Here is a 47131-nt window from a genome sequence, read left to right on the forward strand (position 1 = left end):
GCCACTCCGAGATCGTCGGCAAGCCGATCGCCTTCCTGCTGATGAGCGAAGGCGCGACGGTGACCGTCTGTCACCACATGACGCGTTCGGTGGCGGCACACGCACGCCGCGCCGACGCGCTGTTCGTCGCCGTCGGCAAGCCGCGGCTGATCAAGGCCGACATGGTCAAGCCGGGCGCCGCCGTAATCGACATCGGCATCAATTCGGAGATCGGGCCGGACGGCGAAAGCCGCATCGTCGGCGACGTCGATGCCGAGAGCGTCAGGCATGTCGCGTCGTGGATCACGCCGGTGCCGGGCGGCGTCGGCCCGATCACCGTGGCGATCCTGCTGCGCAACACGATGGTGGCGCTCAGCCGCCAGCGCGCCCGCTACCAGGCGACCTACGGCACGGCGGACCGGCTGGCGGCGGAGTAGGCGACTGGCGGATCACTTGGCCGTGACAACTGCCCTCTCTTCGCGAACGCCTTCGGGCTTCGGCCCACCATAGGCCCAGTCGAGCAGCTTTATCGTATGCACCACCGGCAGCTTGGCGGCGGAGGCGATCTGGGTGATGCAGCCGATATTGCCGGTGGCGACGATTTCAGCACCGGTCGCTTCGATATTCCTGACCTTGCGGTCGCGCAGCATCGCCGAAATCCCGGGCTGCAGGATATTGTAGGTGCCGGCCGAACCGCAGCAGAGATGCCCCTCGCGCGGCTCGCGCACGACGAAGCCGGCTCTGGCCAGAAGCTCCTTCGGCTGGCGGGTGATCTTCTGGCCGTGCTGCATCGAGCAGGCCGAGTGATAGGCGACAACGGTGCCCGGCTTCCGCACCGGCTCCGGCAGGTCGAGGCTTGCCAGATATTCGGTGATGTCCTTGGCCAGCGCCGAGACGCGCGCCGCCTTGTCGACATAGGCCGGATCGAGGCGCAGCATGAAGCCGTAATCCTTGATGGTGGTGCCGCACCCGGAGGCAGTAATGATTATCGCGTCGAGCCCGCCTTGCTCGATCGCGCGCGTCCAGGCGTCGACGTTCCGCCGGGCGGAGGCCAAGGCAGCGTCCTCGCGTCCCATGTGATGCACCAGCGCGCCGCAGCAGCCCTCGCCCTGGGGCACCACGACCTCGACGCCAAGCCGGGTCAGCAGCGAAATCGCAGTTTCGTTGATGCCAGGATCGAGCACGGATTGCGCGCAGCCGGTGAGGATGGCGACGCGGCCATTTTTCTTCGCGCCCTGCCCGGCATGGACGCCCGGCGAGGCCATCGGCGAGACTGCCGGGACCGACGCCGGTGCGAGCCTGAGCATGGCGCCCAGAGGCCTCAATGCCTGGATTTTCTCAAACAGGCCGGCGAGTGGCTGGCCGAGCTTCGCCAGCTTGAGCGCGGCGCGGAAACGCGAGGGATAGGGCAGCACGAAGGCCAGCATGGCGCGTGTCAGGCGATCGGCCAGCGGACGCTTGTAGGTCTCCTCGATATGGGCGCGGGCGTGGTCGACCAGATGCATGTAGTTGACGCCCGACGGGCAGGTGGTCATGCAGGCAAGGCAGGACAGGCAGCGGTCGATATGGCTGACGATCTCCTTGTCTGCGGGACGGCCGTTTTCCAGCATGTCCTTGATCAGGTAGATCCGCCCACGTGGCGAATCCAGCTCGTTGCCGAGCGTCACATATGTCGGGCAGGTGGCGGTGCAGAAGCCGCAATGCACGCATTTGCGCAGGATCTTCTCCGATTCCGCGACATGCGGATCGGCGAGCTGGGCAAGCGAAAAGGAGGTCTGCACGTAAACGAATCCTTACCGTTTGAGCATGATCTTTTCCAAAAACCGGTACCCACTTTTTGGGATCATGCTCATAGCCCGAGGAACCAGCTTTCCGGGTTCTTGACCGGCTCGCCGCGCTGCAGCGCTTGCAGGCCGAGAATGCAGCGGGCGATGAACCAGACGGCAACGGCGACCATCAGCACGACGCCGACGACCACGATCATCAGCAACGCCGAGATCAGTGCATAGAGCAGGCCGATCCAGAAGGTGCGGATCAGGAATGTGTAATGGCTCTCGACGAAGCCGCCGGCCTTGCCGCGATTGATATAGGCCAGGACGATGCCGACAATGCCGCTGACGCCGATGGCGAGGCCGGCGAGATAGAGGATGTAGATGACCAGCGCATTGGTCGGACCGGGCTCCAGCCAGCGGTCGGTCTGGCGTGAGGTACCGTTTTGACCTGGATCGCTCATTGTGCTTCTCCCTCGGTTGCCGGGGCGAGAGTAGCAGAGCCTGCGCCCGGCGCCATACGCCCGGGATTGAGGATGTTCTTCGGGTCGAATTCGGCCTTCAGCCGCGCCGACAGTGCTGCCAGTTGCGGCGCTTGCGGTTCGAACACCGGTATCGCAGCGCGGTGCGCAGGGGCGGCACGCACCAGCGTCGCATGGCCGCCGCCATGTTTTTTGATCAAGCCGCGCAACAGGCCGGCCTCGGGATCGTCCTGCTGCATGCGCAGCCAGATCAGCCCGCCCTGCCAATCGTAGAGGGCATCGACCGCGGCCTGCATGCGCAGCGCCAGCACCATACGGTGGCCCTGCGACGGCGCCATCGAGACGCGCCACACCGGCCTTTCGCTGCCGTCGGCGAACGGCGCGCAGTCGCGGATATCGCGCCAGACCGAATACGAGACCGAACCGGAAATCTCCTGCAGCGGCCCGGCGTTTTTCAGCAGGTCTTTCAGCGCGGCGATGCGGTAGGCGACCGATGGGCCGAAACCCTCGATGCGCAGCAGCGTCGCCGCATCTGTGCCGAGACTGCCACCGGCGACGCGCGCGGCGACCCGTTCGGGAAGATGGGCCGCACTCGACACTTCCGCGCTCGTGCCCAGCGCCAGCGCCATGGCGGCGGCGGCATGATCGTCGAGCAGGCCGCGGATTGCGAGCGTGGCCTCTGTCTCGGCTGAAGGCAGCACCTTGAAGGTGACGTCGGTGAGCACCGCCAGCGTGCCCCAGCTGTTGGCCATCAGCTTGGACAGATCATAGCCGGTGACATTCTTGACCACGCGACCGCCCGACTTGAAGGCCTCGCCGCGCCCGGAAACGGCCGCTATGCCGAGGATATGGTCGCGCGCAGCCCCGGCCTTCAGCCGGCGCGGCCCGGAAAGGTTCGCCGCCAGCACACCGCCGATGGTGCCGTTCCCCGGTTCGCCGCCGAGCAGCGGGCCATAGTCCATCGGTTCGAAGGCCAACTGCTGGCCGTTTTCGGCAAGCAGGCTTGCGATCTCGGCCAGCGGCGTGCCGGCCTTCGCCGACAGCACCAGCTCGGCCGGCTCATAGAGCGTGACGCCCAAGAGTTTGGAGAGGTCGAGCGTATGTTCGGTTTGCTGCGGGCGGCCGATGCCGCGCTTGGAGCCGTGGCCGAGGATTTCGAGCGGCGAGTCTTCCGCGGCTGCCCAAGCGATGGTGGAGAGGGTTTCCGCCGCGGTGGAGGGGGTGAAGGTGGTCATGGCGATACGCCGCGTTCCTTCGCGCCCCCCTCTGTCCTGCCGGACATCTCCCCCTCTAGGGGGGAGATTGGCAGCCTTGCGGACGGAGCTCTTTTTTGAAGATTGGCGAAAGCCGAAGTGACATCCAATCTCCCCCCTTGAGGGGGAGATGTCCGGCAGGACAGAGGGGGGTGTTCAAGCGCCAACATACCCCTCAAAACCTCGGAATGTCCGGGAACGCCAGTTGCCCGCGATGCACATGCATCCGCCCGAGTTCGGCGCATCGCCTCAGCTGCGGAAATACCTTGCCCGGGTTGAGCAGATGGTTGGGGTCGAAGGCGCATTTGACGCGCATCTGCTGGTCGAGGTCGATCTGGTTGAACATTTCCGGCATCAGGTCGCGCTTCTCGACGCCGACCCCGTGCTCGCCGGTCAGCACGCCGCCGACCTTGACGCAGAGCCGCAATATGTCGGCGCCGAAACTCTCCGCCTTGTCGAGTTCGCCCGGCACATTGGCGTCATAAAGGATCAGCGGATGCAGATTGCCGTCGCCGGCGTGGAAGACATTGGCGACGCCGAGCCCGTATTTCTCCGACAGTTCGCGCATGCCGGCGAGCACGCGCGGCAGTTCTTTGCGCGGTATGGTGCCGTCCATGCAGTAGTAGTCGGGCGAGATGCGGCCGACCGCCGGGAAGGCTGCCTTGCGGCCGGCCCAGAAGCTCAGCCGCTCCTGTTCCGACTGCGACGTGCGGCATGTGGTCGAGCCGTTCCTAAAGGCAATGGCTTCGACCAGGCCGATCAGATGGTCGACCTCGACACCCGGCCCATCCAGTTCGACGATCAGCAGCGCCTCTACATCCAGGGGATAGCCGGCCTGGACGAAATCCTCGGCGGCGTGGATGGCCGGGCGATCCATCATCTCCATGCCGCCGGGGATGATGCCGGCGCCGATAATGTCGGCGACGCACTGGCCGGCCTGCTCGCTGGTCGGGAAGCCGACCAGCAGGGCACGCGCCGTCTCCGGCTTCTTCAGGATGCGCACGGTGACCTCGGTGACGACGCCGAGCAATCCTTCGGAGCCGGTCATGACGCCGAGCAGGTCGTAGCCTTCCGCGTCGAGATGGCTACCGCCGAGGCGCACCACCTCGCCATTCATCAGCACCATCTCGATGCCGAGCACATTATTGGCGGTGAGACCGTATTTCAGGCAGTGCACGCCGCCGGAATTTTCCGCGACATTGCCGCCGATCGAGCAGGCGATCTGGGAGGATGGATCGGGGGCGTAGTAAAAGCCCTCCTGCTCGACGGCGGTGGTGATGCCGAGATTGGTGACGCCGGGCTGGGCGACGACGACGCGGTTCTGAAAATCGATCTCGAGGATGCGGTTGAAGCGGCTCATGACCAGCAGCACCGCGTCTTCGAGCGGCAGCGCACCGCCGGAGAGCGAGGTGCCGGAGCCGCGCGGCACGACGCGGATGTTGCGGTCGCTGCAATATTTCAGCACGCGCGAGACCTGCGCCACGGTTTGCGGCAGTACGACGACCAGCGGCAATTGCCGGTAGGCAGTGAGCCCATCGCTCTCGAAGGCGCGCATTGCATTGGCGGCGTCGACGACGCCCTCGCCCGGCACGATGATGCGCATATCGGCGACGATCTCGTCGCGCCGGCGCATCGTGGCGTCGTCTGGTTTCGGCATGGCAAGGCCGGACATCGACAGCCTCCTTCGATCGACTGGTAAAAATCTTTTACCAGCGACGGCGGTCGGTTGCAAATGCCGCTTTGGCCGGGATGAGAGGCCTATGGCCGGGACAGCCTTCCGCAGCGGCAATCTGCCGCTGCGCCCCACACTACTCGCCCGGCTGCTTGCCGGGTTCGGAGTGCATGCGGCGGACACGGCGCACGCCCCACCAGACGAGCACGACGGCGAGCGGCACCGAGGCGGCGGTGACCATTTCCGGCGCGAAGGCATGGCCGAAGATCGAGGCGCCCTTGGCGACGTAGCCGATGAGGCCGACGACATAATAGGAAACGGCGGCGACCGAGAGCCCCTCCACCGTCTGCTGCAGACGCAATTGCAGGCGGGCGCGATTGTTCATCGATGCCAAAAGATCGCGGTTCTGCTTCTCGACCTCGACGTCGACCCAGGTGCGCAGCAGCGTGGTGGCACGGGTGAGCTTCGTCGACAGGTTGGCCTGACGCTCCTCGACCGAACGGCAGGTACGCATCGCCGGCGCGACGCGGCGCTGCAGAAAACCACCCCAGGTGTCGTAGCCGGGCACCGCCTCTTCCTCGAGCGCCTCCAGCCGTTCGCGGACGATGCCGTCATAGGCGCGGCTGGCGCCGAAGCGGTAGAGGCTGGAGGCGGCATCGGCCTCCAGCTCGGCGGCCAGTTCGGTCAAGTCGGCAAGTAGCGTCTGGCTGTCCCGGGTCTCGGCGACCTTCATTTCCAGCGTGGTCTGGGCCAGCCTGTCCTCGATGCGGCGGGCGCGACCGGACAGCGTCAGCGCCAGCGGCAGGCCGAGCATGGCCAGCGTGCGGTAGGTCTCGATGTCTATCAGCCGCTGCGACAGTGCCCCGGTGCGCGCCGGCGTCAGGCCGCGGTCGAGCACAAGCATGCGGGTCAAGCCGTCGCCATCCTGACGGAAATCGGTGACGATGGCTGCGTTGCCGCGCTCGACCAGCGAGTAGCACAGGCTGGTCGGGTCGAAGCCGGCGATCAGTTTTTCGTTCGCCGGCGTCCATTTGCGGATTTCCAGCCTGATGCCGGAAATCACCGTGCCCGGCGGCGAAAACCCGTTGCCGAACGGTGTGTCTTCTTGCCCCCTGCCGTTTTCGGCGAGCGGCCCTTCCCAGAGATAGGTCGAGAACTCCGTGTGCCGTTCCCAGCGCAGCGAGCCTTTGCCCCATTTCATCGCGTGGTGGCGGGCGTGAGGGTCGGGCGCGGCGATGCCGAGGCGTCGCGACAATTCGGAAAGCACGGCCTGATCGACGCCGGATCCAGCTTCGGTCATGAAGGAAAGTTGCACCAGCACGCGCGGCTTTTCGACCAGCGGGTGCGGCCGGGCGTGGACCTCGCCAAGCGCGCCCGGCCGACCTTCATGCGCCGGAAAGCCCATGACGCTGCCGCCCACGGCTTTGGCGCGCAGCTGGAATTCGAGCTTGGACGGGTCGGCGTCTGGCACGGCTGGTCCCCCAGGCTTCTCTGAGCCCTTTGGCAATGATGTCCCTCTAGAGCGGTTCATCGTTTCACGGAAACGCCGAACCGCTCTATCTCTTTTATTCTGCGCAATTCCGGACGGAAAACCGTTTCACACTATTCCTGGAATTGCTCTAGAGGCAATCTCCAGAGGACGCAAACAGCCAGTTTAGCTGAAGGTGATATAAACCCGCGGCTGTGAAACCGACCCGGCTCCGGGGCGAATTGGATAAATAATTTGACCAGTTGGCGACGCTGGCTTTATCGTGCGCGACATCGGTTCAACCCCCAGGCATTCCGTTTGAGCGACATTTTCTCCCGGATCGAGCATTCGCGCACCGCCGACGAGGTTGTGCAGCAGATCGAGAGCCTGATCCTCGAAGGCGTCCTGCGCACCGGCGACCGGCTGCCGGGCGAGCGCGAGCTGGCGCGCCAGTTCGAGGTGTCGCGGCCGATCCTGCGCGATGCCTTGAAAGCGCTGGAAGGGCGCGGGCTGTTGACGACACGGCCAGGCGGCGGCACCCATGTCGCCGACGTCATCGGCCAGCTGTTCACCAAGCCGGTGACCGACCTGATCTCCATGCATCGCAAGGCGGTGACCGACTATCTGGAGTACCGCCGCGAGATCGAGGCGGTGGCGGCGGAGTATGCGGCGCGGCGCGCCACATCGGACGATCTGGCGCTGCTCGACCGCATCATGGCGCGCATGGACGAGGCGCACCGGACCGGCAATTTCGACGACGAGGCGGAAATCGACGTCGAGTTCCATCACGCGATCTGCGAATGCGCGCACAACATCATCCTGCTGCACACGCTGCGCTCCTGTTATCGGCTGCTGTCGGAAGGCGTGTTCCAGAACCGGCGGCTGGTGTTCAGCGTACCGGGCGCGCGCGAGGCGCTGCTTTCGCAGCACCGGGCAATCTACACGGCGGTCAAGGCCGGCGATCCGGCCGCGGCGCGGCAGGCGGCGATGGACCACATTTCCTATGTCGAACGGTCGATGGCCGAGGCCGAGCGCAGCGGCGACTGGCAGCGCGTGTCGCGGCTGAGACTCAGGCAGCGCTCCGAGCCCGGTGACGGCGAGGCGGCAAGAAAACAGCGGTAGGCACCGCCCAGAAAATTCAACGACGAACCAGCGAAGAACCAGCGGAAAAGGATCCATGAGCAGCATTCTCACCATCGCCGACCTCAAGGACCTGGCGCGCCGCCGCGTGCCGAAGATGTTCTTCGACTACGCCGATTCCGGCGCCTGGACCGAAAGCACCTACCGCGCCAACGAAGAGGATTTCCAGAAGATCAAGTTCCGCCAGCGCGTGCTTGTCGACATGGACAACCGCTCGCTGGAATCGACCATGATCGGCGAGAAGGTGACGATGCCGGTGGCGCTGGCGCCGACCGGCATGACCGGCATGCAGCATCCGGACGGCGAGATGCTGGCGGCGCAGGCGGCGGAAGAATTCGGTGTGCCGTTCACGCTGTCGACAATGAGCATCTGCTCGATCGAGGATGTCGCGTCGGTGACCAGGAAGCCGTTCTGGTTCCAGCTCTATGTGCTGCGCGACAAGGACTTCGTCTTCGATTTGATCGACCGCGCAAAAGCGGCGAAATGTTCGGCGCTGGTGCTGACGCTCGACCTGCAGATCCTCGGTCAGCGCCACAAGGATATCCGCAACGGGCTTTCGGCGCCGCCGCGAATGACGCCGAAGCACATCTGGCAGATGGCAACAAGGCCGCGCTGGTGTGTCGGCATGGCCGGGACAAAGCGACGGAGCTTCCGCAACATCGTCGGCCATGCCAAGGGCGTCGGCGACCTCGCCTCGCTGTCGTCGTGGACGAAGGAGCAGTTCGATCCGCATCTGTCGTGGAAGGATGTCGCCTGGATCAAGGAGCGCTGGGGCGGCAAGCTGATCCTGAAAGGCATTCTCGACAAGGAAGATGCGCTGATGGCGGCCAGAACGGGTGCCGACGCGATCATCGTATCCAACCATGGCGGCCGCCAGCTCGACGGCGCCTCGTCGTCGATCATGGCACTCGAAGAGATCGCCGACGCCGTCGGCGACACGATCGAGGTGCATATGGACGGCGGCATCCGCTCCGGCCAGGACGTGCTGAAGGCGCTGTGCCTCGGCGCCAAGGGCACCTATATCGGCCGGCCTTTCCTGTACGGCCTCGGCGCACTCGGCAAGGAAGGGGTTACCAAGACGTTGGAAATCATCCGCAAGGAGATGGACATAACGCTGGCACTGTGCGGAAAGCGCGTGGTCACCGACATGGGCAAGGATCAGCTTCGGCGCTAAAGTCCCGTGACGGCATGATCACGGAGGCGACGCAGGCATTGACGGAGCCCGGCATCAGTTTCTACGAGGCGCGCGGACCGCAAGGCATGCGCCTTTACGCGATCGGGGATGTGCACGGCCGGCCCGACCTGCTGACCGCCATGCACCGGCGGATCGAGGCGGAGCTCAGTCAAAGGCCGTCGGTCGATTGGCGCGTGATCCATCTCGGCGACTATGTCGACCGGGGCCCGGACTCCAGGGGCGTCATCGATTTCCTGATCGACGCGCAAAGACGCGATCCGCGTCACCTGATGCTGGCCGGAAATCATGATCTCGGCTTCCTCGATTTTCTCGATGTCCCCGACCCGGACGGGCTGTTCATGCGCTATGGCGGCATCCAGACGGCGCTATCCTATGGCGTGTCACTCGGTGGGGGCAGCGCCTGGTTTGGCCGCGCCGATGCGGCACTGCGGCAAGGGCACGCCGCACTGGTCGAGGCGGTGCCGCAGAACCATGTCGAATTCCTGCGCTCGCTGACCTTTTCAGTGACATTCGGCGACTTCTTCTTCTGCCATGCCGGCATCCGGCCCGGCGTTGCGCTGGCAAGCCAGAGCCGGCAAGACCTGATCTGGATCCGCGAGGTCTTCCACGATCACACCGGTCTTCATCCGAAGATCGTGGTGCACGGCCATACGCCGGTGCCCAAGGCCGAGATCACCGGCAACCGCGTCAATGTCGACACACTCGCCTGGCAGTCGGGCAACCTCACCGCGCTCGTGGTGGACGGCGCGGACAAGCATATCCTGACAGTCACGGGTGAGCCGGCTTAGGGAGGTTGTTGATATTCAGCCGAGGCTGCGGCGTGGAGCCTAGCGAAGCGCGGCGGTGACGCCGTAGCCGTCGACGGCATTGTGGTCGTTGGCCGCGTCGGCGGAATAAATGCCGAGGCCGCACAAGACGATAGCCGACAACATGACAAAGGACAAAAAGGCTGCTTTCACGGACGTCATCTCTTGTTGAGCTTCCTGCATCTATGCACGAGCGGGTTACCAATGCGTTGAAACGCAAAACACGTCGCAAATGTCTGACGGTTTCGCGCTTCTAGGCATGTTCTGTATCGGCGGTGTGTCGCGCGGGTCACAGGAAAGGTTCATCGCGGTTGCACGCAAGATGCAGAGCGGGCGCCTTTTAGGCTGGCGGACAGACACAGGCCAAGGATGAAACGCGTTTTCCCCGGCGGATTTGCCGCCGCGTGCCAAATATGCAACGTCGGCGCTGACAGCCGTCAGATCGCCGGGTATTGTCTCAGGTCTGAGATGATGGCGCCGTTGCGTCGAAGCCCGGCCCACGTGCCCCTACAAAAAGCGCGCCTTTCGAATGAGTGAGCTTAAGATCGTCGCGAGAGGTACGTGGTACTACGACGGCCTGATCCCTTATCGCGTCGAGATCTACGCCTTTCCTGCTCGCGACTCGTCTTCTCGTTTTGCTGAAGACGGGGAACTCACAGGCGAGTACGACGAGAGCATTCCAATCCCAGAGACAAAGGACGGCTTTCTGTACGCATGCACTCCCTTCTTTTCTGGGGAGCATCTTTCGATCGATGACGTGAAGAACTGGGCTGCCGCCCAACCTTGGGCTCCTGTCACATGGGAGTGGACGGGCGACGCAGTTTCAAACTGAGAAGCTACCGATCATCGCCACCCAGGCGCGGGCGATGGCCAGGCCGGCGGCATCGGCTTGCGGTCCGTTGCGGGCCATTTCATCGTCGAGCCGGCCCGCCCATTCAGGATGCCGCTCGGCGATCAGCGGCGCGAAGGACGTGCTCCAGTCGCGAACCATCGGCCGATCGGCCTCGAAATGGAACTGGAAGCCGTAGACGGCGCGGCCGATGCGGAACGCCTGGTTCGCGGCGACGGCGTTGCCGGCCAGCCGCACGGCAGTCTCGGGCAAGACAAAGGTGTCGTCGTGCCATTGGAAGATCGGGAATTTTTCAGGCAAGGCGGCGAGCACCGGATCGGCCTGCGCCGCCGCGGTAAGCGCGACCTCGTGCCAGCCGAATTCCGAGGCACCGCGTATCTGGTTCTCGCCGCCAAAGGCGCGCGCTACCAACTGGCTGCCAAGGCAGATGCCGAGCACCGAGCGATCCCTCTCGCCAAAGTCGCGCGTCAGATCGAGCAGACCCGGGAAATAAGGGCAGAGCTCGTCGTCCAGCGCATTCTGGGCGCCGCCGAGCACCACCATGGCGTGATGCTCGCCGCTATCTTGCGGCAGCGCGTCGCCGCGATAGGGCCGGCGCAGGTCGATATCGGCGCCCGCCTCGACAAGCGCCGCGCCGATCTGACCAAGGCCCTCATTGTCGAAGTTCTGGACAACCAAGACCCGCATCGAAACCTGCTGACATGAAATGATGCAGCGAGCGATATCATGGCGCCAGCATTGCAGCCAACAGGGAATGCCTATGCCACTACAAAACCGGGTCGATCCGTTCGGCGCCATCCATGCCGTGCCGGAGCGCGGCCTGTTCATGGGCAATCGCGGCATCATTCACGACCCCGAGACCAGAACGCTGTTGAAGAAGCGCTGGGCGCTGCAAGCCTGGATCATCTGCGTCTGCGAATACGGCGACGTGCGGCGCGAGCCGATGGGGCGCAACCGGGCTGGCGGCAAGGCCGGCTGGACCGAGCTGTTTTTCCTCGACGAGGTGACGGCACTTGCCGCCGGGCACCGGCCCTGCTTCTTCTGCCGGCGCGAGCGGGCCAGGGATTTTGTCCAGCGCTTCGGCGACGCCTTCGGCATTGCCGAGCCACGCCCGCCGCAACTCGACAAGCGCCTGCACAAGGAGCGCCTGGCATCGGGCGGACCGGCGCCGAGACTGAAACCGGAGGCGCTTGCGGACTTGCCGGACGGCACGATGATCTCGTCGGGAAACAGGGCGTACGCCCTGTTTGACGGCGCCGCGCTGCCCTGGAGTTTCGGCGGCTATGGCGAACCGGTGGGATTCGGCGGTTTTACCGACAGTCCAATCCGCCTGCTCACGCCGGCGACAACTGTTTCGGTGCTAAGGCAGGGCTACAAACCTGTCTGGCACGCCACAGCGGAGACTTGACGCCGGGGACAGCCTCGACCATTCCTCGACGATGCGCGCCAATTACAAGATGCAGCGGCTGTTCGTGCCAGACGGGCTTGGACCGGATACCGAGTTCGACATCGGCCCGCAGCAGAGCCATTATCTCTCGCATGTGCTGCGGCTCGGCGAAGGCGCCGAGCTTCTGGTCTTCAACGGTCGCGACGGCGAATGGTCGGCGGCGATCGCCACGAAGTCGAAGAAAGCTGTACGCCTGAAGGTGCTGGAGCTGCAGCGGCCGCAGCCGCGGCTGCCCGATCTCATCTATTGCTTCGCGCCGCTGAAGCAAGGACGGCTCGACTACCTCGTGCAAAAGGCGGTGGAGATGGGCGCCGGCATCCTGCAGCCGGTCATCACCCAGCATACGCAAGTGGCAAAACCCGGCATCGAGCGCCTGCGCGCCAATGTCGTCGAGGCGGCCGAACAATGCGGCATATTGGCGGTGCCGGAGCTGCGCGAGGCGGAAAAATTCGAGCGCCTGCTCAGCAACTGGGACCGAGAGCGGCGGCTGATCTTCTGCGATGAGGACGCATCGACCAATAATCCCCTGCCCGCATTGCAGGCGGTGCGGGAGAACAAGCTCGGTCTGCTGGTCGGGCCGGAGGGCGGCTTTTCCGACGAGGAACGCAGGATGTTGAGAGCCCAGCCCTTCGTTACCGCCATTCCGCTCGGGCCGCGCATCCTGAGGGCGGATACGGCGGCGGTGGCGGCACTGGCGCTGATCCAGGCGACAATCGGCGATTGGTGATCAATTCCAGTTACCCTCTGGCTCAGGATTTTTCGCTTGATCGGCTACTGACATTTCGTCCATCTAGCGCCGGCGGTGGGCGCGCGTCCTTTCGGGCGCGCAAAGGACGCTGTAGCATATTGATTGGGCACCTGATCCTTTCCGAAAATCGAAGCCGGTTTTCGGGGTCATGTGCGGAGGGCTATTATGGCGCGCGATACTACCGATTTCCGGCCGATAGAAGGCGTCGACGAACTTGTCGAACACCTGGCCGAAGGCAACAAGCCGCGCGACAAATGGCGGATCGGCACCGAGCACGAGAAATTCCCATTCTATGTCGACGGCAATGCGCCGGTGCCCTATGGCGGCGAGCGCGGCATCCGCGCCATCCTCGAAGGCATGCAGAACAAACTCGGCTGGGACCCGATCATGGATGCCGGCCGCATCATCGGCCTGGTCGAGCCGACCGGCCAGGGCGCGATCTCGCTGGAGCCAGGCGGCCAGTTCGAGCTGTCCGGCGCGCCGCTGGAGACGATCCACCAGACCTGCCGCGAAGGCAATGCGCATCTGGCGCAGGTGCGCGAGATCGCCGAACCGATGGGCATTCGTTTTCTCGGCCTTGGTGGCAGCCCGAAATGGTCGCTGGCCGAGACGCCGAAGATGCCGAAATCGCGCTACGAGATCATGACCCGCTACATGCCCAAGGTCGGCACCAAAGGCCTCGACATGATGTACCGGACCTGCACGATCCAGGTGAACCTCGACTTCGAGAGCGAGGCCGACATGCGCCGCAAGATGCAGGTGTCGCTGAAGCTGCAGCCACTGTCGACGGCGCTGTTTGCCAACTCGCCCTTCACCGAAAGCCGGCCGAACGGCTTGCAGAGCTGGCGCGGCGAGATCTGGCGCGACACCGACAATCAGCGCTCCGGCCTGCTCGACTTCTGCTTCTCGCCCGATTTCGGCTTTGCCGATTATGTCGAATGGGCGCTCGACGTGCCGATGTATTTCGTCATCCGCGACGGCCAGTACCACGACATGACGCACGTCACCTTCCGCCAGTTCATGGCAGGTGCTGCCCGCAACGAATTGCCGGACGGGCTGCCGACGATGGGCGACTGGGCGAACCATCTGTCGACGCTGTTTCCGGACGTGCGGCTGAAGCGCTTTCTCGAAATGCGCGGCGCCGATGGCGGGCCGTGGCGGCGTATCTGCGCGCTGCCGGCCTTCTGGGTCGGGCTGCTCTATGACGCGGCGGCGCTCGACGCGGCCGAGGCGCTGACTTCGAGCTGGAGCTATGACGAAGTGCTGGCAATGCGCAACGCAGTGCCGGAACAGGGCATTTCGGCGCCCTTCCGCAACACGACGTTGCGCGAGATCGCCCGCGACGTGCTCATCATCTCGCGCATGGGACTGAAGAACCGCGGCCGCAAGAACCGCGACGGCTACGACGAGACCTCGTTCCTCAACACGCTCGACGAGGTCGTCGCGCGCGGCACCACCAGCGCCGAAGAGATGCTCTCGGCCTACCACACACGCTGGGGCGGCTCGATCGAGCCGGTGTTCATGGAATACGCGTATTAACGCTTCGCTATCCGCTTGGCCGATGGTCCGGCAAATTTGCTTCAATCAGTGATGGAAACGAACTAGGCTTCTTCTCCAACGAGGATTTTCCCGGAGGAGAAAACAATGCCTTCCTTGTTCGATATTCTGGCGCAGGCCCAGAACGGCAACGGCATGCAGGCGCTGGCCCAGCAGTTCGGGCTTTCGCAGCAGCAGACGCAGGCGGCGGTCGCGGCGCTGCTGCCGGCCTTTTCGCAGGGGCTGAAGCGCAACACGGCGGACCCTTATGGACTCGGCTCCTTCATGACGGCGATGGCCAGCGGGCAGCATGCCAAATATTTCGAGGATGCAAGCCGGGCCTTCTCGCCGCAGGGCCTCGATGAAGGCAACGGCATTCTGGGGCATTTGTTCGGCTCGAAGGACCTGTCGCGCGCAGTCGCCAGCCAGGCCGCGCAGGCGAGCGGCGTCAGCCAGCAGGTCCTGCAGCAGATGCTGCCGGCAATCGCCTCGATGATGATGGGCGGATTGTTCAAGCAGACCACCAACCAGCTAGGCGGGCAGATGCATGCGGCAGGCGGTGGCGGCAATCCGCTCGGCGAGCTCATCGAGCAGATGATGCGGCAGGCGGGCGGCGGCAGCCAGGCGCCGCAACAGACGCAGAGCCCTTACGGCGACAACCCGCTCGGCAAGGTGTTGCAGGACATGTTCGGCGGTGCGCAACAGCCGCAGAACCAGCCTCGGCAGACACAGAACCCTTATGGTGACAATCCGCTCGGCAAGGTGCTGCAGGATATGTTCGGCGGCGGCGCACAGCAGCCGCAAAACCAGCCGCAGCAGACACAGAACCCCTATGGTGACAATCCGCTCGGCAAAGTGCTGCAGGACATGTTCGGCGGTGGCGCACAACAACCGCAGCCGCAGCCGCGTCAGGCGCCCCAGCAGCCCCAGGCGCCGCAGCCGCAGGCCAATCCGAGCGGCAGGCCGAGAAATCCGTTCGACGACCTGTTCGGCAAGATGTTCGAGACGGGCGCCCAGCAGCGCGACGACTACCAGAAAGGCATGGAGTCGATCTTCGACCAGTTCAAGCAGGGCATGGGCCGGCGGTAGGGCTTGTCGCTGACCCACGCGGCGTCGTCATCCTAGGGCGGAGCAAGGAGCGAAGCGACGCGGCGCAGACCCCAGGATCCATGCCGTGAATTGGGAGCGCCGTTGCGGTGCAAAATTCAGCTCCGCTGCATCCTCGGTTGAGGTCACGGCATGGATCCTTGGGTCTGCACTCCGCTTCGCGTCGCTACGCCCAAGGATGACGAAGCAGAGGAAAAATGCCCGGTCCTGGGAGGACCGGGCAGCGCGCAGGCTGGCCGGGGGGATCCGGCAGGGAGTGGGGAGCCTGCGTAACTTGGTGGCGTCGTGCCTCAAAAGGGTTCAATGCGCCCGAACGGCGAAACCACGCGATCAGGCCACCTTGCGGGCAAGATCCTCGATCGTTTCGGCGCGCTCGACCGCGATAACGCGAAGCCTCTCGGTCGGATCGCGGCCAAAGAGTACACCGACAGCGACGTGCAGGTCGGCGCGGGTCAGGCCGATGTCGGCGAGCTCGGCATCCGACATCTCGCCGAGGCGATAAAAGGCGCGGCGGTTTTTCCAGGCGCGGTAAACATTGGCAGCGGCATTGGCCACGCGCGTCGCAACGGCCGGACGCGAGGTGATGCGCGAGGTCTCGGTAGCGAAATCAAACGTAGCCATGTCGGTCTCCTTCACATTCGAACGGGCGAAACCGGTCGATCGGGCGCTGGCGACAGCGGCCGTTCCGGCTTCGATTCACATGCCTTCATGTGGACAATGCGAATTTGCCACGGCGCGATTGATTAATCCAACGAATGTTTCTAATCTTTAGCATCAGCATCAATGATGGATTAGGCCGATGAAAGCGCCGCTCGATCTCGATCAGTTGCAGACCTTCATCTCGATTGTCGACACCGGCAGCTTTACCCGCGCGGCGGAAGCGGTGCATCGGACCCAGTCTGCGGTGTCGATGCAGATGCGGCGGCTGGAGGAACGGATCGGCAAGCCGCTGTTCGAAAAAGACGGCCGCACCAACAGGCTGACCGAGGAAGGCGACAGACTGCTCTCCTACGCAAGGCGGCTGCTCTATCTCAACAAGGAAACACTGGCCGCCTTCGACGACCGCCGGCTCGAAGGCACCATCCGCATCGGCACGCCGGACGATTATGCCGATCGCTTCCTGCCAGAGATCATGGCGCGGTTTGCCCGTTCCAACCCGCATGTCGAACTGACCGTTATCTGCGAACCGACGCCGGGACTGGTCGAACACATCAAGCGCGGCAATCTCGACCTGGCGCTGGTGACGCACAACGACGCGCGCGGCCAGTCGGAAGTGGTGCGCCGCGAACCGCTGCTGTGGGTCACCTCGGCCAACCATGCGACGCATGAACAACCGATCCTGCCGATGGCCTTCGGCCGGCCGAACTGCATCTGGCGGCGGGCCGCCGCCGACGTGCTCGACCAGCAGAACCGCGACTACCGCATCCTGTTCACCAGCTTCTCGGCTACCGTCATCGCCGCGGCGGTGCTTTCCGGCCTGGCGATCTCGGTGCTGCCGGAATGCGCGCTGCGGCCCGGCATGCGGGTGCTGGGCGAGGCCGACGGTTTCGGCGCCCTGCCCGATTGCCGTATCGGCATCATGCGCGGCCAGACCTCGCGGCCGGAGATCGTCGATGCGCTCGCGCGCCACATTTCGGAGAGCCTCGACAATATTTCCGTGCCGCTCGGCGAGGAGACCGGCACGTTCGATTTCGCCGCCCTCGCCTTCGCCAAGATGAAGCGGACCAAGCCGAACCAGATCCTGCCGGGCTGGTGAGGGATCGCGCAATTGGGGCGTACATCGAACACGGCCGCCTTGACGGCGGGCAACAACCGTCCCCCAATCGGCCGATGAGCGACGCAGCATCCGAATCACGCACCAACGCCACCGAATATACGGTGAGCGAGATTTCCGGCGCGCTGAAGCGTACGGTCGAGGACGTCTTCGGCAATGTACGGGTGCGCGGCGAGATTTCCGGCTATCGCGGACCGCATTCCTCCGGCCATGCCTATTTCTGCCTGAAGGACGATCGCGCGCGGCTCGACGCCGTGGTGTGGAAGACCACGATGAGCCGGCTGAAATTCCGTCCAGAGGAAGGCATGGAGGTGATCGCCACCGGCAGGCTCACCACCTATCCCGGAAAATCCAATTACCAGATCGTTATCGACAATCTCGAGCCGGCCGGTGCCGGTGCGCTGATGGCGCTGCTGGAAGAGCGCAAGCGCCGGCTGCAGGCTGAAGGCCTGTTCGATGCGGCGCGCAAGCGCCGGCTGCCGTTCATGCCGTGCGTCATCGGCGTGGTCACCTCGCCGACAGGCGCCGTCATCCGCGACATCATCCACCGCATCAAGGACCGGTTTCCGCTGCACGTGCTCGTCTGGCCGGTGCGGGTGCAGGGCGAGACGGCGGGTGCGGAAGTGACTGCTGCCGTCAACGGCTTCAACGCACTGCCATGGGACGGCGCCATCGCGCGGCCCGATCTGTTGATCGTGGCGCGCGGCGGCGGGAGCCTGGAGGACCTGTGGGGCTTCAACGACGAAGCGCTCGCCCGGGCCGTCGCCGCATCGGGCATTCCGGTGATTTCCGCCGTCGGCCACGAGACCGACTGGACGCTGATCGATCTGGCGGCGGATGTGCGGGCGCCGACGCCGACAGGCGCCGCCGAGATCGCCGTGCCGGTCAAGGTCGACCTCGAAGCGACGCTTGCCGGCCTTGGCGCGCGGTTGAAGACCGCACTGTCGCGCAATTTCGAACGCAAGCGGCAGGCGGCACGCGCGGCAGCCCGGGCACTGCCCTCGCCCGACCAGTTGCTGGCGCTGCCGCGGCGGCGCTTCGACGAGGCGACGAGCCGGCTCGGCCGGGCGCTGTCGGTCAGCGTCGAGCGCAAGCGGGGCAGGCTTCTGGGGCAGCGGCTGACGCCGGCCACCTTGTCGCGGCGCATGAACGAGGCGCGCACACTGACCCGTCGCGACCTCGCCCGTGCGCAAGCGGCATTCTTCGCCATCGTGCGCGAGCGTCGGGCGCGGTTTTCGCGCACGGCCGCGAGACTCTCACCGGCGCCGATCGCCAGACGGCAGAAACTGCAAGGCGATGCCCTGCTGGCACTGACACGGCGGCAGGACCAGGCGATTTCAAGACGGCTGGACCGCCTGCGTGGAAAACTGACGCAGGCCGACCGGCTGCTGGCGACGCTCTCGCACAAGGCCGTGCTGGCGCGAGGCTTCGCGCTGGTCAAGGATGTGGACGGCGCCGTGGTCAAGCACGCGGCAGAAGTTGTGTCGGGGATGGCGCTTTCGCTGGAGTTCGCCGACGGCACCGCCGATGCAGTCGCCATCAGTGGCACGGCGCGGCCGAAGACGGTTGCCAAGCCCGCGGCCAAGCTCAAGGCGCCGGGCGGCCAAGGTTCGCTTTTCTGAGGAAAAAATGACCGACCCGCATCTTGCGACGCCCTCGGGCAAACTGCGCGCCCGCGCCTTCGCGATCCCATTCGATGGCACGCCAAGCCGCTTCAATGCCATCACCGATGTGCCCGGCGTGACGGTCGGCTATACCACGCTGATCTCAGGGGACGGGCCGCTCGTCGTCGGCAAGGGTCCGGTACGCACCGGCGTGACCGCGATCCTGCCACGGCCCAGAGACGAGTTGGCCGTCCCTGCGTTTGCCGGCGTGTTCAGCGCCAATGGCAATGGCGAACTGACCGGCTCGCATCTGATAGAGGAGCTCGGAGCGTTCAACCTTCCCATCACCATCACCAACACGCATTCCTGCGGCGTCAGCCGCGACGCAACGTTGCGCTGGATGCAGATGGTGCTGCCGCAATCGCTCGACAGCGCCTGGGCGCTGCCGGTGGCGGGCGAGACTTACGACGGCTTCCTCAACGATATCAACGGCCATCATGTGAGCTTCGAGCACGTGTTTTCCGCGCTCGAAACGGCTGAAACCGGGCCGATCGAAGAGGGTAGCGTCGGCGGCGGCACCGGCATGATCACCTTCGGCTTCAAGGCAGGGTCCGGCACATCCTCGCGCAGCGTCGACTGGAACGGAGCGCGCTTCACGATCGGCTGCTTCGTCCAGTCGAATTTCGGTGCACGGCGAAACCTCGTGATCCGTGGCATCAGGGCCGGAGCAGAACTCGCCGAACCGGCGATCCGGGACAACACGCCGCGAGCGGAAAAGAGCTCGATCATCGCGATCGTGGCCACCGATGCGCCGTTCATGCCGCATCAGATGAAACGGCTGGCGAAACGCGTGCCGCTCGGCGTCGCGCTGACCGGCGGCTATGGATACAATTCATCCGGCGATATTTTTCTGGCCTTCAGCACGGCCAATGCCGATGCCGCGCGCGGCGCGGCCGGCAAGCTGGTCAGCGCCGGCTATATACCGGATGCCGACATCAACCCGTTCTTCGACGCCGTCGTTCAGAGCGTGGAGGAAGCAATCCTCAATGCTCTGGTCGCCAATGAAGACATGACCGGGCGCGACGGCAATTTCGTGCCAGCATTGCCGAAAGGGTGGCTTAAGGAGAGATTTGGCAAAGCTGCGCGGCGATGAGACGGCGCAACTGCATCAGACAGGCAATGTTGGCCCGGCAGGTTTTGCCGGGGCGATCCGTCAGCCGGCAGGCTTGTTCGAGTTCCGCTCGTCCTGTTCGGCCTCGGCCGCCTCTTCGAGCCTCGAAGCAATGAGTTCCTGAATGTCGCCGACCTCTTCCTGAATATCCTCCAGGGGTATGCCGGCTTCGGCGGCCTTGGCCGCACATTCCCTGGCGAGGGTCTCGGCCTGCTTCTCGATCCTGGCTGGCGAGGGCTGGCAGTGGACTTTTTCGCCAATCCACCCGCGCAGGAACTCGATCGCGTGTTCACTCATACTGCTGTTTCCCTAGCGGCTATGCCGGTTGGTAATCATAAACGTCGGCATCTTCGAAAAGATGCGTGCTGCCATTCGAGCCGAGTCGGCTTCGCCCGGCAAGCCGAACTTGTCCGAGGTCCACAGAGCTGAAGGGAATGGAGGGTTCAAGGAGCACGTTCTAGTTCTTGAGGACTGATTCTCTCGACGAAACTCGTTCGACCCGCGCTATTGTTTCTATTTGCTTTTTTTCGATTTTCAAGCCGTTTTAGATCACAATAAATGTCACAATAGCTAGCACTTTTACCGCGCTCTCGCTGGCAAGACGTAAAAGGCGAGCCGTCAAAGCCGCCGCTATATAGTGACAACCATTTGCAATGTCGACTCTGCTCGCGATCCTGCTTCTTTCCGCCGCGCTTGCTGGGAAATATGTGGTGTGACGGTATCGCCGATGCAACGCTGAGCGCCTCGGGCGAGGCGTGCAGTATTTTTCCGCAGGCAATCTGATGGCATTCGAGGAAATGGGCGGCGATAACTGGATCGAAATGCCGTCAGCCACCATCGTTGGTTCTCAAAATCCCTGTCTCGACCCGGCTCTCTACCGCTGGCGATAGAAGATCATGCCGCCATGATAGAGAACGCCTTCGACGAACTCACCATCCGCGGTGAAGCCCGTATCGTCCCAGTATTCTACGTGGTTGCCCTGGACTTCATAGCGTCCCCGGTAGGCGCTCTCGCGGTCACCGCGCGCCTCGTCATAACGGCCGTTCGGCAGGAGTTCGTGCCTGATATGGCGATCCTCGGTGACCCACAGTCCGACGTAAGGATGATCTTGGTGCGTCATTGGTTCCTCTGCAAGGATTGGAGTTGAAGGAAGGGTCAGGCCGGTTGGAGCTACAGAAACGGCAATACCCGTAAGCACTGCGGCCAAAGTGGATCGCATCAATGCGCCGCCTTCGTCGGACGCACGACGATCTCGTTGACGTCGACATCGTCGGGCTGTTCGATTGCGTAGCGCACGGCCCTGGCGATCGCATCGGGTTGCAGGGCAATAGCACGCCACGCTTTCATGGCAGCGGCAGCGGCTTCGTCGGAGATCGTGTTCGCCAGCTCGCTTTCCACCACGCCAGGATGAATGCAGGTTACGCGGATATCGTCACTCTCCTGGCGGAGCCCATCGCAAATCGCGCGGACAGCGTATTTCGTTGCGCAATAAACGGCAGCCGTGGGCGAGACGGCCAGTGCGCCGATGGAACCGATATTGATGATATGCCCGGAGCCACGTGCCGTCATCTCAGGCAGGACCGCCGCGATGCCGTACAGAACACCCTTGATGTTGACGTCCACCATCAGCTCCCACTCGTCGACCTTCATAGCTGCCATGGCCGACAGCGGCATGACGCCCGCATTGTTGACGATGACATCGACCTGGCCCCATTCGGCCCGGGCGGCATCGGCGAATGCTGCGACATCCTCCCTCCTGGTGACGTCGAGCGCTCGCACGCGAACCGTTCCACCAGCTGCCTCGATTTCGGCCGCAAGCGCTTCAAGGCGGTCGGTGCGGCGTGCGCCGAGGATCAGCTTCGCACCTGCCGCGCCAAGTTCGCGGGCGATGCCAGCACCGATGCCGCTGGAGGCACCGGTGATCAGAACAACTTTGTTCATCGTCATCGAGATGATCCTTTTGGTTCTGTGATTATTTTCACGATGTGAAGGGATGGCGTGCGGGTGAGCTCCCGCGGTGCGTCAGCCTTATTTGGGGTCACTGGGCGGTGTAGCCACCATCGACCAGAAGCAAGGCCCCGGTGATGAAGCTGGATGCCGGCGAGGCAAGAAAGGCGATGGCCTCGGCAACTTCTTGCGGCTGGCCGATCCGGCCGATTGGATGCGCGTTGCCAAAGCTGCGCAGCATCTCCCGGCCATTCTCCACCACACCTTCCATGATGTCGGTTTCGATCACGCCAGGGGCAACGGCGTTGCAGCGAATGCCCATGCGCCCATATTCGATCGCGATCACCTTGGTCAGCTGTGCGACGGCCGCCTTGGAGGAGGCATAGGCCGCCTGCGTCTCGAAGGCCGCGACGGCCGAGATCGACGAGACATTGACGATCGCGCCGCCACCGCTGGCGGCCATCAATTCCACCGCGGCACGGGCGGTGACAAAGCTGCCGCGCGCATTGATCTGCAGAATGCGGTCATAGTCGTCGACCGAGGTCTCGGTCAGACGTTTGTTGAGCGTGCGACCGGCATTGTTCACGACGATGTCCAGTCGTCCGAAGCGCTTCGCGGCGAGTTCGACCGAGCGTCTGGCCAGATCCTCGTCGGCGACATCGCCGACCAAGGTCGCCACATCCTCGGCTTCCAATTCGCGTACGCTGTCGCTGAGATCGCTTGCCACGATCCGGGCGCCCCGCGCCCGCAGCAGTTCCGCCGCGCAGCGGCCGATGCCGCGTGCCGCGCCCGTCACGAGGGCGACTTTTCCATCCAGGTCCCAGGAGGAAGGGGGTGATGTCATGGAATATCTCCTTTGTCGGCCGGCTTCGGCTTGGATCGGGAGGATCAAGCCTTCTTGCCGTTGCGACAGAGATAGAGCCATGGCATTGTCGCGATAACCCGCCCGCTGTTAACCTCCATGGTAAGTATGGCTAACCAATGGACATCGATCTCAATGCAATTGCCGTCTTCGTCGCCGTGGCCGAGGAACGCAATTTTCGCGCTGCGGCAGACCGTCTGGGCGTGACTCGCTCGGCGGTAAGCCAGAGCATCCTCAGGCTTGAACAGCGCCTTGGCATCGCATTGCTGCAGCGCACGACACGCAGCGTTAACCTGACCGAAGCGGGCGAGAGCCTGCTGGCGAGCGTCGCACCGGCGATAGCCGATGTGAACGCGGCAGTCGAAGCCACCACGGAATTTCTGGACAGCCCGCGCGGCCGCCTGCGGATCGCGGTTTCGTCGATCGCAGAGGCCTTTCTGTCGGGACCGTTGCTGGCGTCCTTTGCAGAAAGGTTTCCCGAGGTGCATCTGGATATTGTCGTCACCGACGAGGAATTCGACATCGTTGCCGAAGGCTATGATGCGGGAGTGAGGCTCGGCGAAGTGATCGAGCAGGATATGATTGCAGTGCCGGTATCGGGCGATCAGCGACAGATGGCCGTCTGCGCCCCGCGCTATCTCGAAAAGTTCGGAGCACCCGCCCATCCGCGCGAGCTTGTGGCTCATCGCTGTATCGGCTGGCGGCCGGCGCCGGGAGTTTCGCCCTATCGGTGGGAGTTTGGCGAGGACGGGCGCGAGTTCGACGTGGCGGTTGCGCCCGAGATCACCACCAACGACATGTGGCTGATGATCCGGCTGGCCGTTGCTGGCGCCGGGATCACGTTCGGCATGGCGGACACATTCCGCCCCTGGATCGACCGCGGCGAGCTCGTGCAAATCCTCGACGGCTATTTTCCGCCGTTTGCGGGCTTCTATCTTTATTTTCCCAGCCGACGGAATATCGCGCCGAAGCTGAGAGCCCTCGTGGATCACCTGCGCGGTGCGCGTCAGGCGGGATCGCAGGTGACCGCGCCAGGGTCGTAGAGATCGCTTGGCGCTATTGGTCAGAAACCTGGCTGAAAGCTGAATGGTACCGTTGGCTGGGATCGAACCAGCGACCTCCGGATCCACAATCCGGCGCTCTAACCATCTGAGCTACAACGGCACGCTTGCCCGAGCGAGATCCAGACGGAACGTTCCCGCTCTGTCGTTCGGCGATGCGTCCATACGGGCTATCGGAGTTTAATTCAAGGCTTTTGGCAAAGCAAAAGATCGCTCCGGCATCGCGTCATTTTTCGCCGGACAAAGAAAAGGCCGGCGGGAGGAGGTGCCGGCCTTTTCCTGTTACGAGCCAGCGGGAGGAGGTGCTGGCTGGTTATCCCGGTGAGCAGAGGGAGGAGGTTCCACCCGCCGGGTATTCACTTAGACCACTATATCGCACATCTATTTGTCTGACGAAATGCGACCTTTTGATGCATCATCAAACTGTGTGCAAATATTAGGCGATCTTAATTTCTTTCACGGCCTTCTCGAAGGCGGTCTTGATCGGCTTGGATACGTCCTCGGCCGCCTTGGCAGCAACCGCCTGGAAGTCCTTGGCCTGCTCGACGGTCATTTCGACGCGCTTGCGCAGGAAAGCGGTCTGCAACTCGACGACTTCCGACAGCGACTTGGCGCCGATCAGGGCCTCGAAATGCGAGAAGCCGGCTTCGGCATTGGCGCGCAGGGCGGCGATGGTCTTGAGCGACAGCTCGCTGGAAACGGTTTTGGCGGTCTCGTAGGTCGACTCCAGAGCTTTCTGGGTCTCCTCGGCGCCGGTCTTCAGCTTGGCATAGGCCTCTTTCGACTGCTCGACGCCCTTTTCGGCGAAGGCGCGAATCTGGTCGGTGGCCTTGGAAGCGTCGAAGCTCGGGAATTCAACGTTTTCGATCGTGTCAGTCTTGGTCCTGGACATTTTCCATCCTTTTCAGCGCAGCGGCTTTGACAGAAAGCCGTCTCGTTCATCTATCATGGCAATATAAAGGCAAATTTTGTGCATTGCAACATGTTTGTTGCATCGCACCATAATTATTTGTTCGTGGCGTTAACCACGCGCCTAGAGATTCCGTTGGTTGCACGCTATGACTTGTGGACCTTCGCGCCGTCGGCTTTTATTAACAAAGCGTTAACCGCAAATTGCCCGCTCTGTGAGGGTCGCCAAGCGCATGCCGGCTGAAAACTACTCCTTCCTCGATGTCGCCGTGCTCGACGCCGTCCGCCTGCGCTTCGCCGCAGGCGACGCGATCGCCATTCTGTCGGCAGATCTCGAGCAGGTGATCTGGGCCAACGGTCCCGGCGCAGCGGTATTCGGCTATCCCGACATCGGCGCGATCATCGGCGCCTCGGCAGGATTGCCGCTGATCGCCAGGCGCCAGATCATGGCGACCAGCGGTTTTCCGCAGATCGGCCGCGACCGTGCCATCACCGTCCGGCTGGCGACCGGCCTGACCAGCCGCGCGGTTGGCTTCCTGGCCAGCGCGGTGACCATGCCCGATGGCGAGGAAGCAATCATGCTGGCGCTGCCGGCGGCGCAGACCGGCTCGCGCAGTGCGGCCGAGATCGCCGATCGCGCCATCAGTGGCTTTACCGAAGATGGCCACTACATCGCCTTTGTCGACGCCAAGGGCAATATCGACGCCGCATCGGACGGCTTTTCGGCGCTCGGCATCCGGCCTGAGACGCTGGCCGCACTTGTCGCCGACGTGGCGAACGAGAGCGACCGCATCGTCAAGCGCCTGGTTCCGGGTGGATCCAGCTCCTATCCGGCGGGCCTTGCCCGGCTGACGGACGAGCGGCACCTGCTGGTGGTGATCGACGAGGACCGGCTTGAGGGCGAGGCTCCTGTCGCCGAGCGCGTTGGCGCGGAAAGCAGCAGCGAGGCAGCAGCGGCGCCGAGCGATGGCGATCTTCCCCAGCCAACGGATCAGGACAACGAGCAGCCAATCGCCAGCACCGGCGCGGCGGAGATCAACCTTGCAGCGATGGAAGGCACCTCCGCATCGGCGGAGCACGAACCTGCCGACGCGGCTGACGATCAGCACACGGCTGGCGAAGCGCCAACGCAGCATGACCATTGGTACTTCAATGCCGGCGACGACGCGCAGGTCCCGCCCGGGGCAGCTGCGTCCGGCAAAGTCGAGACCAGCCCGGACGCTTCGCAGGCCGGCGCGGATGCTTCGCCGGAAAGCGCCGCAAAAGCCACCAAAGCCGCCTCCCCGGCCGAACGCCGCGCTTCGGTGATCGATCGCACCGCCGCGCCCATGCGTTTCGTCTGGCGTACCGACGCGGAGGGCCGGTTCAGCGCCCTGTCGCCGGAATTTGCCGAGCTCGTCGGCAAGCCTGCCGCTGACGTGATCGGACGCCGGTTCGAGGATGTTTCGGCCGCCTATGGCCTCGATGCTTCTGGCGAGATTGCCGGCCTGCTCGAACGGCGCGACACTTGGTCCGGCCGCTCCGTGCTGTGGCCGGTCGCCGGCACCGATCTGAAGATACCCGTCGATCTGGCGGCGCTCCCGGTTTACAGCCGCAGCCGCGTTTTCGAAGGTTTTCGCGGTTTCGGCGTGGCAAGGAGCGGCGATGCGGTGGTCGATCCCAATGCCGTCGGCAAGGCCCTTGTCGCCGAGGAGAAGCCTGCCGAGACCATCGAGCCGAAAGCCGTTGAACCTCTCCCCGAGACACCGAAACCCGCCGATCCGTTCAGGGGCGAAGTGCCGGCATTGACCATCGTGCCAAAGCCCGAGCGGCGCTTTGCCGACAAGGTGATCCGGCTGGCCGAGCACCGGCAGCCGGCCAACGACAAGGGCCTGTCGACGCTGGAACGCAGCGCGTTTCGCGAGATTGGCGAGCGTCTCAAGAAGGACAACACCCCGGCCGAAGAACAGCCCAGCGCCGGAAGGCCGAAGCCGGTTGCGACCAAAGTGGAGGCAGCCGGCAAGGCCGACGAGCCAAAGCTGAAAGAAGCCGGCCCGACGGACAAGGGTGAGATGCCGGCACAAGGTCTGGAAAGCGGGGCGGCTGCCGCCGAACCGCCCGAGGCCGATGCCGAGGACCAGAAGGATCTTGCCCGGCTCGACGGCGAGCAGCCCGATGATGCGGTAGCAGAGGCGCAAGCCGGCGAACCCGTCACACTTCCTGTTTCCGGATCGCTGCTCGACTATGCCGACCGCGAACCCAGCGATGAAGCGCAGGAAGGCGTTGAGCCCAACACGAACCGTCGAACGATCGTCGCCGAAGCGCCGCAGGATGGCGACGACGACAGCATGACGGCCGAAGATTTCCGTGACGCCGAGGACAGCGAGGATTGGTCCGAGGACAGCGCAGCCGCAGCCGACGTTGCCGGCCAGGTGCCGCCCATCGAGCGGCCGCAGGCACCGCCGCTCAAACTCGACGGCTTCGTGCCGTCGGCGTTTGCCGGAGAGGACAACAAGGGGCCCGATACCTCGATCCTCGGCAAGCTGCCAGTGCCAGTGCTTATCCATTCCGGCGACCAACTGCATTACGCGAACGACGAATTCCTCGGCTTGACCGGCTATGCAACGCTCAATGCCCTGGACGAGGCCGGCGGGCTCGGCGCCCTGTTTGCCGACCCTTATGCGGACGACGGCAGTTCCGACGGCGGCGACCGCGCTCTGCGGCTGAAGACGCGCGACGGTCAGGAGTTTCCGATCGACGCGATTTTACGCTCCGTCCCCTGGGGAAACGGCAAGGCGCTGATGCTGGTCGTACGCCGTTCCGGCGACGACGAAGTAGCAGCCATTCCACATGGCGCCGCCGACGACCAAACGCAGCCGGATGTTTCCGAGCTCAAGGCACGCATTGCCGAAATGCGCACCATCATCGACACCGCCACCGACGGCGTCGTGCTGATCGGCCGTAACGGAACGATCCGTTCAATTAGCCGTCCGGCGGAAGCGCTGTTCGGCTTCGACAGCGACGAGGTGACCGGCAAACCGTTCGTCTCGCTGTTTGCGATCGAAAGCCAGCGCGCGGCGCGTGACTATCTCGAGGGGTTGTCGGAGCCCGGCGTTGCAAGCGTGATGAACGATGGCCGCGAGGTGATCGGACGCGAGGCGCAGGGGCGCTTCATTCCGCTGTTCATGACCATCGGCAGGCTGCCCAACGACAGCGGCTTCTGCGCGGTGGTGCGCGACATCACCCAGTGGAAGCGGGCCGAAGAGGACCTGACCCAGGCGCGCGCGGTCGCCGAACGCGCCTCGTCGCAGAAGACCGATTTTCTGGCCCGCATCAGCCACGAGATCCGCACACCGCTCAACGCCATCATCGGCTTTTCCGAGCTGATGGTCGACGAGAAATTCGGGCCGGTGGCCAATGACCGCTATCGCGACTATCTGCGCGACATCAACCGTTCGGGCAACCACGTGCTCGATCTGGTCAACGACCTGCTCGACATTTCGAAAATCGAGGCCGGCCAGCAGGAGATGGCCTATGAGGCGGTGTCGCTCAACGACACACTGGCCGAAACCGTGGCGATGATGCAGCCGCAAGCCAACCGGGAACGCGTCATCATCCGCTCCAGCTTCGCCTCGCGGCTGCCGGAAGTGGTGGCCGATCTGCGCAGCGTGCGGCAGATCGCGCTCAACATCCTGTCGAACGCCGTCCGCTACACGCAGGCCGGCGGCCAAGTGATCGTGTCGACGGCCTACGAGATCTCCGGCGATGTCGTCATGCGCGTGCGCGATACCGGCATCGGCATGAGCCAGTCCGAGATCGAGCAGGCGCTGAAGCCGTTCAAGCAGATCAATGCACTGAAGCGCGGCCGCGGCGACGGCACCGGTCTCGGGCTGCCGCTGACCAAGGCGATGGTCGAAGCGAACCGTGCCCGGTTCACCATCAACTCGACGCCCGGCGAGGGAACCTTGGTCGAAGTCGCCTTTCCCTCGACCCGCGTGCTCGCCGGTTAGCTATGGTTGCGCAAAGAAAAAAGGCGTCCAACAGGACGCCTTGAGAAATTGGAATTGCTGTCACAACGGGGCTTGAGCGAATCAGATCCTCTCGGGGCTAAGAGGAACGGGATTTCTCCCTCAAGTTACACACGACTATCGATGCCGGGCCTTAACAAATCCTTACCGCCACGCCGGAAAATTTACCAATGTGTACCACTCATGAAATCTAGGTAAATTCCGAAGAGACAATTCGTTAACGATACCGGAGACCTCAAGACGGGCTCCACCTTGGACCCCGGGGTCAGTCGGCAAGCTGCGGCAGGTTGCGGAACAGCTCGAGCGCTTCAGGATTGGCGAGCGCTTCCTTGTTCTTGATGGCGCGGCCATGCACCATGTCGCGTACCGCGAGCTCGGTGATCTTGCCCGATTTGGTTCGCGGAATATCGCTGACGGCGACGATCTTGGCCGGCACGTGGCGCGGGCTCGCCCCGGTGCGGATTTTCGCGCGGATGCGTTTTTCCAGCTCGGCATCGAGCTCGACGCCGGCCGCCAGCCGCACGAACAGCACGACACGAACGTCATTGTCGAAATCCTGGCCGATGCATAGTGCTTCGAGGATTTCCGGCATTTGCTCGACCTGATTGTAGATCTCCGCTGTGCCGATCCTGACACCGCCCGGATTGAGTGTGGCGTCGGAACGGCCATGGATGATCAGGCCACCATGGACAGTCCATTCGGCGAAATCACCGTGGCACCAGACATTGTCGAAACGTTCGAAATAGGCGGCTTTGTATTTCCTGCCGTCAGGGTCGTTCCAGAAGCCGATCGGCATCGCCGGAAACGCCTTGGTGCAGACGAGCTCGCCCTTCTCCTGGCGGAGCGGCCGGCCGTCATCGTCCCAGACATCGACGGCAAGGCCGAGGCCGGGCCCCTGTATCTCGCCGGTCCATACCGGTTCGATCGGCACGCCGAGCACGAAGCAGGAGACGATATCGGTGCCGCCGGAGATCGAGGCGAGATGCACGTCTTTCTTGATGCCCTCATAGACGAAACGGAAATCTTCCGGCGATAGCGGCGAGCCGGTCGAGGAGATGGTGCGCACGCTGGAAAGATCATGCGTGCGGATCGGCTTCAGGCCGGCCTTGCGCACGGAATCGATGAATTTGGCCGAGGTGCCGAAATACGTCATCTTTTCGGCATCGGCGAAGTCGAACAGCGCATTGCCGTCCGGGTAGAAGGGCGAGCCGTCGTAGAGCAGCAAGGTGGCGCCCGATACCAGGCCCGACACCAGCCAGTTCCACATCATCCAGCCGCAGGTGGTGAAGTAGAAGAAGCGGTCGCCGTCGAGCAGGCCGGCATGCAGCCGTTCTTCCTTGACATGCTGGATCAGCGTTCCGCCGGCCGAATGGACAATGCATTTGGGAATGCCGGTCGTGCCCGACGAAAACAGGATGTACAGCGGATGCGAACACGGCAGCCTCTCGTAGCTGACAGGCCTGGCGCCAAAGGGTGACAGCGCCTCTTCCAGCGAAGCCGCCTTGCCGATGGTCGCCGCGACGTCGAGCGAGGTGCCGAGATAGTCGACAATGAGGACTTTGCGGACGGTGGCGAGCTTGCCCGCCACGGCCGCGATCTTGTCGGCGACTTCGATCGCCTTGCCATTGTACCAGTAGCCGTCCGGCGCGATGAATATGACAGGCTCGATCTGGCCGAACCGGTCGAGAACACCCTGCTCACCGAAATCTGGGGAGCAGGACGACCAGACGGCGCCGATCGAGGCGGCAGCCAGCATCGCAGCAACCGTTTCCGGCATGTTGGGCATCATCGCGGCGATGCGGTCGCCCTTCTTCACCTTGAGCGACAGGAAAAGCTGCTGCAGGCGCGAGGTCAGCGCATGCAGCTCGTTCCAGGACAGCCGCCGCTCGACCTTGTCCTCGCCGCGAAAGACGATTGCGTCGCCAAGCCCGGTTTTCTTCAGGAGATTCTCGGCGAAGTTCAGCTTTGCCTCAGGAAAGAAGGTCGCGCCGGGCATCTTGTCGCCATCGACCAGCACGCGTTCGCCCTTGTCGCCGACGATGCCACAAAAGTCCCAGACCAGGCTCCAGAAGGTCTCGCGATCATCAATCGACCAACGATGCAGGTCGGTATAGGAGGAGAAAGCCTTGCCGGCCATGCTCGCCGCGGCGTTCATGAAGGCGGTCATCGGCGCCGCTTCGATCTGCTCTTGCGTCGGGATCCAGAGCGGTGCGTCGTCAGCCATCATTGTTCCTCCGCAGGCTGCATCGCTTATGCATATCGCGATGCAGCAGGGCAAGATTTTGTTGGACCGCGCCGGTCAGGGTGTGCGCAAATGCCATCGCCGGGCCATAAAGACTTGAAATGCGTCAGCCGTCGGTTACACCCGTCGGGCGATTTTGTCGGAATGGAAGCATACGGGGCGATATGCCATCACCTTTGATCCGACGCGGAATATGGGCGATCGGCGCAGCCGTCATCGTCATCGCGCTGGTTGTCGCAGCCTTGCCGTTGATCGCCTCGACTCGCATCGTACGCGACCGTATCGCGTGGGAAATGAGCGCGTGGAGTGGTTTCCGGGTCACCATCGACGGCGCGCCGCGCATCGAGGTCTGGCCGAATTTCCGGGCGATCCTGAGCGACGTGACGCTGTCGCAATGGACGGAGACGGATGCGCCGCCCGTGGTCGAGGCCGAACGGGTCGAGGTCGACCTCTCGGCCATGGCGGCGCTGCGGGGCGACGTGGTGTTTTCGACAGCGCGGCTGGTGCGACCGACGATCAGGGTCCAGCGTACCGCGAGCGGGTTTTTCCTGCCAGCGATTCCCACCGGCGGGCGCATTACGCGTTCGATCGATGCTGCCCGCGCGGTGATCAACACAAATCCCGCCAAGCCGGATCTCGGCAACCTGCCGACAGATCCGTTCGGCACAGTCGAGTTCAGGGACGGCCGCGTAGTGGCTGCCATCGGCGGCAAGGACCAGGAGATACTGAGCAGCCTGAGCGGCCAGGCGAACTGGGCCGCGATGAACAGCAATGCGACGCTGTCGGCGACCGGGATATGGCGCGGCGAAAGCGTTGCCATCGACGCCGCATCGCCGAACCCGCTTGTGCTGTTTGGTGGCGGCACAGCACCGGTCACGTTTTCCTTCAAGGCGGCACCGGCCAGTTTTTCGTTCGACGGCCGCGCCAGCATGTCGGAAAACGGCTATTTCGACGGCCAGGCAAAATTCGCCGCACCTTCGCTCCGACGCGTGCTCGAATGGTCGCAGGCCGGCATCGCGCCCGGTGCCGCAATCGGCTCGATCTCGGTTTCAAGCAAGATCACGGCGACGGCCGGGCGCATCAAATTCGAAAACACAGCCCTGACCCTCGACAACAATCCCGGAATGGGCGCGCTGGACTTCACCTACGGCGAGGCACTGCCGGTGATCTCCGGCACACTTGCTTTCGATACGCTCGACCTCAGATCGTTTCTCTCCGCCTTTACCCCGGTGCCATCCGCCGGCGGCACCGGTCCGGGCGAAATCGATACGAGCTTCGCCGACCGGATCAATCTCGATCTCAGACTGTCGGCGGCGCATGCCACGGCCGGCGCCATCCAGCTTGCCGACGTCGCCGCCACCGCCCAGGTCAAGAACGGCCTTGCCGTCTTCGACATCTCGGATGCATCCGCCTTTGGCGGCAACGTCCAGAGCAGCGTCCGTTTCGACCGCAAGCCCGCCGGCACCGAAGTCGAGATCCGGCTGCTCGCTTCCGATATCGACGGCGGCGCTTTCGGCACCGCGGCCGGGATGACGCGGCTGGTGCCGATCGGCACTGGAACCGTTTCGGTCATCCTCAAGGGGCCTGGCAGAACCTGGGACTCCATTTTCGAAAACGCCAATGGCTCGCTGTCCGCGACGTTCGGCGCGGGTGCGCTGAGCCGGCTTAACCTGCCGGCGTTCCTCAAGCACACCGAACAGGGCGGATTCTTCGCGCTGGACGACGTCTCGGACGGAACGCTGCCGATCGACGGGGCCGAGCTCAAGGCGAGCATTTCGAACGGCGTGGCGCGCATCGACAAGGCCGAGGTGAATTCCGCGCAATACAAGATCTGGCTTTCCGGCATCGCATCCTATGCCGGACGCGGGCTGGCACTGTCCGGCGGCATCGTCCAGCCGAGCCAGGCTGCCACGCAGACGAACGGCCAGGCGCCCAAGCAGTCGTCGTTCTTCGTCGGCGGCACGTGGAGCACGCCGTTCATCTCGCCGATAAGCCGCGGCGTCTCGGGAGAGTAGCGAGCCCTTCAACCTCGCTGCGCGGCCCGCTCGTCGCGCTGGCGCTGCACCTCGCGCCGTTTGTTTGCGAGCGAAGCGATGATCACGCCAACTGCGACGACCGCGATCAAGATGGTGCAGGCCGCGTTGATTTCCGGCGTCACGCCAAGGCGAACCTGGCTGTAGATCTTCATCGGCAGCGTCGTGGCGCCAGGCCCCGAGGTGAAGCTGGCAATAACCAGATCGTCGAGCGACAGCGTGAAGGCCAGCATCCAGCCGGAGACGATAGCCGGCATGATAACCGGCAGCGTGATCTGGAAGAAGGTCTTCACCGGTGGCGCACCGAGGTCCATCGCGGCCTCTTCCAGCGAACGATCGAAAGTGATCAGGCGCGACTGAACCACTACCGCAACGAAGCACATGGTTAGCGTTGTGTGGGCAAGCGTCACCGTCAGAAAGCCGCGGTCGAGGCCGACGGCGACGAAGAGCAGCAGCAGCGACAGGCCGGTGATGACTTCAGGCATGACCAGCGGCGCAAACACCATGCCGGAAAACAGCAGCCGGCCGCGAAAGCGCGTGTAGCGTGTCAAGGTGAGCGCCGCCAGCGTGCCGAGCACGGTCGCCACGGTTGCCGAGATGACGCCGACCCGGGCCGTCACCCAGGTGGCGTCCATCAGACCCCGGTTGTGGAACAGCGAGACGTACCATTTCGTCGAGAAGCCGCCCCAGACGGTGACCAGCTTCGACTCGTTGAAAGAGAACACGACGAGCAGGACGATCGGCAGGTAAAGAAAGGCAAAGCCGAGCACGATCGAAATGATGTTGAAGCGGCTCCAGGTCGCATTCATTGGTCCTGCTCCTGGGCGCGCGCCTGGGCTCGCTGGAAGAGCATGATCGGCACGATCAGCAGCAGCAGCAAGATCACGGCGACGGCGGACGACACCGGCCAGTCACGGTTGGCGAAGAACTCGTTCCACAGCGTCCTGCCGATCATCAGTGTCTGCGAGCCGCCGAGCAGGTCGGGGATGACGAACTCGCCGACGGCAGGAATGAACACCAGCAGGCAGCCGGCGATCACGCCGGGCAGCGACAGCGGGAAGGTGATTTTCCAGAAGGCGCTGGTCGGCGGGCAGCCAAGATCCTTGGCCGCCTCGATCAGCGTATGGTCCATTTTCTCCAAGGACGAATAGAGCGGCAGCACCATGAACGGCAGATAGGAGTAGACGATGCCGATGAAGATCGCCGTATAGGTGTTGAGGATGATCAGCGGCTGACTGATGATGCCGCTGGCGAGCAGCAGCTGGTTGAGCAGGCCCTCGGGCTTGAGGATGCCGATCCAGGCGTAGACACGGATCAGGAACGAGGTCCAGAATGGCAGGATCACCAGCATCAGCAAGGTCGGGCGGATCGTCGCCGGGGCGCGCGCCATGCCATAGGCTATGGGATAGCCGACCAGCAATGTCAGGACCGTCGAGATGGCGGCGACGATGACGCTCGTCACATAGGCGTTGAAGTAAAGCGCATCCTGCGTCAGCCAGGTATAGTTATCGAAATTGAGCGCGCCGAATTCCGAGATAAACCCGGAAATGCCGCTGCGGAAATCGAGGACTGGCGTGTAGGGCGGCATGGCGATCGCCGTCTGCGACAGCGAAATCTTGAAGACGATGATGAAGGGGACGAGAAAGAAGAACAGCAGCCAGAGATAGGGCACGATGATGACGAGACGGCTAACGAAGGCCGCTCCCAGCCTGACCAAGGCGGATTTGCCGGCAGCGCTTGCCGGAGAGCTTGTTGCGGCAGTGACAGCGGACATGATCAGTTCCTACCGTGTCAGGACGACGCCGGCGTCGGGGCGGAAAGAAACCCAGGCGCGGTCGTTCCAGGTCAACGGGTCCTCGGTGAGGCGTGCCGCATTCATGGTGCTCGCCCGCACCACCTGACCGTCATCCAGCCTGACGTGATAGACGGTCATGTCGCCGAGATAGGCTATGTCGTAGACCTCGCCCTCAATGGCGTTGACGGCGCCGGCCGGTTTCGTGGAGGACACCTTGATCTTCTCCGGCCTGATGGCGAAGGTGACGGATGTTCCGGCGGCGACACTGCCGGCATTTTCGGTCCGGATGGTGATGCCGTTGCCGGCATCGATGCTCGCACTGCCAGCCTCGCCAGCCGCGATCTTGCCGTCGAACATATTCACATTGCCGACGAAGCCGGCGACGAAGCGGGAACCCGGCGCTTCGTAGACCTCGGCCGGCGTCGCCACCTGCATCACCTCGCCCTTGTCGATGATGGCGATGCGGTCAGCCATCGTCATCGCCTCTTCCTGATCGTGGGTGACGACGACGAAGGTGAGGCCGAGGTTCTGCTGCAAATCCATCAGCTCGAACTGGGTTTCCTCGCGCAGCTTCTTGTCCAGCGCGCCAAGCGGCTCGTCGAGCAGCAGGACTTTCGGCCGCTTTGCCACCGAGCGGGCGAGCGCGACGCGCTGTCGCTGGCCGCCCGATAATTGGTGCGGCTTGCGCTTGGCGAACTGCTCGAGCTTGACCAGCTTCAGCATTTCGGCGACGCGTTTTTCGATGTCGGCCTTGGCCATGCCTTCCTGCTTGAGGCCGAATGCGATGTTGTTCTCGACCGTCATGTGCGGAAACAAGGCGTAGGACTGGAACATCATGTTGACCGGCCGCCGGTAGGGCGGAATGCCGCGCAGATCCTGGCCGTCGAGCAGGATACGGCCGGCGGTCGGCTCCTCGAAGCCGGCAAGCATCCTGAGCAGCGTCGACTTCCCGCAGCCTGAGGCCCCGAGCAGAGCAAAGAATTCGCGTTCGAAGATGGTCAGCGACAGATTGTTGACCGCAGTGAAGTCACCGAACTTCTTGGTGACTTTGTCGAACTGGATGTATGGCTTGGCATTCGGATCGTTCCATGGCGCGAAATCCCTGCGGATGCTGCCAAGCGATTTCATGTCCCACTCCGTCCTGCTGCTTGCCCCGTTGAGCAGACACCCCGGCAGCCGGCTGCCGAGGTATCTGATCAGACTATCTATTGACCGGTGACGATCTTGGTCCAGGTGCGGGTGATGATGCGCTGGGTCTTGGGATCGTACGGCGAGACGGTGTAGAGCTTCTGCAAGGTGGCAGCGTCCGGATAGATCGCCGGATCTTCCAGGATCGCCTTGTCGATGAACTGCTGCGAAGCCTTGTTGCCGTTGGCGTACAGAACGGCATTTGATGATTTGGCGATCACTTCCGGCTTCATCATGTAGTTGAGGAATTCGTGTGCCTCGGCGACGTGCGGTGCATCGGCCGGTATCGCCATCTGATCAAACCATATCTGCGCCCCTTCCTTCGGCACGGAGTAGCCGATTTCGACACCCTGCTTGGCTTCATCGGCGCGGTCGCGCGCCTGGAAGATGTCGCCCGAGAAGCCGACCGCCAGGCAGATGTCGCCGTTGGCCAGGGCGTTGATGTATTCGGAAGAGTGGAACTTGCGGATATAGGGCCGGACCTTGAGCAGAGCCTCCTCGGCCTTGGCAATATCGTCGGCAGACGTGCTGTTCGGGTCAAGACCGAGATATTTCAATGCAGCCGGTATCATGTCCGCCGGCGAGTCCAGCACATAGACGCCGCAGTCCTTCAATTTGGCCAGGCTTTCTGGATTGAAGAACACGTCCCAGCTGTCGATCTTGTCGGAGCCAAGTGCCGCCTGCACTTTCTTGATGTTGTAGCCAATTCCGACCGTTCCCCACATATAGTTGACCGAATATTCGTTACCGGGGTCGTATTCATTGGTCCGCTCCGAAATAACATCCCACAAGTTGGAAATATTCGGCAGTTTCGATTTGTCGAGCTTCTGGAACACACCCGCCTGGATCTGGCGCGCAAGGAAATTGCCGCTGGGCACGACGACATCGTAGCCGCTGCCGCCGGCGAGCAGTTTCGTTTCCAGTATCTCGTTGGAATCGAAAGTGTCGTAGACGACCTTGATGCCGGTTTCCTTGGTGAAGTCGTCGATGATCGAACTGTCGATATAGTCCGACCAGTTGAAGACGTTGACGACACGATCCTCGGCATGCGCGCCCAAGCTAAAAGCTGCCAGAAACGCCGAAGTCGCCGAAAGCCAGAGCGCTTTGCGGATCATGCTATTCTCCTTTGATGAGTGTTCCGTCGCCAGCACGTCGCGGCGTCCGCGCGGCTGGGCATTTGCTTCAGGGTATTGGGCTTGCAGGCAGGCGACAAGCGGGAATTGCCGGCGCCATTATGACCCGGCGGCGAGCCGACAGCAAAGACTTGGCGTGGCGTTGGTGGTGTTCCTGCGCCGTCAGAAGCTTTCGCTACGGCGCGGGCAGGGAGACGACGATGTTGTCCGGCCTCGATGCGGCCGGCATGGAGACTTGGCAAGATACGCCTGTCTTGTTGTTGCCGTGATCGCAGCCTGCCCGCGCGGCTGCGACGTTGTCAATGGTTCATCTCGCTTTGACCCGCGCACTGCATCAATTAGGCGAAGGCACACCGGTGACGCCCGCTCGCGCGGGCCGCGTCTGACGCTTGAACTCGAGCCCGATGTGGACGAGCAGCGCGGTGACGACGACCGCACCGCCGACGATGGTGCGCGCCGACGGCACCTCGGAATGGATGAGCCAGACCCAGATCGGGCCAAGGATCGGTTCGAACGTGCCGAGCAGCGCCGCGACAGCGGCCGGAACAAGTCGAGCTCCGGTGGCGAAGAAGGCGAGACCGAGCCCCAGATTGATCACGCCGAAGGCAAAGAGGAAGCCCATATCGTGGCTGGAAACGCCGAGCGCCGACGCCTGGGAGGCCGCAAAGGCGGCCGCCAGCATCGTGCCGAGGCAGGTCGCCGGGGTCATGCGCACATGGGCAAAGCGGCGCGTGATGACGGTGGCGATCGAGAACATGACGGCGATGAGCAGCGCCAGCCCGTCGCCGATCGGCGACACCGCGCCATCGAGCGATTCCGACACCATGATAGCGACGCCGGCAATGACGGCAGCAATTGCCAGCCAGGTCGCCATGGCCACCCGTTCGCGAAACAGCGCCCAGGCAAACAGCGCCGCCAGAAGCGGCACGCCGGCCTGCATCAGGAGGATGTTGGCGACGGTGGTATAAGCAAGCGCCACGACGAAAGAGGTCGAGGCCGTGGCGAAGCAGAACGCCACCGCAAGGCCGGCCAGGCCCATGCCACGAAACAGCTTTAGCGTGCCACGCCAGCCGTCGCGCCAGACCATGAAGCAGAGCAGGAAGGCGGCAGCCCAGACCGAGCGCCAGAACACCACCGTCCAGCTGTCTCCGGCATCGATGAAACGGGCAATGGTACCGCCGAGGCTCCACATCAGCGCCGACAGGAACACCAGCAGGAAACCGATACGCTCCTCATTTCGCGGAGGCGAAACGGCGATCTGCGGTGATGATATGTCGGTCATGACTACGACTGTCGGCGATTTCGGGGCAGCACGATGCACACGACAGAAACGTGCCTTAATCGCGTAACGCAAAGACGGAGATCGGGCGTGATCCAGCGCGGTGTTCCGTTTGGGGCACCCAGCTATCAGCAGGCCTGAGAGTTGAGCCGATGAAATCGATCTAGGAGGTTGTTCTGTTGCCGCGGATGAAGCGCCAGAGACCTGCCAAGGGAATCAGCAGGAAAATGCCGAATTTTTTCAGCGCGATGAGCGCTACCACCAGAAATCCTGCCTTTGCCGCCAGTTTGCCGGCAATGAGGCCACCGATGCCAATCGCCGCAACCGTATCGACGCCTGGTCTGAAGTCCAAATATGTTTTGCCGGGCTTGAAGACAGCAAGATCAAGCACTTCATCGAGACTCTGCTTGATTTCCGGCAACTGGTCCACAGTTGCGATGTAGCTCATCACGAAAACGCCCTCCCTGCCGAGAAAGCGAACGTCGTAGTTAAGCGTGTGGACTGCATCGTTTCCGAACTGCAGTTCCTTGGCCCAGTGCAGACGCTTGTTGACTGCGTCGTACACGGGCGGTGATGCCCAGCCGATCAGAGTGATGGGCGAATAGCCGTCCTTTACCCTTTGATCGTCGCCCGACAAGGTATCCGCCCGCATGTTGCGCAGCAGTTCATTGTAGTCGATGGATCCCGCCTCGCTGTCGTCGACGTAACCTATCTTCTCCCATCTCAGCTCTATTCCCCAATTGTTCTCGGCAATGGGGTCATTGCTGACTGGAAAGATCATGCCGAGCGATTCGGAAGCGGCGTCGGGTGGATTGCCCCAGGCTTCCGTCAGGACGGAGGCAGTATCTTTCTTGTTCAGAAAATAGAATTTGTCCTTGAGGTCCAGGTGCACGCCTTCGGCTAGGTCTATCGCGCCAGTCTTCGGATCGATCTTGTCCAGGAACGCTTTGCCGGCGTCATTATACTGTTGATAGGATTTGAAGAAGTCCGCGGACTTTTCCGCAAATGCGGGGCAGATCGAAAAGGCAAGCACCAAGCCAAGCCAAAAAAACGTCCTGCCCATCCCTGATCCCCCGATCGTCGCCCAATTCGTCTTTTGATATCTCACGGCCGATGCTGAATCAATACTTCGACGATCAATGTCCCAAGGGACAGCTTGTTATTTTCCTGCCGTGAAACCGCGTATGATCTTCTCTGGCCAGCAAGCTGCCACGGCCTCACTGGAAATCGAAAGCCGACAGTCCCGTCACCATCTCGTCGAGGCCGAGCGGACGTGTCACGGGTGGCTCGGCGCGGGCGAGGCAGCCGATGCGTTCGCACAGCCGGCAGGCAGGGCCGACCGGCGTCGCCGACGCAGCGGCGCTCTGTCCGGTCTTGCCGATGGCGGCCGGCCCCGGCAATGCCGCTCCATAGACGACCTCGTCGCGAAAGCCGATGTCGCAGCTGAGCAGCAGCGCCGTGCGCCGCGGTCGCTCGGCAAACGAGCCCTGCGGCCCCTCGAGCGTGCGGGCCATGCAGAGAAACGCTGCGCCGTCGGGCATTTCCACTGCCTCGACCAGGATCTGGCCGGGCTGGGCGAAGGCGGCATGGACCGGCAGCTTCGGACAGCCGCCGCCGAAGCGGCTTTGCGGAAAGCCGTGGCTGCCCGCCTTGCGGAACCGATTGCCGGCACTGTCGACCTCGAGCATGAAGAACGGCACGCCCGACGCACCCGGCCGCTGCAGCGTGGTCAGCCGGTTCGCCGCCTGCTCGAAGGAGACGCCGAAGCGCGACCGCAACATGTCGATGTCATAACGGGCACGGACCGCGGCGGCGTGAAAAGGCTGATAGGGCATCATCAGAGCGTGCGCGGCATAGCGGCCGAGCTCGAAACGTGCCAGCCGGCGGGCTTCGTCCGTGGCCAGCTTCAGCGCCTGGATCTCGGCAGCGACAACGACGCTCATGCGGATCAGGCAGGCCTCCATAGCCACCTCGCGCAGCTGATCGAATGGCGACAGGCGCTCGGACAGGAACAGGCGCTGCGAGTGACGGTCATAGCGACGGCGCCAGTTGGGCATGATGGCGACCGGCAGTACCTTGACGACGATGCCGAATTCACGCCGCAGCCAGGCCTTCAACGCACTGAACAGATCATCGCCGGGATCGAGCACCGACGTAAATGACTCGGCTTCCTCTTCGAGCGCGGCAAAATGGTTCGGCCGGCGTTCGAAAATCTCATGCACCTCGTCGATCGGCAGCCGGGCGCCGGAGAGTGCGGTGGCTTTGCCCTCGCGCGCGAGCAGCTCGTTGAGATCCGATAATCGCTCGGCCTGCTCGCGATAGGCGCGAAACAGCTTTATCACAGCGGCGGAAGCGTTGGGCGCCGCCTCGGCAAGTTCGATGAGTTCCTGGTCGCCCGGCAGTTCGCCGGCCAGCAACGGATCTGAAAACACTTCCTTCAAATCGGCGACCGAACCCCTCGCCTCGCCCTGCAATTCATGTGGGTCGACCTTGTAGACGGACGCCAGTCTCAAGATCAGTTGCACCGTCAGCGGCCGCTGGTTGCGCTCGATGAGATTGAGATAGGACGGCGAGATGCCGAGCCCTTCGGCCATCGCCGTCTGGGTCAGGCCCTTGGCGTTGCGGATGCGACGAATGCGCGGCCCGGCAAAGATTTTGTGGTCGGCCAATCGACTGTCCTTGACAAGAATTTACATCCGCTGATCGCATAGCGGCGTTTACAATCATGACAAATTTACAGCTCTCATCAGTCAAACACAACACAGGTTTTCTCTTATTTCATCGGCAATTTCGGAGTTTGTCTCGCTTGCCTAGTGCCGACATGTAAATGATGTCACACATACGGCGCACATATTTCTCCTGTACGGCGTTTCCGAAACCGGCATTAAAGCCAGCCTGGAGTGACCAATGACCGATTTTTACAACCTTGTCCCGTCGGCGCCGCAAGGTCGCTTCGATGGCATCGAACGGCCGTATTCGCCAGAGGACGTGAAACGGCTGCGCGGCTCGGTGCAGATTCGGCAGAGCCTCGCCGAAATGGGCGCAAACCGGCTGTGGCAGCTCATCCATGAAGAGGATTTCGTCAACGCGCTGGGTGCCATGTCGGGCAACCAGGCAATGCAGCAGGTGCGGGCCGGGCTGAAGGTGATCTATCTGTCAGGATGGCAGGTCGCCGCCGATGCCAACACCGCTTCCGCCATGTACCCGGACCAATCGCTCTATCCCGCCAATGCGGCGCCCGAACTGGTCAAGCGCATCAACCGCACCCTGCAGCGGGCCGACCAGATCGAGACTTCGGAAGGCAAGGGGCTGTCGGTCGACACCTGGTTCGCGCCGATCGTCGCCGATGCCGAAGCCGGCTTCGGCGGGCCGCTCAACGCTTTCGAGATCATGAAGGCGTTCATCGAGGCGGGTGCGGCCGGCGTCCATTACGAGGACCAGCTGGCCTCGGAGAAGAAATGCGGCCATCTCGGCGGCAAAGTGCTGATCCCGACCGCCGCACACATCCGCAACCTCAACGCGGCGCGCCTTGCCGCCGACGTCATGGGCACGCCGACGCTGGTCGTGGCGCGCACCGACGCGGAAGCGGCAAAGCTCCTGACCTCCGACATCGACGAACGCGACCGGCCCTTCGTCGATTATGGCGCCGGCCGCACGGCAGAGGGCTTCTACCATGTCAGCAACGGCATCGAGCCCTGCATCGCCCGCGCCGTCGCCTATGCGCCCTATGCGGACCTGATCTGGTGCGAGACCTCCAAGCCCGATCTGGGGCAGGCCAGGACGTTTGCCGAGGGCGTGCGCAAGCATCATCCAGGCAAGCTGCTTGCCTATAATTGCTCGCCGTCTTTCAACTGGAAGAAGAATCTCGATGACGCAACGATTGCGAAGTTCCAGAAGGAACTCGGCGCCATGGGTTACAAGTTCCAGTTCATTACGCTGGCCGGTTTCCACCAGCTCAATTTCGGCATGTTCGAGCTCGCCCGCGGCTACAAGGAGCGGCAGATGGCAGCCTATTCGGAACTGCAGGAGGCGGAATTCGCCGCGGAAGCCAATGGCTACACCGCCACCAAGCACCAGCGCGAGGTCGGCACCGGCTATTTCGACGCCGTCTCGATGGCGATCACCGGTGGCCAGTCTTCGACCACGGCCATGCATGGATCGACCGAGCACGCCCAGTTCAGGCCGGCGGCGGAATAACGGGGTAGCAGACAAACAGAGGGAACGCCCAAACGGGCATGGCAACACAAGGAGAAGACCAATGGCATCGATAAGCCGCGTCAAGGAACGGGCCGAAGAGCAGGCCACCAGCATGAATGTCGACCAGCAGGCGACCATCCGAATGCTGGCGAACGATCTGCACAGGCTTAATCAGTCGGTGATGAAGGCGGTCGAGGCCGGCGTCTCGGTCGAGCTGGTGCGCTCGGCACGGCACCATGGCGGCGATGGCAACTGGGGCGATCTGCTGATCCCGGTCATCGTCACACAGCGGAGCCACGACTGATGAATTCTACGGCACCGCGCCTTTTTTAAACGCATGCTATCGCACCTCGCAGGCTGCGGCTCTGTCTAGTCCGGCAGAGCTGCTAGTGCAATGATTTCAATGACAAGATCAGACTGCGCAAGCGCTGCAACTCCAATAACTTCCGAGGGCGGCGGGTTGTTGTAGCTGCAGTGCTTCGGGCAGTGCACGGCAAAGAATTCGTCCAAGACGTCCAGGCGAAAATTGGGCGAGCTCAGCACGCCGCCATCGGGAAATGGCCCCTTAACAAAGAAGGTCAGCCGGATGAGATGCTCGAGCGCACTGCCAAGCTCCTCCAGATCTGATTTGATGTTGGTGAGAATTGCGCGCCACTGTGCCGCTGCATCGCCAATGGCGCCGCCGCCGCTTTTGCCGATCGGATCGTAGTCCTCGGCCGTCGCGGTGTTTCCGGAAAGGTAGACAAACCCCTTTGCGCCGGTAACGACCGTACCCTTTCCCCATGGCATCAACCGGCCGTTTTTAAATTTCTTGTGAGTCACGAGTTCCATTGTCATCTCCCGTCGCTCAAAGAGACGTGCTTAGCCAACGAGGAAGGATAGTCCAGCGAGGCGATACGACAAGCTCGCGACAGACTTGCCTCGCCTTCATCCAACCTGCGTCAATCTGGCTACGGCTGCGAGTTGATGCGTTCGCACTGCACAGCCAAACTTCGCTGAAGCCTGCCCAGTTGTAATGGCGACTTCTCCTTTCGAGCGGCGGCAAAGAAAAGCACTTAATTTTAATTTTAATGTTTCTCGCGATATTCTCCTGATATGCCATTTGAGCTTGACATGAGCAATGATCTCACGCCAATTACCTCTCGAGTTACAACCCTGCATTGAAACATTGAACAACGGCCTGCCCCGCCATGTGCCCAGCGAATCGCGATATCGAGACTGCAAAACAGCTGGCTTTCGTTAGCCGGGACGTGGAGACGCGGATGCTCCCGGATTTCTCGCGGGTGCTGGTGGTCGGAAAATCACCGATCAACCGGGTCGTGGTTTCAAAGATCGTGGAGCGGTCCGGCCTCAAACCGATCTCGGAAACTCCCGAAACCGCGGCAAAGGCCTTGCACGCGCTGATTCCCGGGACTGTCGTTCTCGACGGCGGAGCGGAGAACGGGGACTGCGACGCCTTGTTGTCGGGCATTGATGCACTGCGAAGGGCGTCAGGCAAATCGCTTCCGTCGGTGATCCTGCTTTCAATCAAGACCGGCACTCCAGAGAGCCTGGGCCTGTCCAGCGTCATCGATGCAGTGGTCGTCAAGCCGATCACCACCGAGCGGCTGCAGCCGGTGATCGACCGGCTGATCGGAATTGGGCGCAACTGACCCCTACCGCGATGCGTCGACTCCAGACTTGATCAATCAATCTCGCCGATACGCTCGATCAAGCCGGGCAGTTCACCGAGATTGGCTATCTGGCGAAAGCGTGGTGCCGAGACCGGCGGCTCGACATGTTCCAGCACCCAGGTCAGCTCATGCGGAACGTGGATGCCCCAACTGCCGGCTTCGATGGCCGGCACGACGTCCGATTTGAGCGAGTTGCCGACCATCATGCCCTTTTCCGGGCCGTCGCCGTGCCGGCTGAAGATGCGGGTATAGGTGGCCGCGCTCTTGTCGCTGACGATTTCGACCGCATCAAACAGCTCGCCCAGGCCGGATTGCGCGAGCTTGCGTTCCTGGTCGAACAGGTCGCCCTTGGTGATCAGCACCAGGCGGTAGGCGCCGGCCAGCTTTTCCACGGTTTCGCGCGCATGCGGAAGCGGCTCGATCGGATGGCTGAGCATCTCGCGGCCCGCCGCGAGAATTTCGGCGATAGTCGAGGCCGGCACCTGACCGTTGGTGACCTCGATCGCCGTCTCGATCATCGACAGCGTGAACCCCTTGATGCCGAAGCCGTAGACCGCGAGGTTGCGCTTCTCGGCCTCCAGCAATCTTGCTGAAATCCGGTCCTCCTCGGCGTGATCGGCGAGCAGTGCGGCAAAGCGCCTCTCGGTCACGCGGAAGAACTGTTCGTTCTGCCACAGCGTGTCATCGGCGTCGAAGCCGATCGTCGTCAGTTTGCGGCTGTGTTGCATGCGGCCCATTAATTGCAGCGTTGCGGGAGGCCGACCCTAGACCAGGAGGCTTTTATCCGGAAGTCGTTGTGTTCCCCCGGTTATCGAGGCGCACGCCAGCCGGCTCCCCTTCCCTTTCGTCGTCGGCAACGGCTATACTCCACAATCTGCAACAAATCTGGTGATTGATGCCGCCTGCAAAAAAGGAAGTCCGTCCGTCGAGCCGCGGAGGACGCGCCCGCACGCCTGCCTTCGTGAAAAACCAACGTGGCGTCAAGAACTGGAAGGAAGTCAGCGCCTGGCTGGAATGGCGCGGCATCGAAGATATCGAATGCATCACACCCGACCAGGCCGGGGTTGCGCGCGGCAAGATGATGCCATCGAAGAAGTTCACCTCCAACACCTCGCTGGCGCTGCCTTCGGCGGTGTTCATGACAACGATTTCCGGCGGCTATCCGGAGGACGGCAACGGCTTCCACTATCCGGAGGACGACGGCGACCTCAAGCTGATGCCTGACCTCTCGACGCTGACGGTGGTGCCGTGGGAGGAGGACCCTACCGCGGCGGTTATCTGCGACCTCGTCCACCAGGACGGCCGCTCGGTCGAGTTCACGCCGCGCAACGTGCTGAAGCGCGTGCTTGCCGCCTATGACAAGCGTGGGCTGAGACCGGTCGTGGCGCCCGAGATCGAGTTCTACCTGGTGCGCAAGAACCCCGATCCGGACTACCCGCTCACCCCGCCTGTCGGGCGCTCCGGGCGGCCGATCGGCGGCGGTGCCGGCTATTCGATCGCCGGGGTCAACGAATTCGACGAACTGATCGACGACATCTACCATTTCTCCGAAAGCCAGGGCCTGGAGATCGACACGCTGATCCACGAGGAGGGCGCCGGCCAGCTCGAAATCAATCTGCGTCACGGCGATCCGATCGAACTCGCCGACCAGGTGTTCATGTTCAAGCGCACCATCCGCGAAGCGGCGCTCAAGCACGAAATCTACGCCACGTTCATGGCCAAGCCGATCCAGGGGCAGCCCGGTTCGGCCATGCATATCCATCAGTCGATCATCGACAAGAAGACCGGCAAGAACGTCTTTTCGGCGGAGGACGGCTCGGAGACCGAGGCCTTCTTCCACTTCATCGGCGGCATGCAGAAACATGTGCCGAACGCGCTGGTGATGTTTGCGCCGTATGTCAATTCCTACCGGCGGCTGACGCAGTCGGCCTCGGCGCCGGTCAACAACAAATGGGGCTACGACAACCGCACCACGGCCTTCCGCGTGCCCCGCTCCGACCCGGCGGCGCGGCGCGTCGAAAACCGCATCCCGTCCTCGGACGCCAATCCCTATCTGGCGATGGCGGCATCGCTCGCCTGCGGGCTGATCGGCATGACCAACAAGATCCAGGCCGAGCCGCCGGTTCTGACGACCGCCAACGAGGACCAGATCGACCTGCCGCGCAGCCTGCTCGAAGCCGTCGACCTGTTCGAGGCAGACGAGGAACTCTGCGCGCTGCTCGGCAAGTCATTTGCCGCCACCTATGCGGCGATCAAGCGAGCGGAATTCGAGACCTTCATGGAAGTGATCAGCCCGTGGGAGAGGGAGTATTTGCTGCTGAACGTGTAGTAGGGGAGTAGGGGAGTAGGGGAGTAGGGGAGTAGGGACGAATGGCTGAGAAAACGGGTTCCTACAAGGATTTGATAGTCTGGCAGCAGGCAATGGACCTTGCTGTGGCCGTTTACGGCGCGACGAAATCATGGCCCAAGGAAGAACTTTATGGACTGACCAGCCAAGTGCGGCGCGCTGCAAGCTCAGTGCCGTCGAACATTGCGGAGGGATATGGCAGAGAGATCCGAGGTTCCTATCAACAATTTCTCCGTATCGCTCAAGGATCATTGAAGGAAACTGGAAACTCAGCTTCTGATCGCCGAGCGTACCGGCATCGCGCCGAAGGCGACCGCGGCTTCATTGTTGGCGAGTACCGAAAGCGTTGGGAAGCTTCTTCGACTTCTAATCCGCAAACTTTCACCCGACTAGCTTACCTACTCCCCTACTCCCCTACTCCCCTACTCCCCTACTCCCCTACTCCCCTACTCCCCTA

The 47131-nt window shown here is 62.9% G+C and carries 42 protein-coding genes, 1 tRNA gene and 1 pseudogene (1 of these 44 only partly in view); 20 read left to right on the plus strand and 24 right to left on the minus strand.

The genetic code is table 11. From position 1 onward, the window contains the following. Positions 1 to 416: the end of a bifunctional 5,10-methylenetetrahydrofolate dehydrogenase/5,10-methenyltetrahydrofolate cyclohydrolase gene (locus NKH23_RS24520; protein ID WP_353024914.1), read on the plus strand. 505 nt of this gene lie to the left of the window's left edge; the window shows 416 of its 921 coding nt (coding positions 506–921); the start codon falls outside the window, past its left edge; it ends in the stop codon at positions 414 to 416. A gap of 12 nt (positions 417 to 428) precedes the next feature. On the opposite strand, the gene glcF is transcribed toward NKH23_RS24520, so the two are convergent. The 5 genes from glcF to NKH23_RS24545 all read right to left on the minus strand — a co-directional run bounded on the left by glcF (position 429) and on the right by NKH23_RS24545 (position 6626). Further along, positions 429 to 1760, minus strand: a complete 1332-nt coding sequence (gene glcF, locus NKH23_RS24525; protein ID WP_353024916.1) for a glycolate oxidase subunit GlcF — start codon at positions 1758 to 1760, stop codon at positions 429 to 431. 68 nt (positions 1761 to 1828) lie between these two features. Further along, the gene (locus NKH23_RS24530; protein WP_353015884.1) at positions 1829 to 2212 is read right to left on the minus strand and encodes a DUF4870 family protein; all 384 of its coding nucleotides are present in this window, start codon (positions 2210 to 2212) and stop codon (positions 1829 to 1831) included. After that, positions 2209 to 3465, minus strand: a complete 1257-nt coding sequence (locus NKH23_RS24535; protein WP_353015882.1) for an FAD-binding protein — start codon at positions 3463 to 3465, stop codon at positions 2209 to 2211. Before NKH23_RS24535 ends, NKH23_RS24530 begins: the two co-directional genes overlap by 4 nt. Positions 3466 to 3658: 193 nt before the next feature. Next, positions 3659 to 5155, minus strand: a complete 1497-nt coding sequence (locus NKH23_RS24540) for an FAD-linked oxidase C-terminal domain-containing protein (RefSeq protein WP_353015880.1) — start codon at positions 5153 to 5155, stop codon at positions 3659 to 3661. Between the two features lie 136 nt (positions 5156 to 5291). Further along, the gene (locus tag NKH23_RS24545; protein WP_353015878.1) at positions 5292 to 6626 is read right to left on the minus strand and encodes a DUF3422 family protein; all 1335 of its coding nucleotides are present in this window, start codon (positions 6624 to 6626) and stop codon (positions 5292 to 5294) included. Positions 6627 to 6941: 315 nt separating this feature from the next. Here NKH23_RS24545 and NKH23_RS24550 point away from each other — a divergent pair, with 315 nt between their 5' ends. From NKH23_RS24550 to NKH23_RS24560, 3 genes are read left to right on the plus strand one after another with little or no spacing between them, the layout of a single operon-like run. Further along, entirely contained in the window at positions 6942 to 7745 is an 804-nt protein-coding gene (locus NKH23_RS24550) for a FadR/GntR family transcriptional regulator (protein ID WP_353015877.1), read from the plus strand. Positions 7746 to 7800: 55 nt separating this feature from the next. After that, the gene (locus NKH23_RS24555; protein ID WP_353015874.1) at positions 7801 to 8937 is read left to right on the plus strand and encodes an alpha-hydroxy acid oxidase; all 1137 of its coding nucleotides are present in this window, start codon (positions 7801 to 7803) and stop codon (positions 8935 to 8937) included. 38 nt (positions 8938 to 8975) lie between these two features. After that, positions 8976 to 9746, plus strand: coding sequence for a metallophosphoesterase (locus NKH23_RS24560; RefSeq protein WP_353024941.1), 771 nt, complete (start codon positions 8976 to 8978; stop codon positions 9744 to 9746). 39 nt (positions 9747 to 9785) lie between these two features. Here NKH23_RS24560 and NKH23_RS24565 read toward each other — a convergent pair whose 3' ends face one another. Continuing rightward, positions 9786 to 9926, minus strand: a complete 141-nt coding sequence (locus NKH23_RS24565) for a hypothetical protein (RefSeq protein WP_292664785.1) — start codon at positions 9924 to 9926, stop codon at positions 9786 to 9788. Positions 9927 to 10293: 367 nt separating this feature from the next. Between NKH23_RS24565 and NKH23_RS24570 the strand changes: the two genes are divergently transcribed. Next, entirely contained in the window at positions 10294 to 10596 is a 303-nt protein-coding gene (locus NKH23_RS24570) for a hypothetical protein (protein ID WP_352715450.1), read from the plus strand. Here NKH23_RS24570 and NKH23_RS24575 read toward each other — a convergent pair. Continuing rightward, positions 10588 to 11301, minus strand: coding sequence for a type 1 glutamine amidotransferase (locus NKH23_RS24575; protein WP_353024921.1), 714 nt, complete (start codon positions 11299 to 11301; stop codon positions 10588 to 10590). The genes NKH23_RS24570 and NKH23_RS24575 overlap by 9 nt on opposite strands. 73 nt (positions 11302 to 11374) lie before the next feature. Between NKH23_RS24575 and NKH23_RS24580 the strand changes: the two genes are divergently transcribed. From NKH23_RS24580 to NKH23_RS24595, 4 genes are all read left to right on the plus strand, one after another. Then, positions 11375 to 12022, plus strand: coding sequence for a hypothetical protein (locus NKH23_RS24580; protein WP_353015872.1), 648 nt, complete (start codon positions 11375 to 11377; stop codon positions 12020 to 12022). A 31-nt stretch (positions 12023 to 12053) separates the two neighbouring features. Further along, the gene (locus NKH23_RS24585) at positions 12054 to 12788 is read left to right on the plus strand and encodes a 16S rRNA (uracil(1498)-N(3))-methyltransferase (RefSeq protein ID WP_352715455.1); all 735 of its coding nucleotides are present in this window, start codon (positions 12054 to 12056) and stop codon (positions 12786 to 12788) included. 186 nt (positions 12789 to 12974) lie between these two features. After that, positions 12975 to 14348, plus strand: coding sequence for a glutamate--cysteine ligase (locus NKH23_RS24590; RefSeq protein ID WP_352715458.1), 1374 nt, complete (start codon positions 12975 to 12977; stop codon positions 14346 to 14348). Between the two features lie 105 nt (positions 14349 to 14453). Further along, the gene (locus NKH23_RS24595) at positions 14454 to 15434 is read left to right on the plus strand and encodes a DUF937 domain-containing protein (RefSeq protein ID WP_353015870.1); all 981 of its coding nucleotides are present in this window, start codon (positions 14454 to 14456) and stop codon (positions 15432 to 15434) included. Positions 15435 to 15782: 348 nt separating this feature from the next. Here the strand turns inward: NKH23_RS24595 and NKH23_RS24600 are convergent, their stop codons facing one another. Continuing rightward, positions 15783 to 16073, minus strand: coding sequence for a DUF1127 domain-containing protein (locus tag NKH23_RS24600; protein ID WP_353015868.1), 291 nt, complete (start codon positions 16071 to 16073; stop codon positions 15783 to 15785). A gap of 178 nt (positions 16074 to 16251) precedes the next feature. Here NKH23_RS24600 and NKH23_RS24605 point away from each other — a divergent pair, with 178 nt between their 5' ends. From NKH23_RS24605 to NKH23_RS24615, 3 genes are all read left to right on the plus strand, one after another. Then, positions 16252 to 17208: a LysR substrate-binding domain-containing protein gene (locus NKH23_RS24605; protein WP_023716458.1), complete on the plus strand. Its 957-nt coding sequence runs from the start codon at positions 16252 to 16254 to the stop codon at positions 17206 to 17208. A 74-nt stretch (positions 17209 to 17282) separates the two neighbouring features. Beyond that, complete coding sequence (gene xseA, locus NKH23_RS24610; protein ID WP_352715465.1) at positions 17283 to 18848, plus strand: exodeoxyribonuclease VII large subunit; 1566 nt, start codon at positions 17283 to 17285, stop codon at positions 18846 to 18848. A gap of 7 nt (positions 18849 to 18855) precedes the next feature. Continuing rightward, a complete protein-coding gene (locus tag NKH23_RS24615) occupies positions 18856 to 19983 on the plus strand; it encodes a DmpA family aminopeptidase (RefSeq protein ID WP_352715468.1) in 1128 nt (375 codons plus the stop codon). Positions 19984 to 20043: 60 nt separating this feature from the next. On the opposite strand, the gene NKH23_RS24620 is transcribed toward NKH23_RS24615, so the two are convergent. The 4 genes from NKH23_RS24620 to NKH23_RS24635 form a co-directional block, all read right to left on the minus strand. Continuing rightward, positions 20044 to 20298, minus strand: a complete 255-nt coding sequence (locus tag NKH23_RS24620; RefSeq protein WP_352715470.1) for a hypothetical protein — start codon at positions 20296 to 20298, stop codon at positions 20044 to 20046. 577 nt (positions 20299 to 20875) lie between these two features. Further along, positions 20876 to 21220 (minus strand): Atu4866 domain-containing protein, encoded by a 345-nt coding sequence (locus tag NKH23_RS24625; RefSeq protein ID WP_352715472.1) that lies wholly within the window; start codon positions 21218 to 21220, stop codon positions 20876 to 20878. Further along, on the minus strand, positions 21220 to 21948 hold the full coding sequence (locus tag NKH23_RS24630; RefSeq protein WP_353015866.1) for an SDR family oxidoreductase: 729 nt from the start codon (positions 21946 to 21948) through the stop codon (positions 21220 to 21222). Before NKH23_RS24630 ends, NKH23_RS24625 begins: the two co-directional genes overlap by 1 nt. Positions 21949 to 22039: 91 nt before the next feature. Continuing rightward, positions 22040 to 22792, minus strand: coding sequence for an SDR family NAD(P)-dependent oxidoreductase (locus NKH23_RS24635; RefSeq protein ID WP_352715475.1), 753 nt, complete (start codon positions 22790 to 22792; stop codon positions 22040 to 22042). A 137-nt stretch (positions 22793 to 22929) separates the two neighbouring features. Here NKH23_RS24635 and NKH23_RS24640 point away from each other — a divergent pair, with 137 nt between their 5' ends. Beyond that, on the plus strand, positions 22930 to 23853 hold the full coding sequence (locus tag NKH23_RS24640; RefSeq protein ID WP_352715478.1) for a LysR family transcriptional regulator: 924 nt from the start codon (positions 22930 to 22932) through the stop codon (positions 23851 to 23853). A 44-nt stretch (positions 23854 to 23897) separates the two neighbouring features. Here NKH23_RS24640 and NKH23_RS24645 read toward each other — a convergent pair. Beyond that, positions 23898 to 23974, minus strand: a tRNA-His gene (locus NKH23_RS24645). A gap of 333 nt (positions 23975 to 24307) precedes the next feature. Then, positions 24308 to 24763, minus strand: a complete 456-nt coding sequence (locus NKH23_RS24650) for a phasin (RefSeq protein ID WP_352715481.1) — start codon at positions 24761 to 24763, stop codon at positions 24308 to 24310. Between the two features lie 250 nt (positions 24764 to 25013). On the opposite strand from NKH23_RS24650, the gene NKH23_RS24655 reads away from it, so the two are divergent. Continuing rightward, positions 25014 to 28769, plus strand: a complete 3756-nt coding sequence (locus NKH23_RS24655) for a PAS domain S-box protein (RefSeq protein ID WP_353015864.1) — start codon at positions 25014 to 25016, stop codon at positions 28767 to 28769. Between the two features lie 283 nt (positions 28770 to 29052). On the opposite strand, the gene NKH23_RS24660 is transcribed toward NKH23_RS24655, so the two are convergent. Beyond that, positions 29053 to 31011: an acetoacetate--CoA ligase gene (locus NKH23_RS24660; protein ID WP_352715486.1), complete on the minus strand. Its 1959-nt coding sequence runs from the start codon at positions 31009 to 31011 to the stop codon at positions 29053 to 29055. Positions 31012 to 31193: 182 nt separating this feature from the next. Here NKH23_RS24660 and NKH23_RS24665 point away from each other — a divergent pair, with 182 nt between their 5' ends. Continuing rightward, on the plus strand, positions 31194 to 33044 hold the full coding sequence (locus tag NKH23_RS24665; RefSeq protein ID WP_352715487.1) for an AsmA family protein: 1851 nt from the start codon (positions 31194 to 31196) through the stop codon (positions 33042 to 33044). Positions 33045 to 33052: 8 nt separating this feature from the next. On the opposite strand, the gene NKH23_RS24670 is transcribed toward NKH23_RS24665, so the two are convergent. The 7 genes from NKH23_RS24670 to NKH23_RS24700 form a co-directional block, all read right to left on the minus strand. Beyond that, positions 33053 to 33871, minus strand: coding sequence for an ABC transporter permease (locus NKH23_RS24670; protein ID WP_353024927.1), 819 nt, complete (start codon positions 33869 to 33871; stop codon positions 33053 to 33055). After that, positions 33868 to 34836, minus strand: coding sequence for an ABC transporter permease subunit (locus NKH23_RS24675; protein WP_353024929.1), 969 nt, complete (start codon positions 34834 to 34836; stop codon positions 33868 to 33870). Before NKH23_RS24675 ends, NKH23_RS24670 begins: the two co-directional genes overlap by 4 nt. Before the next feature lie 9 nt (positions 34837 to 34845). After that, on the minus strand, positions 34846 to 35985 hold the full coding sequence (locus NKH23_RS24680; protein WP_353024931.1) for an ABC transporter ATP-binding protein: 1140 nt from the start codon (positions 35983 to 35985) through the stop codon (positions 34846 to 34848). A gap of 77 nt (positions 35986 to 36062) precedes the next feature. Further along, positions 36063 to 37160: a polyamine ABC transporter substrate-binding protein gene (locus NKH23_RS24685; protein WP_352715494.1), complete on the minus strand. Its 1098-nt coding sequence runs from the start codon at positions 37158 to 37160 to the stop codon at positions 36063 to 36065. Positions 37161 to 37512: 352 nt separating this feature from the next. Beyond that, positions 37513 to 38460, minus strand: a complete 948-nt coding sequence (locus NKH23_RS24690) for a DMT family transporter (RefSeq protein ID WP_352715496.1) — start codon at positions 38458 to 38460, stop codon at positions 37513 to 37515. Positions 38461 to 38620: 160 nt separating this feature from the next. Continuing rightward, positions 38621 to 39520 carry a DUF2167 domain-containing protein gene (locus NKH23_RS24695; RefSeq protein ID WP_353024933.1) on the minus strand — a complete coding sequence of 300 codons (900 nt, stop codon included), beginning with the start codon at positions 39518 to 39520 and terminating at the stop codon, positions 38621 to 38623. Positions 39521 to 39674: 154 nt separating this feature from the next. Beyond that, a complete protein-coding gene (locus NKH23_RS24700) occupies positions 39675 to 41126 on the minus strand; it encodes a helix-turn-helix domain-containing protein (protein WP_352715501.1) in 1452 nt (483 codons plus the stop codon). Positions 41127 to 41364: 238 nt separating this feature from the next. Here NKH23_RS24700 and aceA point away from each other — a divergent pair, with 238 nt between their 5' ends. Continuing rightward, positions 41365 to 42654: an isocitrate lyase gene (gene aceA, locus NKH23_RS24705; protein WP_353035519.1), complete on the plus strand. Its 1290-nt coding sequence runs from the start codon at positions 41365 to 41367 to the stop codon at positions 42652 to 42654. Positions 42655 to 42715: 61 nt separating this feature from the next. Next, positions 42716 to 42958, plus strand: coding sequence for an SMc00767 family acetate metabolism repressor (locus NKH23_RS24710; RefSeq protein WP_023719402.1), 243 nt, complete (start codon positions 42716 to 42718; stop codon positions 42956 to 42958). A 65-nt stretch (positions 42959 to 43023) separates the two neighbouring features. Here NKH23_RS24710 and NKH23_RS24715 read toward each other — a convergent pair whose 3' ends face one another. Next, the gene (locus tag NKH23_RS24715) at positions 43024 to 43485 is read right to left on the minus strand and encodes a RidA family protein (RefSeq protein WP_353024936.1); all 462 of its coding nucleotides are present in this window, start codon (positions 43483 to 43485) and stop codon (positions 43024 to 43026) included. A 431-nt stretch (positions 43486 to 43916) separates the two neighbouring features. Here NKH23_RS24715 and NKH23_RS24720 point away from each other — a divergent pair, with 431 nt between their 5' ends. Next, positions 43917 to 44306, plus strand: a complete 390-nt coding sequence (locus NKH23_RS24720) for an ANTAR domain-containing protein (protein WP_352715508.1) — start codon at positions 43917 to 43919, stop codon at positions 44304 to 44306. A 32-nt stretch (positions 44307 to 44338) separates the two neighbouring features. Here the strand turns inward: NKH23_RS24720 and NKH23_RS24725 are convergent, their stop codons facing one another. Continuing rightward, positions 44339 to 45055 (minus strand): HAD family hydrolase, encoded by a 717-nt coding sequence (locus tag NKH23_RS24725; protein ID WP_352715840.1) that lies wholly within the window; start codon positions 45053 to 45055, stop codon positions 44339 to 44341. 167 nt (positions 45056 to 45222) lie between these two features. Between NKH23_RS24725 and NKH23_RS24730 the strand changes: the two genes are divergently transcribed. After that, positions 45223 to 46656, plus strand: coding sequence for a glutamine synthetase family protein (locus tag NKH23_RS24730; RefSeq protein WP_352450926.1), 1434 nt, complete (start codon positions 45223 to 45225; stop codon positions 46654 to 46656). 41 nt (positions 46657 to 46697) lie between these two features. Next, positions 46698 to 47067, plus strand: a pseudogene (locus NKH23_RS24735) (four helix bundle protein). The last annotated feature ends 64 nt before the right edge of the window (positions 47068 to 47131 follow it).

Origin of the sequence: Mesorhizobium sp. M1328 (assembly GCF_040318075.1) — a bacterium.
Taxonomy (GTDB): Bacteria; Pseudomonadota; Alphaproteobacteria; order Rhizobiales; family Rhizobiaceae; genus Mesorhizobium.

Bases quoted from the DNA above. Each gene is read 5' to 3' on its own strand.
- NKH23_RS24555 (WP_353015874.1), top strand. From the start codon at position 7,801: ATGAGCAGCATTCTCACCATCGCCGACCTCAAGGACCTGGCGCGCCGC.
- NKH23_RS24680 (WP_353024931.1), bottom strand. From the start codon at position 35,985: ATGAAATCGCTTGGCAGCATCCGCAGGGATTTCGCGCCATGGAACGAT.
- NKH23_RS24580 (WP_353015872.1), top strand. From the start codon at position 11,375: ATGCCACTACAAAACCGGGTCGATCCGTTCGGCGCCATCCATGCCGTG.
- NKH23_RS24675 (WP_353024929.1), bottom strand. From the start codon at position 34,836: ATGTCCGCTGTCACTGCCGCAACAAGCTCTCCGGCAAGCGCTGCCGGC.
- NKH23_RS24710 (WP_023719402.1), top strand. From the start codon at position 42,716: ATGGCATCGATAAGCCGCGTCAAGGAACGGGCCGAAGAGCAGGCCACC.
- NKH23_RS24535 (WP_353015882.1), bottom strand. From the start codon at position 3,465: ATGACCACCTTCACCCCCTCCACCGCGGCGGAAACCCTCTCCACCATC.
- NKH23_RS24730 (WP_352450926.1), top strand. From the start codon at position 45,223: ATGCCGCCTGCAAAAAAGGAAGTCCGTCCGTCGAGCCGCGGAGGACGC.
- NKH23_RS24605 (WP_023716458.1), top strand. From the start codon at position 16,252: ATGAAAGCGCCGCTCGATCTCGATCAGTTGCAGACCTTCATCTCGATT.
- NKH23_RS24600 (WP_353015868.1), bottom strand. From the start codon at position 16,073: ATGGCTACGTTTGATTTCGCTACCGAGACCTCGCGCATCACCTCGCGT.
- NKH23_RS24640 (WP_352715478.1), top strand. From the start codon at position 22,930: ATGGACATCGATCTCAATGCAATTGCCGTCTTCGTCGCCGTGGCCGAG.
- aceA (WP_353035519.1), top strand. From the start codon at position 41,365: ATGACCGATTTTTACAACCTTGTCCCGTCGGCGCCGCAAGGTCGCTTC.
- NKH23_RS24665 (WP_352715487.1), top strand. From the start codon at position 31,194: ATGCCATCACCTTTGATCCGACGCGGAATATGGGCGATCGGCGCAGCC.
- NKH23_RS24625 (WP_352715472.1), bottom strand. From the start codon at position 21,220: ATGCGATCCACTTTGGCCGCAGTGCTTACGGGTATTGCCGTTTCTGTA.
- NKH23_RS24635 (WP_352715475.1), bottom strand. From the start codon at position 22,792: ATGACATCACCCCCTTCCTCCTGGGACCTGGATGGAAAAGTCGCCCTC.
- NKH23_RS24695 (WP_353024933.1), bottom strand. From the start codon at position 39,520: ATGGGCAGGACGTTTTTTTGGCTTGGCTTGGTGCTTGCCTTTTCGATC.
- NKH23_RS24725 (WP_352715840.1), bottom strand. From the start codon at position 45,055: ATGCAACACAGCCGCAAACTGACGACGATCGGCTTCGACGCCGATGAC.
- NKH23_RS24590 (WP_352715458.1), top strand. From the start codon at position 12,975: ATGGCGCGCGATACTACCGATTTCCGGCCGATAGAAGGCGTCGACGAA.
- NKH23_RS24620 (WP_352715470.1), bottom strand. From the start codon at position 20,298: ATGAGTGAACACGCGATCGAGTTCCTGCGCGGGTGGATTGGCGAAAAA.
- NKH23_RS24585 (WP_352715455.1), top strand. From the start codon at position 12,054: ATGCGCGCCAATTACAAGATGCAGCGGCTGTTCGTGCCAGACGGGCTT.
- NKH23_RS24595 (WP_353015870.1), top strand. From the start codon at position 14,454: ATGCCTTCCTTGTTCGATATTCTGGCGCAGGCCCAGAACGGCAACGGC.
- NKH23_RS24540 (WP_353015880.1), bottom strand. From the start codon at position 5,155: ATGTCCGGCCTTGCCATGCCGAAACCAGACGACGCCACGATGCGCCGG.
- NKH23_RS24570 (WP_352715450.1), top strand. From the start codon at position 10,294: ATGAGTGAGCTTAAGATCGTCGCGAGAGGTACGTGGTACTACGACGGC.
- NKH23_RS24530 (WP_353015884.1), bottom strand. From the start codon at position 2,212: ATGAGCGATCCAGGTCAAAACGGTACCTCACGCCAGACCGACCGCTGG.
- NKH23_RS24615 (WP_352715468.1), top strand. From the start codon at position 18,856: ATGACCGACCCGCATCTTGCGACGCCCTCGGGCAAACTGCGCGCCCGC.
- NKH23_RS24690 (WP_352715496.1), bottom strand. From the start codon at position 38,460: ATGACCGACATATCATCACCGCAGATCGCCGTTTCGCCTCCGCGAAAT.
- NKH23_RS24655 (WP_353015864.1), top strand. From the start codon at position 25,014: ATGCCGGCTGAAAACTACTCCTTCCTCGATGTCGCCGTGCTCGACGCC.
- NKH23_RS24670 (WP_353024927.1), bottom strand. From the start codon at position 33,871: ATGAATGCGACCTGGAGCCGCTTCAACATCATTTCGATCGTGCTCGGC.
- NKH23_RS24575 (WP_353024921.1), bottom strand. From the start codon at position 11,301: ATGCGGGTCTTGGTTGTCCAGAACTTCGACAATGAGGGCCTTGGTCAG.
- NKH23_RS24720 (WP_352715508.1), top strand. From the start codon at position 43,917: ATGCTCCCGGATTTCTCGCGGGTGCTGGTGGTCGGAAAATCACCGATC.
- NKH23_RS24565 (WP_292664785.1), bottom strand. From the start codon at position 9,926: ATGACGTCCGTGAAAGCAGCCTTTTTGTCCTTTGTCATGTTGTCGGCT.
- NKH23_RS24630 (WP_353015866.1), bottom strand. From the start codon at position 21,948: ATGACGATGAACAAAGTTGTTCTGATCACCGGTGCCTCCAGCGGCATC.
- xseA (WP_352715465.1), top strand. From the start codon at position 17,283: ATGAGCGACGCAGCATCCGAATCACGCACCAACGCCACCGAATATACG.
- NKH23_RS24660 (WP_352715486.1), bottom strand. From the start codon at position 31,011: ATGGCTGACGACGCACCGCTCTGGATCCCGACGCAAGAGCAGATCGAA.
- NKH23_RS24650 (WP_352715481.1), bottom strand. From the start codon at position 24,763: ATGTCCAGGACCAAGACTGACACGATCGAAAACGTTGAATTCCCGAGC.
- NKH23_RS24715 (WP_353024936.1), bottom strand. From the start codon at position 43,485: ATGGAACTCGTGACTCACAAGAAATTTAAAAACGGCCGGTTGATGCCA.
- NKH23_RS24685 (WP_352715494.1), bottom strand. From the start codon at position 37,160: ATGATCCGCAAAGCGCTCTGGCTTTCGGCGACTTCGGCGTTTCTGGCA.